We start from the raw sequence: 57,671 nt of genomic DNA, 5'->3' as shown, positions 1-57,671 counted from the left end.
ATGGAATATTAGAAACCACCAGCAAATTATTCACTCAACAGGAAGTTAGCTATTTTAATTACTACCTTAATAAAAAGGAGTTTAGTAATGGACTGGATTTAAGGAATAAATATCTACATGGTTCAAATAGCCGCACTTCAGAACAACAAGAAATGGACTACCTTTATTTTTTAAGAACTTTAGTCCTTGTACTACTAAAACTTAACGATGATGCTCAGTTGAAAGTTAAGGTCGGCTAAGCATAACATTCACACTCCTGCTTCCTTTTGCTAGATGTGCTAGTGCCTTCGTTCAAAAAGGCGTTTACCCTCATTATAAACCTGACAGACGCGAATACCGGCCATCGCGCCTAATGCCTGCAGGCGTATGAGCAAATGGCAGGACTACAGCATCCACGAAGGCCATCAGCACCTTTTTCAATCCTCCTACGCACCCCTACCCCTTCCTTTTCACCCCTCTTACCGCCTCTGCTTCGAGCGGATTTTCGGGCCATGAGTGTTTGGGGTATCGGCGTTTGAGTTCTTTGCGGACTTCGAAATAGGTGTTTTGCCAGAAGCTGCGAAGGTCGGTGGTGACTTGCACGGGCTTGTAGCCGGGTGAGAGCAAGTGGATGAGCACGCTTTGTTTTCCTTCGTTTACCCGGGGTGTATCGAGCATGCCGAATAGTTCCTGCAAACGGACGGCCAGGACGGGTGCTTCGCCGTAGGGGGAATAGCTGAGCGGGATGCTGGAGCCGCTGGGTACGGTGATGGTGGCCGGGGCGAGCTGGTTGAGCTGCTGCTGCTCCTCGTAAGTAAGGGAATGCTGTAGTATGTAGCTGAGCTTGATCTTTTTGAAGTCGTCTGCCTTGCGGAGCTGGTCAAAGTAAGGGCCGAGCCAGGTCTTGTTGCTGGCGAGCAGGGCCTCGGTGCTGACGTCGGGCCAGGATTGTTCGGGGTTCCAGTGGCGAAGGCTGAGGACACGGTTCTGCCAGGCTTGCACGGCCTCGTTAAAGTCGAGCAGGTACTGGCCCTCGGCTTTAATGGTATTGGAGAGGACTTCTTCAAGCTTTTGTTTGTCGGGCGCCGCGAGAGGACGGGATTGCAGCACGATACTTCCGATCCGGAAGTCTGCCGTGGCGAGGAGCTGTTGTTTGCGGCTGTCCCAGCGGATATTCTCGCTTTCTTTGGCGAGGTGTGTGAGGTCCTTCGGGTTGAGAGGGGCGGCGATGAAGATCCTCCCCTGCCCTTTCTGCGCGTCGAGCTGGGCAATGGAAAGCCAGGGCTCGTGTGCGAGGTCGTCCTCGCGGTTGATAGTAGCGGTTTGGCCGTTTGCCAGTTGGAAGAGGCCGCTGTTGGCGTCTCTGGCGGAGGCGATGCGCTCGGGATAGGCGTAGGCAAGCAGGAGGCCGGCGTCGTAGGCGTCCGCAGCAGAATTGTCGGCCTGGATATGAAAGAGCTTGCGGTAGGCGGCGGCGGTTTTCTCTATCTTCTCCCATTGGCGGTCGCGGCGGCTTTCTGCACGATAGCGGCGGAGCTGTTCGATACGGAGGTTAAGATCGGCACCAGCCAGGGTACGGTCGAGCGGGTCGCGTTCTTCGAGCAGGGCGGCGATATCGGTGGCGAGGGGTAGCTTATTGAGCTCCTGCGCCGTGATAAGCATGTTGGCGAGCCGCGGGTGCAGTGGCAGGCGGTGGATCCGTTTGCCGTGTTCGGTGATCTTGTCGCCTTCGATAGCGCCGAGTGCCGTAAGGAGTTCTCTGGCGCTATTGAGCGCTGCTGCCGGAGGACTGTTGAGCCAGCAGAGGCTGTTGGGATCGCTGATGCCCCATTCGAGGAGGTCGAGCATGAGTGGTGTGAGGTCGCTGTCGAGGATCTCGGGGGTGCGGTAGGGCGCCAGGCGCTGCTGGGTGGCGGCGGACCACATTCGGTAGCAGGTTCCGGTACTGAGGCGGCCGGCACGACCTGCCCGCTGGTCGGCCGAGTCGATGGAGACTTGCACGGTTTTGAGTCCCGAGAGGCCGGTACGGGGATCGAAGGCGGATTTGCGGGTGTAGCCGCTGTCGACCACAATGCGGATGCCTTCGATGGTTAAGCTGGTTTCGGCGATGGAGGTGGCGAGCACGATCTTGCGGCGGCCATGCGGGTCGGGCATGAGGGCGGCTTGTTGTTCGGCGTGACTGAGCTGTCCGTAGAGCGGGTGGATGGCGAAGCTGATGAGGCTGCGATTCAGTATTTCCGCGGTTTTGCGGATCTCGCCCTGACCGGGAAGAAAGACGAGGGTATCTCCCTCCTGCTCTTTGATGGCCCGGGCAATGGTTTTGCTGCAGAGGTCGGGCAGGTGCTCGATGTGCTGCTCGCCGGTGTAGATGATTTCCACGGGGTACATCTTTCCTTTGCTCTCCACCACGGGGGCGTTTAGCATTTCTGCCAATTGCGGCACGTCGAGGGTGGCGGACATGATGAGTAGCCGCAGGTCGGGACGCAGGATCTGTTGTACTTCGCGACTGAGCGCCAGGGCGATGTCGGCATGGATGCTGCGTTCGTGAAACTCGTCGAAGATGATGAGACCGACGTCTTCGAGGGCGTTGTCGCTGTGGAGCATGCGGGTAAGGATACCTTCGGTAACGACTTCGATTTTGGTATTGCGTGATATTTTGTTTTCGAAGCGGATCCGGTGGCCAACGGTTTGGCCAGGTTGCTCGTCGAGGAGGTCGGCCATGCGGTGAGCGATGGTGCTGGCAGCGAGGCGCCGGGGTTCGAGGAGGATAATCTTTTTGTTGCCTAGCCAGGGTTCATTTAGCAGAGCAAGGGGTAAAAGTGTACTTTTTCCGGCACCGGGAGGAGCGGTGAGGATGAGGGTGTTGTTATCGTTGAGATGTTGCTGGACATCGGGGATGATTTCGGTAACGGGGAGGAGGTAGTGGTATGGGTTGAAAGTGGTGCTCATGATGTTGCTCCTCGCAAAGATAGTGGGTTAATACAGATGTGTGGTTTTGATTTGGTTTTGTCCGCTCATGGCTTTTCGATTTAAGGGAAATTATAACCTTGATAAGTTTTGAAAGTGCTCTTAAGTACTCTTCCTCCAACTTTTTCTTGACAAAAAGTTGGGCAAAAGTCAAGAAAAGAACGAAGCTTCAGCCCGCAAGGCTCACTCGGGCCCGCCGTTCTTTTCGGCCCAGCCCGCAGCACTCTGCTCACCATAGTGCAAGACTTGAGCATTTATCCTGTTACAGCTTTTTCTACATCGTTACTTGTAACAGTTGCTCTAATCTCACTACCGTTGATCCGGAGGGCTGGACTTCCCTCAGTGCCGGATAAAGTTCTGGCAGCAGCAGGCCCGGTGGGATGGAAAAGGGCATTGGCTGGTTTGCGAAGCGAGGGAAATGAGCATTAGGGCAAAGCAGACGCAGCCCTGAGCGCTGCTGGCAGAACTGTGGGATGACCTGTGCGAAAAGGCACCTTGGGAAGTCCTTGGGGTTTTTGGTCCTTTTGGGCCTAAGCCAAAAGGACTAGGCCTGCCCGGCTATGAGGGCAAAGAAACTTAGATCCCTCCTACCGTCGCGATGACAAGAAACACCAGTCGTTTGTGGTTCCTGCGACCGTGCAAACAATAAAACAGCGAGTTTCGGATTGTAAATCCTACGATAGGAACTTCGGAATTACAAATTCCGAAGAGCAATGTACTACATTTATCCGCTCAACAGCTTTTTCACCTCCTTACTTGTATCAATTGTTCTAATCGCACTAACGTTGATCCGGAGGGCTGGACTTCCCTTAGTGCCGGATAAAGTTCTGGCAGCAGCAGGCCTTGTGTGATGGAAAAGGGCATTGGCTGGTTTGTGAAGCGAAGGAAATGAGCATCAGGGCAAAGCAGACGCAGCCCTGAGCGCTGCTGGCAGAACTGTGCGATTGATTTGAGCGAAAAGGCACCTTGGGAAGTCCTTGGGGTTTTTTCAGCGGTTAATTTGAATTTTAATGGCCTGAAAGAGATCGCTTCGCTAAGTTTTGGTCCTTTTGGGCCTAAGCCAAAAGGACTAGGCCTACCCGGCTATGAGGGCAAAGAAACTTAGATTCCTCCTATCGTCGGGATGACAAGAAACACCAGTCGTTTGTGGTTCCTGCGACCGTGCAAACAATAAAACAGCGAGTTTCGGATTGTAAATCCTACGATAGGAACTTCGGAATTACAAATTCCGAAGAGCAATGTACTACATTTATCCGCTCAACAGCTTTTTCACCTCCTTACTTGTATCAATTGTTCTAATCGCACTAACGTTGATCCGGAGGGCTGGACTTCCCTTAGTGCCGGATAAAGTTCTGGCAGCAGCAAGCCATGTGTGATGGAAAAGGGCATTGGCTGGTTTGCGAAGCGAAGGCTATGAGCTAGAGGGCAAAGCAGACGCAGCCCTGAGCGCTGCTGGCAGAACTGTGGGATGACTCGTGCGAAAAGGCACCTTGGGAAGTCCTTGGGGTTTTTGGTCCTTTTGGGCCTAAGCCAAAAGGACTAGGCCTACCCGGCCATGAGGGCAAAGAAACTTAGATCCCTCCTATCGTCGGGATGACAAGAAAAACTGGTCGCAAGTCGTTCTTGGTGATTATGCAAATTGATGCAACTGCACAAACCACGCAAGCTATCACATGGCAGCCTTCTCCCTACCAACCGGCACTCTGCCCCTCATCTCTCGCTCATCTGATGCTCATCTCCTGTAGGAAAAGCTAATGCATATACAACTGAGATATGACCATGATTAAGACATATCCGAACAAGATGGCCGGAAGGATGGGAGTTGACTGCCAGAAGTGTCGGAGACTTCGGATTACAAATCCTACGGTAGGAACTTCGGAATTACAAATTCCGAAGAGCAAAAAAGCAGGGCTGTGTCAAGGAAAGTTATTGCTGTTCACCTCACCCTGACCCTCTCCTCCAGGAGAGGGAAAAATCCTTCGGAGCAAGTGCTTGCCTTTTTAAGCAATGCTTTTAGCAGTACACCTGATCCGGAGGGCCGGACTTCCCTCAGTGCCGGATAAAGTTCCTGGATCAGCAGGGTTTGAGCCAGGGAAGAGGGCATTGGCTGGTTTGCGAAGCGAGGGAAATGAGCATTAGGGCAAAGCAGACGCAGCCCTGAGCGCTGCTGGCAGAACTGTGCGGTTGACTTGTGCGAAAAGGCACCTTGGGAAGTCCTTGAACTTTTGGTCCTTTTCTTTCAAGAGAAAAGGACTAGGCCTGCCCGGCTATCAGGGCAAAGAAATTTAGATTCCTCCTATCGTCGGGATGGCAAGGAACACTGGTCGTTAGTGGTTCCTTCGACCGTGCAAACAAATAAAACAGCAGGTTTCGGATTACAAATCCTTCGATAGGAACTTCGGAATTGCAAATTCCGAAGAGCGATAGCGAAATTCCGAAGAGCGATAGCGAATAAAACGATAAGAGACTTGCGTAGGTGCATGAGATTAGTGGTCGGATGACTTGAAGTCGTCCGATCACTAATCTCGGTCTTTCGAAAGCTTCGTTATCTTCAGGGGATTTGCTGTTAACTCCTTCATTTCCTTCCTGCGTTTTACCACATTAATCGCCATGAACAGCGCTTCGCGGAAGGAATTTTCGGATGCCTGGTTTTTGCCGGCAATGTCGTATCCGGTACCATGATCGGGGGAGGTACGCACTACCGGAAGTCCGGCGGTAAAGTTGACACCGTTATGGAACGCGATGTATTTAAATGGAATCAGACCCTGGTCGTGGTACATGGCGAGTACCGCATCAAATTTGAGGTGTGCACCACTTGCAAAAAAGCCGTCTGCTGAGTAAGGGCCGAATGCAAAGATGCCTTTCGCTACGGCCTCTTCGATTGCCGGAGCAATGACCGCCGATTCCTCATTACCGATCAAGCCATTATCACCCGCATGCGGATTCAATCCCAACACAGCAATCTTTGGCTTCTGGATCCAGAAATCTTGTTTTAAGCTGTTACGCATCAGCTCCAGCTTAGACAGAATCCCTTCCTTGGTGATCTTGCCTGCTACTTCCCCGACAGGGATATGGCCGGTCACCACCCCTACTTTCACGTCTTCACCCACTAAAAACATTAGGGAATCCGCAGCGTTGCTCCGGTGCTGAATATATTCCGTGTGACCGGGAAAGCTGAAATTTTCGTTCTGGATGTTGTGCTTATTGATAGGAGCTGTTACCAGTGCGTCAATTGATCCCGCCAGGAGATCTGAAACGGCATGGTCCAGCGATATGAAGGCGTACTTGCCGCCAGTTTCGTTCACCGTGCCGGGTTCGATTCTTACATCTTCATCCCAGCAATTGATGATGTTTGCCCTTTTAGGATTGGCCTGCCCAGCTTGCTGTATGACGTTGAAACTAAAGTCTGAAATATTTAAGGCTTTACGATAAAAGGAAGCGACCTTGGTATTTCCGTAGACAATTGGAGTGCAATAGTCCAGCACCTTATTATCAGACAAGGTTTTAATGATCACTTCAAGACCGATACCGTTAATATCACCAATAGAAATTCCGACTTTAATTTTTTCGCTCATAATTTAAGTTCCCAATCAGGGTAAGGAAAATTTGTACAAACTTAGATAAAATTCTTTTATCTGAATTTTCAGACCGGCAGTTTACATCATTGTATCACAAATCTCACATCTATTTTTACGTTATTTGCAACAAAATAAGTGCTGATGAGTTCTGTACGTGCCAAAAAACATCTGGGGCAACACTTTCTTACCGATAAGAATATCGCATCCAGGATTGTCAACAGTTTACAACCCGAGGGGAAGTATAAGCAGGTGCTGGAGGTTGGACCCGGCATGGGCATCTTGTCGGACTTTCTACTGCAGCAACCCGGATACGAAACCTTCCTCATCGACCTGGATACCGAGTCGGTGGCCTATCTGGATAAAAAATACCCGCAGCTGGGATCAAAGCTGATCAGTGGCGATTTCCTGGAGCTGGATTTCAGGCAGATCTTTCAGGATCAGTTTGGGGTGATCGGTAACTTCCCTTACAATATTTCCTCTCAGATCCTTTTCAAGATTGTAGATAACCGGGAGCTGATCCCGGAAATGGTCGGCATGTTTCAGAAGGAAGTAGCCGAGCGCTGTGCTTCTGCTCCCGGCTCGAAAGAGTACGGCATTCTGAGCGTGCTGGTACAAGCGTATTACGAGGTGGAATACCTGTTCACGGTGAAGGCAGGCGTATTCAATCCTCCGCCGAAGGTATTGTCGGCCGTCATCCGGCTGAAAAGAAGAAGCGAGAACCTGATCCACTGCGATGAAGAGTTGTTCCGGAAAGTGGTGAAGGCCGGCTTCAATCAGCGGCGGAAGACTTTGCGTAACGCCATCTCTTCGTTGATATCCAAAGATAAGATGACGGAAGAGCCGATGCTCGACCTGCGTGCCGAGCGACTGAGCGTAAGCGATTTTGTTTACCTGACTAATTACGTAGCTGAAAGACAAAAATGAAGAACATCCTGATCGCAGATAAACTCCATCCCTTTTTTAAGCAGGAAGCGGAAAAACTGGGCTACGTGGTCGATGACCGACCCGATATCAGCAGGGAAGAAACGCTGGCTGTCGTTGGCAACTACTTGGGCATCGCCATCAGAACGAAGTTTAAGATTGACCGCGAGCTGATGGACGCCGGTACGCGCTTACAATTTATTGCCCGGGCTGGAGCTGGGCTGGACAATATCGACGAGGCCTATGCCAATACCAGGGGAATACGTTTGCTGAACGCACCCGAAGGAAACCGCGATGCAGTAGGTGAACATGCGGTGGGCATGCTCCTCTCCCTGATGAACAACCTGCGTAAAGCAGATATCGAGGTGCGAAACGGCATCTGGGACCGTGAAGGGAACCGTGGTCTGGAACTGAAAGGGCGCACCGTTGCTATTATTGGCTACGGCCATATGGGGCGCTCGTTCGCCAGGAAGCTGAAGGGCTTTGAGGTGAATGTAATAGCGTACGACAAGTACAAAACCGGATTCTCTGACGAGTATGCCAGCGAAGTGAGTATGGAACAGGTCGTAAAACAAGCCGATATACTCAGCCTGCATATCCCCCTCACACGCGAAACGCGGCAGATGGTAGACGACGAATACTTCTTTCACTTCCGGAAACCCATTTTCTTCCTGAATACGGCCCGGGGAGAAGTTGTCAATACGGTAGCCGTGTTGAATGCCATCCGGGAAGGTAAAATTTTAGGTGCGGGGCTGGATGTGCTGGAAGTAGAGAAGTTCCCGCAGTTAGGCGAGCAAACCTGGTTCCAGGATTTAGTATCTAACGGACGTGTGCTCTTAAGTCCGCATGTAGGAGGATGGACGGTCGAGTCGTATCGTAAAATCTCGGAAGTATTAGCGGGAAAGCTGGTGAATTTGGGGCTATAGGCTGTTTCAGTAGCTGCCTTTGCAACTACTGAAACTAGGTGAGCGGGCTAATTAAGCACCACGTTAGGATTATAGTCTCTGAATTCTTCGTAGGCCCTCATCAAATCTTTCACCGAGGTAACCTCGAAACAATCCCCCCAGGGCGTCCAGGAGAGAAACTTCTGCTTTTTCTCACTTGCACTTTTTGCAGGGGTGATTTCTTCATACACGCCAAAATTCTCAAGCGTATAGTACTTGATTTTCTTCCTCCGGTGATCCAATAGATGAGATTTCGTTAGCTGAAAACCCATATTCTTGATCCAGTTCTTGATAGATGAAGCCCTGTTTCGTGTCATGACCGTTGTTTTTAAAGTTTCTCATTTGATTGATTAACAACCTATTAACAGGACCTTTAACATTGGGTTCTCATTAATTTCATTTTTTATACCCCTCTTGTGGAAAACTGCTGTGGATAGCAGATCTCTTCGCTGCTCGCTAGGAGATCTCAACCCGTGTGCGTATGATTTGGTCGACTTAATACTTAAATGGCTGAATTAATACCTGAATTGGAACGGTGCTCCTGTTTTGGTATACTTGTTGGCTACCCTTACCTGTGTCCCAATCAAGTCCTTGTAATTTTTATTTTGCTGAAAACAGGAATGTTTTTTAGCTCTTATATCTAAATACTGAGAAAATCTATGAGCAGAACGATCATTATTTCAAACCGACTACCTGTAAAAATCTCTGAAGTAAATGGAGTCTTTGAGTTAAAGCAAAGTGAAGGTGGACTAGCTACAGGATTAGGCTCAATTTACCGTCAGGGAGATAACATGTGGATCGGATGGCCGGGATTGGAGGTGCTTTCGGAGGAAAAGCAAGCAGAGGTAAGCGAGAAGTTATCCGAAATCAACTTAAACCCTGTTTTTCTTAGCCAGGATGAAATCAACCTCTACTACGAAGGGTTTTCTAACGAGGTGCTATGGCCCGTGTTCCATTACCATCCCACCTATGCCAAATATGAACAGTCGTATTGGGAGAGCTATGTTTCCGTAAATCATAAGTTCAAAGAAGCGGTGTTAAAGATTGCTGAGCCGGGAGATGTGATCTGGGTGCATGATTACCAATTGCTGCTGCTTCCGGGGCTGATCCGGGCGGAGCAGCCCGACATCACCATCGGCTTCTTCCAACATATCCCCTTCCCTTCTTATGAGCTCTTCCGGCTGATCCCCTGGCGTGCAGAGATCCTGGAAAATATGCTTGGAGCCGACCTGCTTGGCTTCCATACCTTCGATGATGCCCGGCATTTTCTGAGTGCAGCCACCCGTATCCTGCCTGTTCATTCTTCGGCCAACGTGGTCAACCATAACGACCGGCAGATCGTTATCGAGTCTTTCCCGATGGGAATTGATAACAAACGGTTTGAAGAGCTGACGCAGCGGGAAGAAGTGAAGGAAACCGCAACGATGCTGCGCACTACCTTCAAAGGCTGCCGCCTGGTACTTACCATCGACCGGCTCGACTACAGCAAAGGCGTGCTGCAACGGCTTCATGCGTTTGAGATGCTGTTGCAGAAAAACCCCGAATATATCGAACAGGTGGTGCTGTACATGATCATTGTTCCTTCGCGGGATACGGTACCGCAGTACAAGGAGCTGAGAGACGAGATCGACAAGATTGTAGGAAACATTAACTCCTGCTACCGTACGCTAAAATGGCTGCCTGTGCATTACTACTACCGGTCGTTCCCCGAAGACATGCTTTCTGCCCTTTATTATACGGCCGACGTTTGTCTGGTATCTCCTATGCGGGATGGGATGAACCTGGTGAGCAAGGAATACGTAGCCAGTCGCACCAATGAAAACGGGGTACTGATCTTAAGCGAGATGGCCGGTGCAGCCAAAGAACTGGTAGACGCGATTATCGTCAACCCTAATAATATCATAGAGGTTTACAAGGCCATCATTCAGGCCCTCAACATGCCCGCCGAGGAACAGCGCTGCCGGATGAAAGCGATGCGTGAGGTAGTTTCGAAATTTAATATTCGTCACTGGGTGAAGATCTATATGGACCGTTTGAACGAGGTAAAGCAGATGCAGCAGTCGATGCAAGCGAAGCGAATTGGTCCGCAGAGCCTAACCAACCTGGAACAGCAGTACACTGCTGCGTCTAAAAGGATGATTTTCCTTGACTACGACGGAACCCTGGTTGGATTCCAGATCAATCCCGAACAGGCCAGTCCTGATGAAGAGCTGTACAGCATCCTGGAGCAGCTGACCTCCGATCCCGCCAATGCGGTGGTGCTAATCAGCGGCCGCAAACATGACACACTTGAGAACTGGTTTGGGCATCTGCCTCTCGATATTATTGCAGAGCATGGGGTTTGGCAGAAAAGGCGAGAGCAGGAATGGCTGCAGATCCCGGGCCTGTCCAATTACTGGAAAAACGACGTACAGCCGGTACTGGAAACCTACGTCGACCGTACTCCAGGCTCATTCATCGAGGAAAAAACGTATTCGCTCGCCTGGCACTACCGTAAAGTTGGAGAAGGACTGGGAGAACTTCGTGCCAACGAACTGATGAGCGACCTGCGGTTCATCACTGCCGACCAGGGCCTACAGATCCTGCCCGGAAATAAGGTGATCGAGATCAAAAACGTGGAGGTAAACAAAGGGAAGGCTGCCCTGACGCTGCTGGATCAATGCGACTACGATTATATTCTCGCGTTGGGCGACGATCATACCGATGAGGATATGTTTAAAGCTTTTCCTTCAGATGCCGTCACCATCAAAATTGGCAGCCATATTTCCGCCGCCAGGTATTACCTGCGGGATCATAGGGAAGCAAGGCATTTTCTCAAAAACCTTGCTCTTAAAAAATCTTACGTTTCGGAGTAATCACAGGAAAACGGGAAGGTCCAGCTTCTTAGCAATACGACTTGCCGCATTCATTAAGCCTACGTGACTATAAGCCTGGGGGAAATTCCCCCACTGGCTTCCTGTAGATGCATCCACATCTTCGCTGAAAAGCAGTAGATGATTGCTGTACTTGATCAAACTGCCGAACTCCTCTATTGCCTCGTCTACCCTTCCCACGCAAGCCAGCGCTTCGACGTACCAAAATGCGCAAATTAAAAAAGTGGTGTGAGGCTTCCCAAAATCGTCCGGATGCAGGTAGCGATAGAACAGCCCGCCGGATGTTTTCAGCTCTGCCTCCAGCGCTTTCAAATGGTCTTTCGCCCTGTCGGAGGCAGGATCCAGGTAGTTCATCATAATCAACTGCAGCGTACTGGCATCGAGGTGCGAGCTTCCCCTGGCATTGGTATACACCTTACGCCCCGGATCGTAACAACTTTCTATATGCGCTGCTGCCTTTTTCTGCAAGTAGAGCGCCTTCCGCTCCAGGGCCTTGTGCTCCAGCGTGCGGGCCATCTTTGCTGCCGCCGCGCAGCCCGCCCATTGGAAGAGGTTGGTGTAGCAATGAATATTGGCGAAATTCCTGAACTCCCAAATCCCTGCATCCTTCTCATCGATAGTAGCACTGATCTTGTCGAGTACAAAATTGATCCATTTGGCTGAGTCTTTCCGTTCCTGGTCAATAAAGCGGTGATCGATATACAGAGGCAGGATAGAGATCATGACCTGCCCATAGATGTCGTTTTGAATGTGCTCGTAAGCCTGATTTCCGACCCGGACGGGCTGGTTACCCTTATATCCGCTAAGATGCGAGAGAATACGCTCCGGCAAAGCCTTACGCCCGTCGATCCCGTAAAGGGGTTGATAACGATCTGCTTCAGCGACGGAAATATCTGCCACGTAGTGAAAATACCGCTCCATCTCCTCAAAGTGCCCGATGTGGTTTAAGGCCGATATGACGTAATAGGTATCTCTCAGCCAGCAGTACCGGTAATCCCAGTTCCTCCCCGAACCATCCGCTTCGGGAAGACTGGTGGTGCTGGCGGCAATAATCGCACCGGTGTCCTCAAACTGATGGATCTTCAAGGCCAGGGCCGAGCGGATGACGTACTCCTGATAAAACCCGGCGATGGTGCTATGTTTGATCCAGGTGCGCCAATAGTTAATCGTTTCCCTCAGGAAATTTTCGCAAGTGCTCACGAGCGGTGCTTCCAGCGGATGGCCGCAGGTCATCACCAGGTACTTCGTGTCGTTAAGGACGAAAGTGGTTTCCTCAAAGAGATAGGTAATCGGAATATTGGTCGTTAGCCGGATAGTATCTTCACAGCCCGTGTACTCGATATGGTTACTTCCGCGGTGGGGCTGCAAACGACTACGACCATAATCGCACACCGGCTCACACTTCACCTTGATGCGGGGGCTCCCTTGAATCACCTCTATCTTCCTGACTAGCATGAGGGGCTTGAAGAAGCGTTCGTACTGATGAAATCGCGGAGCAAAATCGGTGATCCTGTAGCTACCGCCACTGCAGGTAATCTCGGTACAAATTACATTGGTATTCTGCAGGTAATACTGGTGGGAGCTATATTCGCCGTCAGGCAGAACAGAGAACTCTCCACCTTTGTCCTCGTCCAACAAGCCGCCGAATAAAAAAGCGCTGTCAAAGCGGGGCCAGCAAAGCCAGGCAATATTGGTGTTTTTGTGTACATGAGCAATATAGGCACAGTTCCCAATGATGCCCGTTTCGTATAAGTGTGTATTCATTGTTATAACTACAATAAATACGCAAACTTAGTTTGACTTGCTAAAGAGAGGCCCGCAGCGTGAGGTGAAAGGGCACTTCAACATGCATCCGGGAATTCTCCAGGATCATCTTTGCCGCTGTGGTCCCCATTTCCCGGAAATCAGTAGAAATAGTGGTGATCCCGTTGAGGATGATTTTCTTTAACGGCGTTTCATTGTAGGAGATCACGCCCACCTGTTTTCCCACTGCCAGCTTCTTGCTGATCAGTCGTTCAATTAAAGTGACCAGGTCGTCTTCCATCAGGTTGATATACACCTCCCCCGCTTCCAGCGACTCGGCAGCAATGTCGGCCACTACTTTGTGATTGAAAGCATACTGCTGGCAGAAGCGCAGGAAGCCTTTTTTAATCTCTTTCGGATAGTAGCTCTTATCGGGAAAAATCAGCTTGATCGTATGGTACTTACTCAGGTGCTCGCGGGCTTGGTCCAGTGCATCATAAATATCCTTTTCAAAGTTCTCGTATACGGCAGCATACTCGCCATCTACGCCCGGCACCTTTTTATCCAGCAATACCAGTTTTTCCTTCGGGATGGTGTTGATAATTTCGTAGGCATCATCCCCGCCTTCGATAAAATGCGGTACAACCACGTAATGCGAGTAACCCTCCATCTTATTGCTGAGAATTTTGCGGAATAGCTTGCAGTCGTTATTGTAGATGTAAAAGTCGACAGCTACATGGTCGCCCAGCGCGGCAACGAAGGCATCGTAAACCAGCTTTTTATGAGAGCTCAGCTTATTGAAGAACAGGCAGATGCGGAGGGTTTGCCGAAAGTCGGTCGCGGTTATGTAATACCCCTTGCCGGGGATAGAGCCGAGCACTCCGATCTTTTTAAGGTACTTGTATCCTTTCTCGGCCGTATCCCTGGAAATTTCCAACTCATAGCTCAGCTCATTGATCGAGGGCAGCATATCGTTCTTCTTGATCTTACCAGCCTCAATAGCCGTTAAAATAGAATTGGTAAGCTGAAGATATTTGGGTGTTGCTGAGAACTCGTCAATGTGAATGTGATCAAAAATTTTAGCTGGCTTCATTGGCTCAAAAGGAATTTCCTAATATAAAAAGTTTTTGCGGTTTCTTGCAACAGGACAACGCTGGGGCCTTTTTTAGTAATGGGTATGATTTACCACCTTCGATCTCAGGTAATTCAAATCAGCCTTCAGATCCTTGCCGGGATAAGACGCCGATCTTGATCCGAATACCTTCAGACTTCCTCTTGAAAGGGTGATGACCTCTTCTGCTCCCCGTCCGGTAAAATCGAACATGTGAAAGACCCCGTCGGGGAAATACAATTCACCTTCGCCCTTGTCGTTCAGCAGGAACTTATACCAGAACAGCGAGGGTTTTCCTTTGCCTCTCCAGTTGCCGGTGACGAAGTCGGGGTTACCATTTAAAGGGAAGCCTTTCGGCCACATCGAAATCAGGTTACCCTGGCGATCGAACCAGTACAACTGACTGGACAAATAGGGCTCATTGATCTGCCGGTTGCCGTACGTTCTTCCTCCGACCACTACATGCGGGCCGGGCACATCTTTCAGAAAGTCGCCCACCTGGATCTGCTGGCTATGTTCAGCTACATTTTGCCAGATAATCTCCTTCGTCATCCCTTTGATTGCGTATACACCCGTCTCACTATTGGCGATCACAATGTCCAGGTTTCCATCCCTGTCCACATCTCCAAACTTGTAGCTATCGGCGTGATCGTGATTATCGTTCAGGAGATCAAAGCGATTCCATATCTCCTTGCCCTTTGCGTCAAGCAACAGCGATCCCACCAGCACTTCATCGATCCCATCCTTATTCAGATCTACAGGGTAAATGTAGTGGCCCAGGTTATCCTTCTTGCGTTGCTCGGTATGCTGCCATAAAGGTTTCAGGGCTGCATCAAAGGCGTTGATGTTCATGGCTCCCCCAAAATCGGTAAAGACTACCAGTTCATTCGGTACTCCCTTGGTCAGCTTCGCTATCGCGAGGCGGAAATTATTATACACGTGCGGCAGTGCCTTCGTGGGCCACTCCGTTTTCCGCAGCACCTCTCCCGTTCTTCCGTCTGCCACTACCAGCCATTCCTTGTCGTCCAGAAAGCGCCAGTGCACCACCTCGGCATTGCCGTCGCGGTCGAAATCCCAAAGCACTCCCGGAGCTTCAAACTCAGAACGCTCCCTGGTATAAGCTGCAGGTGCTTTCCATGACCATAAGTCTTTGCCCGAATGGTCGAACATGGTAACCGTCCAATCCGGACTGATCACCAGGAAATCGGTTTTCTTATCATTATTGACATCGCCGAACTTTACTGCATTAGATACCGGGATGCTGTATTCCCTGAGCAGCACCACGTCCGAATTCAGCTGAAGCGGTTTAATGTCCTCCTCCTTCAGTTCGGCGTTTTTACTTAGCACGAGCACGTCAACAACAGGGGAAGGGTCGATACGGGTGATCTTCACATCCTGCAGTCCGGCCTTCAAATTAAAAACACCTGCCCGCTGCCAGCTGAGGCTATCGCGACCGAAAGTCTCCGCACTCACTTTATCTCCCACAGAGACCTTAAAGCCGGCTCCTTTCTTACCCAAGCTGCGCACGTACAGGTAGTAGCTGCCAGATTGGGGCACATTGACCTTCGTGATGAGGTTGGTTTCAGAGTTCAGGACAATAGCGGTATTGTTAAAAATCCAGGGAGCCCTTAGCTGGCCTGCTTCTGCGATGACGTTACCCTTAGGCATACGGTCTAAAAAAACAGAAGCCGGGACAATGATTGTACCCGGCAGCGTCGTTTCAAAAGTTTTTTGAGCGTAGCTGGCTACACTCAAAAAACTAATCAATGCGATAAAAAAGATCCTCATGTTACTTTTTGTATGGCGTAATGGTTACCGGACCAATCAAGCCCGAAGGCTGTGGCTTCCAGTTAGAAGCGTCAAAGTTTTTATAGTTGATGTTGACGAAGTTGATTTCGTGGTAGTTTCGCCACTGAATTCCCTTCCTGTCCATATCCCTGATCCGGTTAGCCATCAGGTTAGCCACCTCAATCCGGATGGTATTTTTCTTACCCGGCTTCAGATACTTACCAATACGTGTTTGGTACGGAATGCTCCATAAAATGCCTGCATCCTGTCCGTTTACCCACACGCGCGCACTTTCATGCACCTTCCCTAAGTCCAGCACAAATTCATCGGCCTGCACTTTAGGCATTTTGAAGGTGATGGTATAGTCGGCTTTGCCCGAATAGGCAATAGCGGCACTATCCTGCAAGTCGGTCCAGGATACCAGTTGTTTTAGTTTGCGGTCTTGAGGACTTGTCGGACCACCCTCAGTGAAGTCGAGGTTCCAGGTACCATTAACGGTAACAGGGGCCAGGGCTTCGTTCAGATAGGTCCATGCAGGAGTCGCAGTTCCCATATCCGCGGTAGCTTTCAAAATCAGCGCTTCACCTGGCTGGATCTGTACTTTTACATTGGTTTGAGATCCTGACACTGATGAAACCGCATTTCCACCATTCCCTGTTTGCGGATCGAGCATCAGCACCGAGGAGGCGGCCACGTTTAACGGCAGATCCGTGTTAATGGCTTTTGGCGTGTGGTTAACGAGGTAATAGAATTTATCATTTCCCGCCTGACGGCGCACAAACTTCAATCCCGTTTGCACAAGTTTCTCTCCCTGCAGCCCTTTGAAGGCGAGCGCTTTCTGAACATCCTCCGAGAGGATGATACTTCCGTTACCTGTTTTCAGCTGCTTCATACCGTTTCCAGCATCCACGAAAGCGAGCGAAGCAATCAGGGATTTCAAATCTTTACGGCGCTGTTCCAGGTTCTGCAAGCCCGGCACGTCGTTGGGTAGCTGCTGAATAATCACAGTAGCACCATTCCTGGCCAGCTCGATCATCTTCTGCAAGGTCTCCACCGGCATAATCTCTGCCTTCGGCACCACTAAGACCTTGTAAGGAGAGGCATTGGGAGCTGTGCTGATTGAACCGTTAGAAACAGAAGAATTTTTAAGGAGGTTATCAGAAATAAAGTCAAGCGAATAGCCTGCGCTTTGCAGAGAAGTTACATTTTTATAGAAAGGCGTAGGGTGCAGCCAGACGTCGACGTCGTGTACCTTCAATGGCATATCCATTCCCTTCGGATCGTTCCAGGCATCGTATACCGGCCAGTAGACCAGCACTTCATTATCCGGTTTACCTGCCTGCAATACAGATTGCACACGGGTAATATAGCTATTCAGACCGGGTACATGCGACCAGAGGCTGTTCGCTGGCACCATATTTACCGAAGCGTAGAACAGCCATCCCGGCCATTTCACATCTTCCGGCGAATAGGTGGTACCGTGATAGAATACGTGGTTCACTCCCGATAAAAAGACCTGCTCTACTTCTGGTTTCGCCTGCGAAAGGGAAGTTTTGAAGTGTTCGGTGAGCCAGGTAAAGGTTTCACAGGAAACCAGGTTATGGCCTACCACGTGCCCTCCGGAAGAAGCAAACTTCAACATTACCGGATCCGGGTCTACATTCCGGATATCGGCACTATCTCGGCGTAAGCCCGGGATAGGAAAATAGCTGGAGCCGAAGGTCTCGCACTCGGGGATATCTACTGCAGCGTACAAGTCGAGCAGGTTACCCGGCGAGCCGTGGGCCTGATTCTTGGTTTTTGCATTGTACTGATGGGCCCAGTTGGTCCAGGGGATAGTGAAGTTGTCCAGCAGCATTTCGGCCATGGTCTCCCGGTAATCCGACTTCAGACGGGCTACCTTCTCCGATTTTTCTTTGCTCATGAAGTCGCGCAGGTGCAGCCTTAAATCATAACCGCGGCGTTTTTGAAACTCCTCGAAGAACTGATCGGACCAGTCGGCATTGTACACCTCGTAACTATCGTTATAGAACGCCCTTACATTGGGTGGCGAAGCTTTGAACGCTTTGTCGAAGCGCGACAGGTATTCGTTCAGCGCAGGTCTGGAGAAGTGGTTAAGCGTAAACCCTTCGCCACCTGGTGCCGCCCGTTTTACCATTTGACGGGTACGAGCATTAAAAGCTGCATAGATCTCCCAGTTGCCGGCTTTTGGCGTCCATTTCAGATTGCCGTTCTGATCAACCTTGTCGAGCAACTGCAGCACCTCTCCCTTGTCGCTGTAGGCCGTTACTGCCTGCAACTTGGTAAGGCCCGCTTTGGGGTCGGTCACAACGAGGCGCTCTTTCAACGTTTCGCCTCCTCCAAGTTTGTAGGTATTGACGATAAGACGGGCAGCAGCATATTCCGCAGGAACCTGGGGACCGCCAAACGGCCAGCCCGTTCCATTAGTTAAATCGACGCCCATGTTAAGCATACCCGCTTTCTGGCTCGTGTAGTTCAGCAGTTGCATCCATTGTGGCGACAGGTATTGTACGTACCTGCTTTCATAGCCTTTTGCCCCATAAATCGGTGCTATTTCTACCCCTCCGATGCCTGCTTGGTTATAGGATTCAAGCAAGCTGCCGATGTTCTTTTCATCTACCGCATTCCCCATCCACCACCAGCGGGTCCAGGGTTTTGTTTCCTTTTTAACTTCCGGCCATAGTGCTGTTTGTGCGCGGGCTGTGATCTGAGCGGCAGCCAGTCCTGCCAGTAGTAGAATTGTTTGTTTAGTCAACCGCATAAAATCTCTTCTTTAGTCCCTAACTGCTGCAATGTCCAGTTGGTCCTTTTTTCTTAAATGTATATATGTCGTGCCTTGCTTAGTCCATATGAAATACCTCCACCAGGGAAGTGCTGACCGGAGAGTTATCCGGATTGGTCTCCATGATATCAGCCATGTAGGCCCACCATTTCTGCACAATCTCTGTGCTGCCAAGATCCTGAGAAGAGGCACCTGATTGCTGCTGAACAGCAAAAAGAATGTTCGTTTCTTCATCCAGAAAAATAGTGTAATCGCTAATGCCGTTCTGTTTTAACAGTTCCTTCAACTCGGGCCAGATTTCGTCGTGGCGTTTCTTGTACTCGTCTTTGAAGCCCGGTTTCAGCTTCATCTTAAAGGCTAGTTTCGACATATTAACTTCTGTAAAATTGGTTATTGATTAGTTCTGCTTAGCAGCGTTTCCCTGCTTGCTAACTGACTGCTACCAGCGCCTGTATCTACAAACGTTAGATCGGCTTATGATCAGCTTAGTTGATTGGAATGGAGGTATGGTGATAAGAAAACACGCTCCCTCCCGCCGAAGCCGAAGGAAGCGATTTCTAACGGATTTACTTTTTCATTTTGTATACTTCGCTGCCCGCAAGCAGGAAGCAGCCTAAGCCATAGTCTTCAAAATCAGGCATGCTGGTATAGCTAACCGGCTGGCCGTCTTTCGGCTCTTTTCCGGTACCCTGCACATAACCCAGGAAACCGTTTTTGTGCACCGCATCTTTCACCATTGCGTTCCAGGCACGGATCACCACCGGCTGATAGATCTCCTTGCTGATGAGGCCTTTGTTAATACCATAAGCCATTCCGTAAACAAACAGCGCAGTTCCGGTAGTTTCCTTTCCACCAAAATGGGTTGGATCGTGCAAGCTTACATTCCAGAAACCGTCTGAACGTTGGATAGGCAATAAAGCCTGCAGCATATCTTTGTAATCCTGCATGTATTCGTTATAATGAGGATCAGTTTTAGGCAGCATGTCTAGCGTTCTTACCAGTGCAGCAACTACCCAACCATTACCTCTTGACCAGTAGCAGTCTTCGCCATTCGGCTCTTTGTAAGGAGGTACGAAGTCTTTATCTCTCCACCACAGTTTGTCAGCAGGATTCCAGAGGCCGTTGCCGCCGTGCTTGTATTTCGAGAAGGCGTACAAGTCGTACATCTTGCGGAAGTACGAGGTGTCGTTATACACCACTCCCAGCCGCGTGTACACCGGCATTGCCATCTGCAGCGCATCGATCCAGTCCCAGTCGTCCGCTTTCGGACTGTTGACCATTAGGTCGATAGATGCCTTGATATCTTTGATTCTTTCTTCTTTCTTGTCGATCAGATAAAGATCGATGTAAGTTTGACCGCAAGCCTGGTCATCTGCATTGCGGGTTTTAATTCCGTTTCTCAGTCCCCAATTATGCTTATTTCCCCAATCAACTGCATAGTCGTAGTACACTTTCTTCTGTGACTCTTTGGGATCAATACGATAGAGTTCCATCAATCCCTCATAGTACACGCCCCTGGTCCAGATGTTACTCGGGCGCTCGCGGTTAGTAATGATTGACTTTCCCGGGTCAGGCCACTTGTTCATAAAATACTCGTTGGTTTGGCGCATCACCTTCAACACCTTTTTCTGCTTGGGTAGCTTTTGAGCGCTGATCTGCCCGGCAGATACTACAAAAATCAGTAAACACAGAGCGGCTTTAAGCCTGAAACTATTGTTCATTACGTATTAATTTAATCGATTAGTTAATTTCTTTCTTTGCCTGTTTGGTTAGATACTTCTTTAAAGGTAGTCCCTCAACTCTCTTAATTCCCCTAACTACCATTTTCGCATTTAAGCGCGATCCTGCCTCTATCGGGTGCGTCCGGTCTTTGGTATTGAAATAGGTGGCGCGCACTTTCGCTTCCCCCTGCTGATCGTACTCGTCGGCAATCAGCTGATTAAGGTCGATGAAAAAAGCGCCACTTTGCCTGGCAGCTTCCCTCGCCCATTCACCATAGTCGGCTGTATTTCTCACTACCTTTCCGTTCTCCCAGTCATTTCTCGGGATATGCGAACAAATGATGGGGATCGCTCCTTTCGCTTTAATGTCTGAAACAAATTTGCGCAAATACCAGCCATAGGAGTAAACTAGCTCCCGTTGTTTAGTAATCGGATTATAAATCTCCTGGCTTTCGTCCCCATTACTCTTTATGGTGCCGCGTGCTCTAGCTGAGTCGTCCAGCGGACTGCTATCGTTGTGTCCAAACTGCATGATGACATAGTCTCCCTTTTTAATCTGAGGAAGGACAGCCTGCCAACGTCCGCGATGCATAAAGGTACGGGTACTCGTCCCTCCTAACGCTTCATTTTTTACGGTAATTTTCTTTGCGTCGAAATATTCACCGATAAAACTTCCCCAACCCCACAAGCCACCAGCACCGTCGCCCTTGCCGTTCTTCACCGTCGAATCTCCGATTAGAAACAGCGTCGGCTTTTCCGCTGGCTTAAAAAGAACAAAGGATGAAAAAAGAATGATCGCTAGTAAAGAGCTTAATTTAAGAGAATTTGACATCTTGATGTGTGATGATGTTTTTGAGTATATCTATTTGATAAATTTATTAAGAGCTAATTGGGGATGCATTTTGATGCCGCTGATAACCGATGCTGCATTGATGCGGGCTCCAGCCTCGTTGGTATGCGTATGATCTCCCTGGAAAAGTGTTTTAACTTTCTCTGGTCCCATCTCATCGTATTTATCGGCAGTGATTTGATTCAGATCGATAAAAGCCACGTTCTCCTGTTCTGCCACTTCTTTTGCCCACTTGCCGAAATCATTCGTAGCGCGCTTCACCTTGTCGTTGTCCCACTGATTCCGTGGAATCATCGATAACACTACCGGAATGGCTCCTTTGGCTTTTGCTTCACGGATGAACTTGCGCAGGTAGTATCCGTAGGTGTGTACTACCTCCACCGTCCCGTCTTTCCAGGTCAGCTCTTTCACCTCTTCACCTGTCCCTCTCAATACCCCGCGATAGCCTGCCCTGCTGGTGTCGGGAACGCTTCCCTCGTTATGACCAAACTGCATAAAGACATAGTCGCCGGGTTTCAGCATAGAATCCACTTTTGTCCAGCGCTGCTCCTTAATAAAAGTGCGGGTGCTGCGACCTGCCATCGCCTGGTTATTAACGGCAATACGGTTGGTATCCAAAAAACTACCGAGGAAAGTTCCCCATCCGCGTTGTGAATTATTGAAGTTCCGAACCGTGGAATCACCAATAATATAAATCGTTGGTATTTTCTCTTCTTTAAATGCTTGCAGCACGATAACAAGAGCCAACAGGGTGACAAGAACTGCCTTCGTCTTAATTATAGATGTTATCCTTTTCATTTCTATCAGGTGGTGTTAGTTCCGGTAGCCTTTCAATACCGTGCAGGGAAAAGCCCGAAGGCAATCCATTTGCAATTTTAATCCTAATATCCATTTTTTCGTGTGTGCGAAAGCCGGGAACTTGCTTATGTAACAATTATAATATAGAGGATCTTCATCCTGCTTCCAAGCACACCTGCGTGTAAAACACTGCTCCTTACTCTTACAAACCCCTGCAGATGCCTCAAAAAGCCAGCTGATTTCCCGATTACAATTGGTTTCTACTAAAAGTCCACTAGTTTCGGCAATGCGAGGCGATTGCGCAACCTGTGGCATCCTGAGACATTGTAATAGACACTTCTGAAGGTGCTACTTCTTCCTTTTAACCAGATTGATACTCGGCTTTGGCGGTATTTTCATCCCTTCCCCGATAAAAAAGCTGGTATGAGGAGGCTGGTTATAGGCCACGTTTTGCCAGGCGATACTCAAGCGATACTGAGGGTCGTGCATGAATGTATAGAAACGGTTTTTAGCTGGAATAGTAGTAGTAAAAATACGGAGTTCCTTGCCATCCCGTGTCCTGAAGATTGCTTCCTCCCGCCAGTCCCCCAGGATATCCCCACTTAGCACAGGAGTCGATTTGGTGCCATTGTTGCTCAAACAATCGTAGTCGGCCGCATTGAGCAGGATGTTGGTCTTCTGATTCAGATAGTCCCATTTACCAACGGTAGTACCATTAAGCACCTCGCTGAGCATGTCGTCATCCCAAAAAATACCAAAGTTCACGGAAGGCGTACGATCAGCAATTTTGTTTCCTTTTACGTCGAACATTCCCTCAATATTAGCGCCTGCAACCCAGGATTCGAATCCGGGATAGCGCGGATCTACATCCAGTGACAGTCCTCTTCCGGGTCCTTCCCCATCGTCCCCTGCTTTCACTGAAGGTTTTTTCCAGATCACTTCCCCGGTACGTGCATCCCGGAAGTTTGCTCCAGCATCACCAAAGCGTTCCTGGATACCGAAAACTTCCAGACCCGGGCGATTAGGGTCAAGGTCAGAAACATGCAATGCATCCGCATGCCCGATACCGGTTGTGTAAAGACCCTTACCATTGTCATCGAGCGTCATCTGACCATACACAATTTCGTCCTTACCATCGCCATCCACATCAGTAACAGTTAGATTATGATTTCCCTGGCCACGATAGGGACGATTTTCAGGGGATGCATCGCTATCAAAAACCCACCTTGAAGTTAATTTTCCATCTTTTAGGTCCCATGCAGCAATCACTGTACGGGTATAATAACCGCGACACATAATTAAGCTGGGATTTTTACCATCCAGATACGCTACTGCTGCAAGAAACCGATCCATTCGATTTCCCCGGCCGTCACCCCACACTGCCGCCATTTCTTCGGTAGTAGGATTCTCCTTTTCAGGATGGCGCCCCGGAAGATATTTGGTAGTATGAATTTCGGCACCGCTTAGACCGTTGAAAACAGTAAGGTATTCAGGACCGGAAAGAATATAGCCGCGCTCATCGCGGTAATCTTTCGTTGGATCGCCGATCACTTTGCCCTTTCCGTCTACTGTTCCATCGGCAGTTTTGCAGGCAATTTCTGCTCGACCATCGCCATCTAAGTCATACACCATAAACTGCGTATAATGAGCGCCTTCACGGATATTTTTGCCCAGATTAATTCGCCAGAGCATGGTACCATCCAATTTGTAGGCCTCGAGGATAGGATCGGTTGTCGTTCCTGCATGCGAGTTATCACGTCCTCTTCCTACCTGGTGCAATACGATCTCGTATTCTCCGTCACCGTCAAGGTCTCCAACAGAGGCATCATTAGGCGTATATCCTTCGAGGGTTTGCAGCGGAACAGATAGATAGGGTTTTGCACCTGAATTTGCTTTGAGCGAATAGGAGGTACTTGTCTCCAGCTCCTTCCCGTTGATCACCGTACGAACGTAGTAGGCGTTTTCCCGGGTGGTGTCCACTCCGCTATCAGCGAAATTGGTGGTGGTAGTGATCGCTGTTTTATTCAATTTGACAGGAGCGGCGTTTCCCGTTTTGCGATAGATGTTGAAAGCTACATTATCGGGATCGGTGGCAAGAAGCCTCCAGCTGATAAATACCTTCCCTTGTCCCTGGTTAATAGCCACCACTCCCCGACCCAGGTTCTCCATGTTACGCTGTGCCATTACGTGGACCGACGCTATTACCAATGCTAGCATCAAATAGGCTTTGTGTATAAGTCTGTTCATAATCTCAAGTATTTTATAATTGGTAGGGTTAAAGTTAGCGGGATGAGCGGGGCTGTACATCCTGTGGTATCCTGTGGCCCGGACGCTATTTCGGCCTTTCATCCGGTTTAAAACGCTCTTTTTACGGCAATTGCCTGATCCCGCAAGGGGGCAGTAATACAGTTGTTACAAGAACCGCACTTGATGTGATAAAAAATTTACAAAAACAACCGGGGAAAGTAGAGCCGTGATGACTGCAACCGCAGGTGCTCAGATTCCTCAGTTTTCTCAGGACTGTGGATGCAATTGGGAATTTTTGGGGATGTAGTACCCCCAGCCGTCTTTAAAAACTTGAGGCAAATCCAAGCAAATGAGACGGCTGAAAGCTTAACAATTGCTTAACACAGCCTTAAATCCACATATTTCTTCCAAATAGTAAGGACAGGCCCTGAATTGCTGTCTTTTGAGAGGAGCTGGTACTCCATTTGCATAGTTCTGCGAAACGCCAATTGCAAAAAACCTTAACAACTGGGAAAAGAATGTTAATAGAGGACCAAAAATCAAATCTGACGATCTCTGAGAATTTGCTTAAAAATCTCCAGGGAATGTTCTACAGACTCACATCCCCTCCTGAGCTGACGATGATTTACGTGAGTCAGGGATGCCTGAGTCTTACAGGGTATTCGGTAGAAGAGTTGCTGGAGATCAACCTGTCGGATTTGGTGCATCCGGAAGATTTGCAACTATTCTCCTCCGCTTTTTATAATGCGACTGAAGACGGCGGTTCGGTCCAGACTGAGTATCGCATCATGTGCAAGGATGGTAGCGTCAAATGGGTCAGGGATGTGGCCAGCGTGAGTTTAAATGAAAGTGACGGCGTTGACATTGAAGGCTTCATCACCGACATCTCCAATCAGAAAAAAGGAGATTCTGCGATAAAAGCCCTGGAGAAGGAGCACAAAGGACTTCTGAATGAGCTTACGCAGAAGTACAACGAACTGATGCAGTTTAACTACATTGTTTCGCACAACCTCCGCTCCCCTATCGCAAACATTATTGGCTTAACCGAAATCTTAAAATTTCACTATGCCGAAGAAGCATCAGAAACGGGCGAGCTCGTCAACTTCATATCCGACTCGGCCAGTTCTATCGATTCTATTATTCAAGATCTAAATCTCATCTTATCCTCGCGCAAACCGATCAATGAAAAGCGTGAAGAACTAGACTTTCAGGATATTATCAATTCGGTAAAAAATAACCTAAAAAAGCAGATCGTTGATTCTAATGCCATCATCAAGAATGAAATTCCCGACGAGCTAAGGCATTTTAAATCAATCAAAAGTTACGTGCAAAGCATTTTCTACAACCTTATCAGCAACTCCATCAAATACACAGAAGACGGCGTGGCACCTGTTATCACTATTTCAGCGGAAAAAGTAGAAGAAGGTTTACAGATTGCAATAAGTGATCAGGGGATCGGAATGGATCTGTGTTCGATGGGAGACAAGCTTTTCGGCTTGTATAAAAAATTCAACTTCGACAAGGAAGGAAGAGGTTTGGGTCTCCACATGACCAGAACGCAGATTCAATCACTCGGTGGAAAGATCGACGTTGCCAGTGAACCGGGCAAAGGAACGACTTTCAGAATCACCCTTCCTGAGTAGGAAACAGCTCTTAAGTCAAAAATATCGCTCTTAATACTAAACCAAAGCCACCTCATGGGTGGCTTTGGTTTTTTAGTCTACTATGTAAAAGAGGCTTTCTTACCTCTGGTAGCCAAACCTTAGGGCATCTTTTTAAAGCCTTCTGATTTCACTTTCCACTTTCCGTTCTTCGGGAATCCCGGATTCGCACCAGTAGATCCGTCCCAGCCACCGGCCATCATAGCAACGGCTGTCAGTACCCCGCCATTACCCGGCAGGTAAATGCGTAAGCGACCATCCTGGTAGTTGTGGCCATTTTTAAGGTAGCGATTTGTCTGTACGTTCATGAACAGGGCGTCAATTGCTTTCTCTGTTTTACCCAAACGAGCAGCTGTCAGTGCTGTCATCGGGAAATCCCATCCCCAGGTGTCCGGCCACTGCCATACCTTCCAGACAGTATCGAAAGTGCGGGTCATTGTTGCTTTATCCAATTTAGGTGATGCAGGAACCATTCCTAATGCTCCGAGGACGGATGGGTGATCGCGCAACCAGGCTTCGTTCGTAAAGGAATCCTTGTTATTTTCGGTGGACAAGTAAACGCCGTTATGTACGGGCAAAGGTGCCAGCTTATTGATGATCACATCCCATTCAGGGTTTCGCGGCATTCCTAAGCGCTCCCGCCATTTTTGAGCAATGCGCAGTCCCCAATCCCAGTAAGCTACTTCGTAAGTGGGATTATAAGTTTCTTCTGCCTTAAAAACTTCCTGAGCCGGAATCACACCTTTTCCCAAGTTATAACGCTGCTTTAAACTGTCGTAAGCCGGAAAAGAAGCCATGAATTCAGCAGTTTGAAAAACGATGTCTTTATATTTTTCGAGGATGTCTTTGCTTTGCTCATCGCGATAAGCTAACTCCGCCATGTAGATGGGGTGTGGCTGTTGCCAGATGATGAACGCTCCTACAGAGGAAGGACTTTCCAATCCTTCATGGTCGGTCATTTTCTGCCACCTTGCTCCTTTAAATCCCTGACGTTGTGCAATCTCCTTCGCCTTATCCTGTACGGTGAAATACCAATCGAGGGTTTTCTCCATAAACTGAGGGCGGTCCCACAGCGCGAAGTGAACTGCATGCCACCAGTGCATCTCCAGGTGCGGCTTGCCAAACCAGCTGTTGAAGGTCAGGCCGGTTTCTTGTGGAGGGAAAGCGCCCGCGCACTGAATTTTAGTCAGATATTGAGAGGTTACTACTCTTCTTTCAAGCTCCTTTGCCCGCGGATCTGTACTTCCGGTAAAGTCGATGGCGGCACCGCTCATCCAAAAATCTTTCCATTTGGTGTTGCTGTTTGCTCTGGTGTTAGCAAAGGCTGGTAAAGTAGAAACATCTGGCTGTGAAGGACTGAATAGCACGCTCAGTTCAAGGGTTTCGCTGTTCTTATCCGGATTCACTTGAAAATAGTGCGGCGTTGCCGTAGCAGCGATAGAAGATCCGTTATTCCATCTGAAGGTGGTGAAATAGGTGGTGCCTTCCAACTTGTGTTGCACCACTGCGCCGGCGCCGGTTTTAGCCAGGATGGAAGATTGGTGCTTCTCCGGGTTCTTGTAGTTAACCCCCTCATCCAGAAAATCGGCGGTTGGGTAAGGATAAACAAGCCGTACTTTCAATCTGCCCATTGGAATCAGCTTTGATTTCACTTGTACCGAAATCAGATCCTGGTCCTGGTGGCCAACAGTTATAACATCGACAGGAATATTATCTACGGTAAAATGACTGGTCAACTCGCCGGTCCACATGTTCAATGACTGACGGATATTTTTGATGTCTGCTGGCTGGGCAAGTGAACCATCAGCTTTATACAGATCAAAACCTACGTTCCCCAGTTGCAGGCGATGAACGCTCTTTCTAAACCAGTCGGAAGCGTTTCTCTGGCGGGTGTTGGGCGCTGACCACTGCACGGAGTAACTTGACTTTTTCCCATTCAGCGTATACTCCCGCAAAGTTTCTTCAAACTTAAATCCAGCGGTATCAGGCCATCTGTTCCAACCCCACTCCGACTGTGTACCCAAGGAAACACCCTTGGCATAACGCAGCGGGAATGTTTGCAAACCGGTCACATCCGCCGTAAAGGCGAACTTTCCGTTACCGAGTGAAAGCGACTCGAGCGAATCAATACGGGTATTAACAATGGTATGCCGTTCGACCAGGGCTTTACGATTGATAGGGGTCGTTTGGGACGATGCAGGAAGCACCGTCACCAAAGTCGCGAAAAGAACTAAAGCAGTTTTAAATCGCTGTGGTTTCCTTCCAAAAGCTGTCATCATGTAATTGGTATTTAATTGTTCAGTTATACTTTTTTATTCAAAGCCTTCCTTTTATTACTTTCTCTGCAGGGTCAAGCTCATCAAGCCGATCACCACATCATTCGCAAGGGTCTTCAGCTGCAATTCTTTCAATTCTTTGTCAGGATTGAGGGGCAGATCCAAAATAGTAGCAGCGCCGCCGTCAATAGCAAAGTTAGAGTATCCCTTGATGCTCGTGAAATTTTTAAAAGTCCGGCTTATTTCTCCCGATTTCAGGTACACCCGATACGGCTTAGGTGCTCCGGTCGTGAAGGCATAGCCATCCGTAAAATAGTCCTGTTCAATCGGCCACCAGGTCTCGGGGTTCCGGAGTGCCAGACGTTCGGAGCTTCCGTCCTTATAATAAATGATGATCTCACCGTTGTCAAGACGAGACTGCATCGGATTGGTAGAGCCCGCCAGCATCATATAAGCATGTGAAGATTTCCCTTTCAGTGGTATCCTGACTGCATCGGGATAATTATCCCATTGCGAAGTAAAAATGATGTTTTTAGCGCCGGCGGCAGATGGAGTTGACAAAGCCACGCCGTTCGGTAAGCTGATGACATTCCTCCCGGACGCCAGCTTCCTCAATCCCGAATCGTCAATATTTGCATCGGTTAGAGGATAGCACCAGTTACCGATGCCCTGCCACGGCAGCTGCAGCGTAGGGCCCTCGGGCCGCGGCGACAAGTATTTATTTTTGAAGATGTTGGTTACGGCATCGTTAAATGCCGGTCGCAAGTCTACCTGCTCAAATTTCGTCTTTTCAGAAGGTTCCACTGTCCAGTTCGTGATCCTCTCCTCCACTGCCCCATCTGCATATTCGAACCTGATCACATTGGTTCCCGAAGACACGTACCTGACAGGGATTTCTAACTGCCGGCTTTCGTTCGGCGCCAGCTTCAGCTCCTGAGTGAAGGCTTTCTTCCCTGCATTAACAGTCAGCTTGCCGCGTATTTCATTATTCCGGTTTTTTAAAGAGACGGTCAGTACCGGCCCAGTTTGCTCCTGTTCGGCCAGGATCTCTACGGGCTTTAGCACCTGATAATTCACGGGCTCCCACCATTCAAAATCACCTTGCTGAAGTTTGTAAAATACCGTCTTATGTCCTTCTCCCACAAAGCTCAGCTGCTCATTCGCTCCTTTTTGATAAGGATTGAATAGCTCCTGTACCTTTGCCCTTGCAAATTGCGGTTTCAGTGCTGCCCGCTCGATAACTTCCTGTGGTGCGGCGGATTCTATGGCCTGACCATCCCACTCAATCTCGATCCGGTAGCTATCGGCTTTGCCTGCCGCTACTTCCAATAGTGGCATTTCCAATGCTCCTCCCTTGTTCTTCCAACTCACCTTCGATCCGTTGATAGTCACCGATTTTACCCGGTCGCTCTTTGCGGCCACCAGGAACTTTAAATTCATCGCCCGGGGTAAAGAGGGACGAATCGTATAGCTGTCTTTGCTACCCTGGCGCTTAAAATCGAAAGCGATATCCGGAACATTCAAAGACGCGGAGTTCCAGGCAGCAGGGAAGCCCGGCTGAATGGTGAGTGTGTCATTAAGCGCGTTAGGTTTGATTCCAAAAAGGCCTTCTACCAGTGTTCGGCCTGCTACGCCTATCGGATCGGCGAAATCGCGGTAAAGCTCTCCCCTAATAGCATCGTAGAAGGAAAGCTGCTCAAACCCACCCGGGCTGGAACTCAGGTACATGCTTTCCACCAAAATACTTTCCCACAGTTTATACGCCTCTTCGGGACGGCCGCCCTGCCAGTAAGCAAGCGCGGTATGCAGCACCTCTCCTAGTGCTACGTTATTGATCGACCAGTCGTACGGCTGCCAGTTGGTAGTAGAAAGCGTGTAATAATTTTTATTCGGGAGGCCAGTAGCCTGAATAGGAATATGCGGGATCTGCGTATCCACGTACCGCAGCGCCTGGTAAGCCTGGAACGGATCGGGCACCTCTGAGTCTATGGCGTGGTAAACTGTCCATAAACCTGCGGCAGGATGGAGCAGCTGGTGTCCCAGCAGATCTTTATACTCGGCATACCAGCCCAGCTGAGGCATCCAGAGAACAGAGTTGATGGCCTTCAAGATTTTCTCGGCTTCCTGCTCGTAAGGACGCGGATCTTCACCAACGATCTTAGCCAACTGAGCTGCAATCTTGTTCGAGCGGTAATTGTAGGAGGAAGTGTGCGTTACCCCCCCACCGCTGTACTGCAACGCATCACTGGCCCAGATAGCGGCATAAGCATCGTACAAACCGTCGTTATTCCGATCAAAGTTTCTTTTCTCCCAGGCCAGATGTCTTTTGATTACCGGCCACATTTCCCGGATGAAGCGCTCGTCGCCTGTCCACTGGAAATGAGTAAGCATCTGATCGAAGAACACGAGGTTCATGTCGTAGTGGTGAGGGCGCGTATTATCATTGGGGTTCCTCGATATGTAGCCGCTGCTGAAAACGGAAGTCCCCATCTTCTCAATATGACGGGCCAGATGCAAAGCTGTGTCCATCACGACAGGAGCTGTCTCGGGCGAAATCACCTGCGAGTTAGCATAACTTTTGAAGTGTCGCTGCGCCCGGTCGTGCCAGCCCAGCGGATCAGCGATATAGGCTCCCCTCCAGGCATTCAAGCGCATGCGCCAGGCAACAGCGCCATGCAAAAAGGTAGGATCTTCCCAAATACCATCAGCGGCGACGGCAAGTGCACCGCCCAGCGTATTGATGAAAGGATCGGGGGTCGTTACCTTCACTCTCGACGCCAGCTTTTGTCTGGCTTCTTCCGCTTTGGTAAAAACAGAAGCCAGCTGCGTATAGGACAACGGTTTAGCTGAAGCGGGATTCTGAATGGCAAAATACAAGTCTTTATTCTGCACCTGCTTCAGATGTCCGGTCAGCAAAGGCGCTGCTCCTGCTTTCGCGGAAGCAAGAACCAAAGGACTACTTTGAGCTTCTGCGTCTGATAGTCGCAACACCGACGCTACAGGGAATACGCCTGCTAATGATTTCTGCTTCTCGATAGCAATCCCGCTTTCCTTTGCTTTGGCTGGCGACTGCAAAATCAGCTGGCGCTCCTGTTCCGAGAGCGCCTTCCCAAAACCAAAGCTGAGTTGAAAAGCGTTTTTATTCAGCTGATAGACGTTATCCCGACAGTACTCGGGTTTGAGATAGAAGGACGACTCCGGGTCGGCTCCTATATCTCCTTCCCGGGAAAACTTCCTGCCAGTTGCGCCACCAAAGGCCCAAAAAAGTTCCGTTCCGGTTTTAACTCCTTCAAAATTTGCTTTAATAATCACCCCCTCTGCATCGGCTTGCGCAAGTACTGTGAGGTGGAGGGTTCCATTTCCCAGGATGGGATCCTTAATTTTATATAGCATGGATCCGGGGCGGTATCTCGTTTCGATCTGTTTTGCATCGATGATCCAGCGGCTCTGATCACCGGAAATAATCCCAAACTTCAAATTCCCGCCCATGCCCGGGAGGTACAGTGCAAATTCAGGAAGATCTCCCGTTTCTACACGAAAGCCGGTATTCGTCCCGTAAAGGGCTCTGTTAAATCGTTTCTTTCCATTGGCCAGGACAAAGTCTTCACCGTCCGGGCGGTAGTGTATCTGCCGTTCTTTTCCATGCCAGGGTCGCTGCTGCTGAGCCTGGCTGTCGCCCGGGTTAAGCACCAATGCAAGGGCCAGACCAAAAACGCCGGATAATTGAAGGGCTGTCTTACAAATCAAGGTCATAGCACTAGTTCTTCAAAGTATCGGGAACAACTGCAGGAGCACCGTTGATCCTTACATTCTCAAACTGGAGGTTTTTGATATAGTCCACCTTCATCGGAATCTCCACCCCTTTAATGTTCACGTTAATCAATCTTACATTCTGAACCGGGGAACTTTTATAGGCCGCGGACAGCAAACCGTATTTGCCTCCTTTTTCCACCTCCATATTCTCCACCCAGATGTTCCGGATCGTCGGAATAAAGTTGCCCGGCTTTTCATAAAACATGTTGAATTTGATAGCCGCCTCTTTGTAGGTCCCCACTTTGGTATCTTTCATAAATACGTTCTGGATGATCCCTCCTCTTGATGAACTGGTTTTGATGCGCAGGGCTCTGTCCAGGTTAGGACTGTCCATGGTGTTATTGATGGCGTAAATATTGACCGCTCCTCCTGAAATCTCGCTGCCGATCACTACACCGCCATGGCCATCGCGCATCTCGCAACCCTCAATGATGTGATTTGCTGCTGGCTTTCCTATGCGGCGCCCATCTTCATCACGACCGGATTTAATGGCAATACAATCGTCGCCTGTATCGAAGTAGCAGTCTTTGATCAGCACATTGGTACATGATTCCGGATCACAGCCGTCATTATTGGGTCCGTGCGAGATGATCTTCACTTTCTCCACGATCACGTTTTCACAAAGTACCGGATTGATGTTCCACATCGGTGAATTGATCATCTTCACACCCGAGATCAGAACGTTTTTGCAATTGTAAGGCTGGATGAAGTTGGGACGGAGGTAATGCCCATCGCCATAAACTCGCTTCCGTGGATCACTCTGCTCGTGGTTTTGCTCGTGCAGCTTATTGCGGGCCTCGGTTTGACGCGGCTTTCCTGGTTCCCAACCGAACTTTTTAGCTCCGCACCACCACCACCAATATTCGTTGTTGGCGTTTCCGTCCAGCACTCCGTTTCCGGTAATGGCGATATTTTTCTCACCGTAAGCATAGATAAATGAGGAATAGTTCATCAGCTCCATGCCCTCCCAGCGGGTAAAGACGATGGGGTAATCTGCCGGATCCCGACTGAACAGGATCTTTGCACTATCCACCATGTGCAGGTTCACGTTACTTTTGAGATAGATGGCACCTGTCAGGAAAGTCCCGGTTGGCACTACCACCCGGCCGCCACCATTTTTATTACAAGCCTCGATCGCCTTCCGGAAAGCTTCGGTATTCTTCGTTTTTCCATCGCCTACCGCTCCGAAATTAGTAATTAAAAAGTCTTGTTTTTTAAACTCAGGGGCTCTAATCTGTTGACGCAGCTTCGCCATTTCCTTCTCGGGTTCGGCCGTGGTGTTCCATACCCTGGCTTTGTTAGTCGCGCAGGAATAAATCCCCAAAAGGGAAACCAGCAGAAAGAATACTAAAATTTGATTTCGTCTAAGTAGCATTTTGTATTGTGTTGATTAATCAATTTTAAGAACAAAGGATGATGCCGTCATATAGCGTCCACCCTGAGCTGTAGTAAAAAGATAAGCGGGTTTCCCCTTGATAAAAAGGAGTTGCGGACGCTCCAGGCGGCCGTACCGTTTAAGGTGAGGCGGAGCGGGAGGCTCAGCAGCATACTCTTTCAGCGGGTGATAAGCAATTGTCGGCTCGGTCCATTTCATTCCGTCTTTTGATTCGAGGTAAAGTCCCACCTCGTGATTGTAGACCCCCATATCGCGGGCAAGCAGTTTGAACTTCCCCTTTTCATGCCAGACAAAGGCATCTTCGAACTGTCGGTTTCCGCCCTTCCCCGAAAAGTCAATCACCGGCTTCTCCGAAACACGGACATAGGGACCTTCCAGCTTGTCGGCCACTGCCAGCCCGTATTTTCTATTTCCCCTAATGGCGGGGTCCGGCGAATTATAATAGTCGTTATTGTTCCAGGATTTGTAGTATAGCCAGTACTTCCCCTTGTTTTTTACGAAGGCAGGGTTAGTGGTACAATGATCGTCCCAGGCGCCCTCAGAACCCGGTTGCAGGAGGGGCTCGTCTGGTCGTTTCCAGGGGCCGCTCAGGGAATCAGCAATGGCAAGGCCTATCCTTTTGGTATTGGTTTTTCCGTTGGAATTCCCCATGTAGAAAAGACAGTATTTCCCGTCCACGTACTGGATATGAGGATTATGGCAGGTAGTAGCATCCCAGAAACCGAGCCCTCGGGGAGCCAGTACTGTTTCCAGATAAGTATAGGGGCCTTCGGGTCGATCAGCTACAGCATGCGCAATTTCTGAACTGTTAATCCATCCCCCCATCCCTTTTTTTGAGGGCCAGCGGGAGTAAAAAACGTGGATCTTTCTGTCGGGAGCTTGGATAGGGCTGTTACACCAGACATAGTATCCTTCCGTTTCGAGAACGCGGCCCACCGGCTTCAATTTTTTGACGAAGTCGGACAAGGGATGCCCCTCCAGGTGCACAGTTGCCTTCACCCAATCGGGAAGCATCACAGCGGCCGACAAGACCAGCGCGCCTGATATAAACTCTCTTCGCTTCATACCCTTTTATTTTAATCTATCCCTGCAAGCTCGTTTAAATATTCCTCGATGTTCGTATAGCCATTATTATCCGCATCTCCGTTGGCGTCTACCTTTTTTGGATCCAAGCCCTTCTTTTTCTCCCAGTCGTCGGGCATTCCATCGCCGTCTGTATCCTTTTTGGCTTTGCCTGCTTTAAGTTCTCCCGGACCCTTCTCGGGATTTTCTTCTTCAGAGCTGATGATCTTTCCCTCTTTTCCTAACGAGGCTACCGTCGCTACCAGGCGTTTATCTATCTGATCGCGCTTTAACGATGCTCCCGCATGTTTCAACACATAGTCATAAGCAGCGGACGGACTCCTCAGCATTACTTTTGGATAGTCGAACTCCTTTGACTGCCAGTCTACTACGGTATATTTTTCCCGTGGGATTTCTGCTCCGTCCAACTTACCGTTTTTATTCGAGTCGTGATAGTTTGCCGCGGCAAAGATGTGGAAGTTCATATTTCCCCGGGTGAAAGGCGCAGCGCTGGTTTGAGGCCCGTCAATAAAATAGTTATTCACCACATTGGCATAGGATGCACTCTGTGAGTCGCCAAGAATATAGGCGCCAACCCGCCAGTTGTACACTACGTTGTTGATGAATTGATTCTTACCCTTTACCTTCGGATTGCGGGTGTGATTATTGACGTACAGGTTGCGCAGCAAACTAATGCCGCCAGTTGTTTGAATAAGTCCCCCGGCGGAATGAGAATGCAGCCCTTCGGCGATGATGGAATTTTGAATCGTCACGTCGGAAACCTTCCCACTCACGGAGAAGGTTTCATCCCTTCCCCAGGATACGGAGACATGATCAAAAATCATGTTCGATCCTTCGGAAATAGTAATGGCATCCTGGCCTTTTTCACCAGTAACGCCCATCCTTACCCGTAGATAGCGGGCGATGGTATGATCCGCTTTTGAAAAGGAAAGCCGGTTACCGTAAATTGTTACTCCGTCTCCCGGGGCAGTCTGACCTGCAATCGTAATATGCGGCGCCACCATGATGCGACTTTGCGCTTTAATGATTCCTCCGACATCAAAAACAACAATTCTGTTCGGCTGACTTACGGCATCCCGAAAGGAACCGGGTCCGGAATCGTTTAGGTTGGTGACATGGTAGACTGTTCCGCCTCTTCCTCCGCTGGCAAAGCGTCCAAATCCTTCTGCACCGGGGAAGGCCAGTTGCTGAGCCTGAAGCGACTGAGAGCTAGTAAAGGCTAAAGCCGCCACTGCGGCATATCTTATATACGTTCTGATTGTTTTCATACGCTGGTTTTAAGGGTTTACTCCTTCCGATGCTGTTACTGTGATTTTACTATTGTCTTTTGCAGTGATGTTAACATTTTTGAACGCCCAGTCTTTTGCGTTTTTAATAGATCCGGCATTGTTTGCGATGATACTGACGTTTGCCAGGTTGAAGTTTTTCAAGGGTTTCTCATCCAGACCGTCGGCAAAAATTGCTCTACGCGCGTTGTCAGCCTTGATGTTGGAGATAAAGACATCTTTGAAGGTGGGTATACCTTTTTCGGGAGCTACCGGCTGAAGCATTTTTTTCCAGTGTTCCGGTACTGTATTGATGTCGTAACCTGCAGGTAAAGCAGAATAGCTATAAGATGGATTCCAGTTTGGAGTAATTTCCAAAGCTGTCCCCACCTCGGTCATTTGAATATTATCGATGTAAATATCCTCTACAGTCCCGCCGCGGTTTTTGGCCGACTTAAAACGAATACCTACTCCCGTGCCGTTTGCTTTTAGGTTTTTGGCGAGAATATGCTTCATCCCACCCGAAGTTTCACTTCCGAAAGTAATGAGGCCTCCTCCTTTGCGGGAAACACAGTCGCGAATGACGATGTATTCGGCAGGACGGTTCACGCGGAGACCATCCCAGTCACGACCCGACTTGATGCAGAAGTTGTCGTCGTTACAGTCGATATCTGAATTTTGCACCAACACCCAGGAAGAGGAGTCGATGTCGATGCCATCCGTACTTGGTCCATGGCCCCCAATGTTATTCTGGATGGTGACTCCATCCACCGTGATGTATTTGGAGTATAGCACGTGAACGGTCCAGAATCCGGCTTGCTGCAGTGTCAGCCCTTTCACCAGCACGTTCTCACAATCTGCTACCAGTAAGGTTCTGGGGCGCTTGGCGTCGTAATCAACTATCCAGCGAAGTTTCTTTGGTTCGTAGGCTTTTCTTAGCGCCCAGTAGGCGTCCCAGAAAGGCTTTCCTTGTGCATTTACCACCCCATCTCCCAATACCCCTGCGTTTTTCTGCCCGATAATATTGATCAGAGCTGCCGGCCATTTCATTTCGATGCCTGCCACCCGCGTATCGATATCCGGATAGTCTTTTAAATCCTGGCTGCCCAGTAGTTCGACACCTTTATCGATCTGCAGGAACACATTTTTTTTCACGAATATTGAACCTGTCAAGTATTGGCCCGGGGAAAAGACTACTGTTCCTCCCCCCTTGGCTGCACAGGCGTCTATTGCTTTTTGGATGGCTGCCGTGTTAATCGTTTTTCCATCATTCACTGCACCAAATTCATTTACGCTAAACACGTGCTTTTTTACCTTGATTTTCTTTACTCCCACTTTTGAGGCCCAACTAGGGTCTGCGGCATGTATTGAAAAGACCGAGCACTGCAAGAGCAACAAAATCACAAAAAGTGGTTTACTTAATTGGATTATTCGTGTATTTCTTCGTGGGCGAAGAAATAAATCAGCCGGCTGCGCAGCTTGCACCTTTCCATGCATAGAGAGACAGTTTATTACCTTGGTTATAAGATTTCAAGATTAATAAAAAAAGAGGTTTAGACTATCCTGTACAAGTATGTTCTGTGGTAAATTTCTAGTTACGAATCATTGATTACGTTTATAGAACACTGAACGACAGAGCCACGAAAAGCTAAAACTGCAACTTCAAAGCGTCATGCTGAATTTATTTCAGCATCTCTTGAGGTTGCAAGAAAAAATAGTTCAAGAGATCCTGAAACTCGCCCTGAAACAAGTGCAGGGTAAATTCCAGGATGACGAGAAAGAAAAGGCAGGCGAAGACCAACAACTTTTATAAAACCGCAAAAGACAGAGCTGCGAAAACACAACCGCTACATCAAAGCGTCATGCTGAATTTATTTCAGCATCTCTTGAGCTTGCAAGAAAACAGTAACTCAAGAGATCCTGAAACCAGTTCAGGATGACGAAGAAAGAAAAGGCAAATGAAGACCAGCAACGTTTATAGAACACTGAACGACAGAGCCTCAAAACGACAACCGCAACTTCAAAGCGTCATGCTGAATTTATTTCAGCATCTCTTGAGATTGCAAGAAAAAAATAATTCAAGAGATCCTGAAACCAGCCATGAAACAAGTGCAGGAAATTCCAGGATGACGAAGGAAGGAAGGGCAAATGAAGACCAGCAGCGTTTATAAAGCCCAAAACGATACAGCCCAGAAAAAACCACGACTACTTCAAAGGAAGACCTCGGGAAATTATTAGTTTTATAGGTAAAACTAAACCTAATGCACAAAGGCGGATACGTTTACATCGTCTCAAATATCCAGCGTACTATTCTTTATGTCGGGGTGACCAGCGACTTACGCGAAGGAATCTATCAGCATAGAGAAGGCCAAGGTTCTGTCTTCAGCAAGAAATATAAATGTAAATACCTGGTGTACTACGAAGTTATCGGGGACATCACTCATGCTATTGAAAGAGAGAAACAGCTAAAAAATTGGCACCGAGAATGGAAGCTAAACCTCATCCGCTCATTTAATCCAGAGATGAGAGATTTGTTCGACGAGATTTGATCTGGTATGGCTAAGAGAAAGACGTTCAAGAGATCCTGAAACTCGCCCTGAAACAAGTTCAGGGTAAATTCCAGGATGACGAAGAAAGAAGCAGTAGGAAAAGATAAGCAATTGAGCTTCTATTTATAGGATGAAAGCGATTGAAGGACCACAACCGCTACTTCAAAACGTCATGCTGAATTTATTTCAGCATCTCTTGAGGTTGCAAGAAAAAATAGTTCAAGAGATCCTGAAACTCGCCCTAAAACAAGTGCAGGGTAAATTTCAGGATGACGAAGGAAGAAAAGGCAGGCGAAGATAAGCGTATATAGAACGCTGAACGAAAGAGCCACAAAAACCACAACCGCAACTTCAATCGTCATGTTGAATTTATTTCAGCATCTGTTGGCTTGCAAGAAAACAATAACTCAAGAGATCCTGAAACCAGTTCAGGATGACGAAGAAAGAAAAGGCAAATGAAGACCAGCAACGTTTATAGAATACCGAACGACAGAGCCTCAAAACGACAACCGCAACTTCAAAGCGTCATGCTGAATGAAGCAAGCCATTTTCATCTCAGAAACGCCGTTAACAAAAAAGGAGCCCATTTCTCGGGCTCCCTTCCTTTTTGCTTAAGTTCTTTTAATCCGTCAGGATATTCTCTTTAGGCATCGTGAACTGGCGATTCTCTGCTTCCGGCTTCGGAATACCGAAGTAGAAGTAAAGCGTGCGTTTTGTTGCACCGTTCACGTGGTTTAGCTCGCTTTGCGGTCCAAGCACGCGTGAATTCGGACTAATATTCAAGGCCAGCTTCGTTCCGATTGGTGGAATTCTGTCAAGGAACGAAATATTACCAACGGGAAGATCCGGATGAGGTTTGGCACCGCTCAATCCATAAAAATCAAACAGGCGAACAAACATATCTTCATCCGGCGTGGCCACCGTAAACTTTCCCTGAACCGTGTTCATCTCGATCCAAGTAATGTCTGCGAAGTAACCTTTAAACTCTGGGTAGATCCACGGAGCATTTCCCGTGTGTGTATTGTTATTCCTGTTTTGCCATACATTATAGCTCGTTCCCTGCAGGCGGTTCTTCCAAACACGGCTTGGTCCTTTGCCTAACCATTTTGCACCCAGAACAAAGTTTTCAGGGTAGTTAAAGCTAATCCCAGTAAATTGATAATCTCCGTTAAGAGTATACTCGTAAGTCATCTCCAGCCAGCCACTGGGGTTCATTTTCCAGCGAACAGCTTTCATATCTCCTGTGTAAGAGGCCTCCACTACGTGGCTGTTGCCCTCTTTGAAATGCTTCAGTCCGTTGAAAGTGGCGTTGCCGCTAACCAGAACCGGTCCATTTCCAAAGGAAAGTGCCATACTTGCATCGTTGGCAAGACTGCTGAGCATACCATTACGCTTGTTAAACGTCACTGCAATTCCGTTCGCTTTCATTGTCACTAAGGTGTCGGCCTCTGTAACCGTCACCGCCTCAGTCTCTTTAGAAGCCATTAACGGTGCTATCAACGCAGCATTGTCTTTCACCTTCCAGCTCCAGGTATACACCTCATTGCCATGGGGATCTACAGCGGTTAACGTTAAGGCATCGTAGTTTTTCCAGTCGTCAGGTAAATTAATTTTCAGGTTACCTTTGGCCACAGGAGCTACATTAGGAGCTTTAATATTTCCTTTGACCGCAGAAGTATAGCCACCCGCGTACGACTCCTTCTTGTTGAAGTTAATCAGTTCGTATTTATAAGTAAGCTGATTCAAATTGGTAAAGTGATAGCGGTTTTCTACCGGAATTTCTCCCTTGAAGTTAGCCGGAAGCTTTTTCATCGTAATTCTTACCGGCGAGTAGATTTCGCGGATCGCATAATAGCTGCCTTCTTTTTCGCGGTGTGGACCCACGATGCCGTCAGGAGCGTTTACTCCATTCACATCGATAATATTGTTCTGATCTGTTCTTACAAGGCCCTCGTCTGCTAAATCCCATATAAAACCACCGGCCCCTTTTTTCGAGTTCCAATGCAGCTCCCAGAAATCAGCAAGGCCAGAGGCAGCACCGCCGTCATCCTGCGCGTGCAGGAATTCCGTTGGCATATAGATGTTTGTATCTGCCAGAATCTTTTGTGTACTGTAGTAATCCTCGTAGTGATTACCATCGATCCCGTTGATGGCATTTCCCGGACGGTGATGAGCATGGATTACTGTACGGTTGGAGAGATCGTATTTAGCGTAATCGTCTACCAGCTCCTTGTTATGTCCACCTTCATTCCCGTTACTCCAAAGAATAATAGAAGGATGGTTGACATCACGAATAACCATTTCCCGCACCAGCGGTGTCCCTGCCTTGGTGCTATAGGCTTTCTGCCAGCCGGCCAATTCATCCAGTACATAAATACCCAGCGAGTCGCAAAGCTGAAGGAAGTACTTATCCGGAGGATAGTGCGAGCAACGAACAGCGTTCATATTCATCTCCTTGATAAGTTTGGCATCCATCAGATCGGCTTTGGGATTGGTTGCCCGACCTGTCTCCGGCCACCAAACGTGGCGGTTCACCCCTTTCATCTTTACTTTGGTACCGTTCACATAGATGCCATCCTGCTTCCTCACCTCGATGGTTCTGAACCCGAACTTATCTGAAGTTTGATACACCGTATTTCCGTTGTTGCGAATGGACACGCGAACAGTGTACAGATTTGGAGTTTCAGCCGTCCAAAGCGCTGGCTTTTTAATGTTCGTCTTTAGATTTACCAGCGAATCTGCGCCTGCTGTTTTAGCGGTAGCCGTTCCAACCACTGTTCCCCTGGCATCCACAATTTCTGCTACCACATCTCTTCCTGCCTGCGCATTTTTGAGATAGACGTTCATGTTAAAGGAGCCGTTTGCCTTTGCATCGATAGCCGTCCAATCAATATGTTCTTTTGGAAGCGCTTCCAGATATACAGGGCGGAAGATCCCGCCGAAGATCCAGTAATCAGCCAGACGCTCCGCATTATTCACGGAGGCGTCTGCCGACATCTTGCTGACGGTGGCTTCCAGTAAGTTGAACTGCCCAAATTTTATCTTGTCGCTGATGTTATACTTGAAACGATAAAAAGACCCTTGATGGATCGGTCCCGCCGACTTACCGTTGATCTTCACTTCGGTATCTGTCATCGAGCCCTCGAAAACAATGTAGATGTCCTTTCCTCTCCAAGCATCGGGTACGGTAAAGGCTTTCTTGTACAAACCCTTCTCATCTTCAAAGCGGAAGTTTTTACCGTAGGTTACATAATCGCGTCCGTAGTTATAGCCACCAAAGCCCTGCTGTTCCCAGTGTGAGGGAACCTCGATATTACTCCAGAATCCGCTATTTCTTCCTCCTGTTGCCCAAAAATCCCAGGTAACAGTATTGTTGGCATCTTTTCCGGAAAGGTATTGAACCTCCTTCGTCGTAGTGCTTTGAGCAAAGACACCGGTAAGTGTCGCTATCGACATTCCCAGCGTAAGAACTCCCTTTTTCAAATTCATAATTTATAGTTTATCTACCTTGTATTTATTTAATGCGATCGGACGAATCAGGCTGCGTTAGCAGTTTCATCCGACGACTTGTTGTGCTATCTTTTTAGCGGTCGGATGGCGATGGAGCGCTTTGTTATAGTCATCCGATCGCAGGGCCAGTTGCTTCACTTTCTTCTATTAATCGCCTTCTTCCCTAGCTTAATATATACCGGCTTATCTCTGTCCGCTATTACGTTTCCGTCTTGCAATTCTAACTCCACCACCTGGATCAAACTTCTGCGAGTCTCCTCAGAGTCTGCAAAGGGTTTCTTCACCCTTCCCGGATGCGTGAAGTAAAAGACAAACGCCCTATCGTCGCTTACCACTACATCGGCATGCCCACCTATCGCCTGATCCTCGGGACCTTTGCCTGGCTGCTCCAGAATCCGGTTAGGCTGCTTCGTCCAGTTGGTAAAATCTTCCGAATGATACAAGCCCATGCCCGCCCAGTTGTCCACCAGCATCCAGAACTTCCCTTTCCATCTGAAGACTTTCGGTCCCTCGCCGCCTCTGTCTCCTACGGCCTTCCCTTTCAGTTCCCAGTTTTCCAGGTCCTTACTGTCGGCGTAGTAAATGGATTTCCCGTCGCGTTCGTTGTTATACCACATTCGCCAGATACCGTCAGACAATTGAAACACAGTAGCATCGATCACTTTATCATTGATCAGCTTCAGCGTCGACTTATACTCCCAGTTTAACAAATCCTTACTGGTCAGATGGAGAATATTTCGTGGGTGGTTCCAAGTGGTAAAGACTCCGGGAACATAGGTAAGGTACATGTGGTACAAGCCATTATGCTCAAAAACGTCGGGTGCCCAATGTGTATAATCAGGTGTCGGGCGGTAATTGATATTGGCGGTGTCCCGATATTTCCAGGTGGCTCCCCCGTCTGTGGACTCAGCAATGCCGATCCGGGTTCCATGCACCCAGGTCACCCCGTCCAGCCCTTCAGCCTTTGCCCGCCGGTTAGTGTAAAACATGAACCACTTTTTTTCCTTCTTGCTCCAGATAACCACAGGATCAGCAGCTCCATCAAAAATGGGATCACGAAATAAGGGTTTATCTGCCAGCTTCCCCTTTTTTTGCTGAGCTGATGTGCCGCCGGCTGCCCCCAGCAGCAACGCTAAAACCAAAAGTACCTCTATCCGTCTTTTCATCTACTTTCTGTGTTTTGTTTCTGCTACCGCACTGTAGGGTTGATAGGGATTGCCTAGATTGATCTCCATCCTGTCTAAAATCACTCCCGGATCTACCATGTAAATTTTCAAGGTGTGTTTACCTTTTGCCAGCTGTCCGAGTTTAATTGTGCGGATAGCGGCATTCCGCAACACGTTTTGCTTCCACTCCTGACTGCGTCCTAGGGTTTTAAAGTTTAGAAGAGTCGCCGGGCGATCATCCACAGAAACAAGATAACTCATCTGGTATCTGTCGTTAAGAGGATGCGTAGGAAGACTGAAGACTTTAAGTTCAGCGACAGTGTCGGTGAAGGTATAAAAATCGTATTCTACGACCGGTAAACTCGCTTTCACCTGCTCGTAGTCCCCGGTTTCTGGAACCGAAATCTCTTCGAGCGGACTTGCCATTAAAGCAGTGCCCATGTGCCCCAATCCATCCACCAGTTTCCACTCCTTGTTTTCGACGCCTTTTTTCCGGCTAAAACTAGCCGCAGCGATCGAAACCCGGCCGTTATCCTCCAGGTGACCATTAAAAGTAGCTAAGTCCGGAGCTGAAGGGGCGAGCGCCTTTACTTCCAGGTGCATCTTTTTTCCTGCAGCAGAAAACATCACATGTCCGCTCAGCTGCTGCCGGGCCGGGGCCTTCTCCCAATCAACACTTACCCATATCCGATTTTCTTTATTAGCTCCGTTCAAAGTACCCTCGCTCTCAGAAAGTTTGATCCACTTTTGGGACGGCTGTGCTTTCCATTTCAAGGGCTTGTCATCACTCAGGAAAATATCCACAAAGTATTTCTTTTGCGTGTAGCGATTGAACATCGGCAAAGACATTTTACCTGAAGTAGGTGCCAATTCTAGTCCCTCTGGCAACAGTCCCCACAGCTGCGAACGGTCGATGGTAATTTCGGGCAACACCGGTTCTTTATACACCGGAAGCGCCCGGGGTTCCATCGACATCATATGCTTCCATTTCCCGTCTGCCAGCTGATTGTTGTAGAAGTATGTTTCTTTTTTGATGCTCTCATACGCTTCTTTACTCATCCTTGCGTAATCTTCGGCACTCAACCTGTTTTGTCTCGCGTAGAGATTGCTTTTGTCCCGGTAAAGAAACTTTCTATTCATCAGAGAAGCGCCCACTACCGGGTAGTAAACCAATTGATAGAACGCATCCGCATCTTCGGGCGCAACTGCAATTTGCAACTGCTTCACCTCTTTCTCTAGTTTCGTATAGGCATCTATCCGACGCTGCCCTTCATCCCCAAAATAGAAATGATTATACTCTGAATAGCTGGTTTGTGTCGTAGGTTCGGTCTGGCTCCAGCCCATAAATTCCGGACGTCTTTCAAAAGCCAGGTCGTAATACTTCCACATAATGTCCGTAATCCTGGTAGCAAACCGGGCTCCAAACACTTCTTTGTTCCAGTCTGCAAGATGCGTTTTAGCATACGCCGGATCCATAAAGGGTTCGGCGTTCCAGGCCATGTCCATAAACATATGAATATTGTACTCCAGGGGTTTGATATCCCCTACATTCAACACCCACAATTTATCCGACTTGTTAACGTAGGCCTTCATCATCTCCTCTCTGATCAGTGCCGGATGCGTAGAACTCAGCCAGAGATAGTCATGCGGCCGGCCCCAGTAAGAAGCGTGGTAATACACGCCCGAGCCGCCAGATCGTTGCATCTCTGCTTTATTGTTGAGACGGTGGATATAGCCATAATTATCATCAGGCCAGACAAGGGTCACGTCTTCAGGAAGCTTCAAACCGAGATCGTAAATCTCGAGCACTTCTTTGTAAGCTGTAAATGCCTGAGGAATTTCTGTTACCGGCTTCTTTAGATTTTTGCTCAGCATGCTGCGCTGTTCGCCGATAATCTGCTCAAGCAAGGGCAGCGCCTCTTTAGCGCTTTTAACACCTTCCATGCCGCTATCGTGTACACCTCTCATGCCCAGCGTGTACATGGCGTTGACGTTAGCACTTTGCTTTATCCGGTCCTCCCAATATTTTGTGATTGTGGATTTGTTGGTGAGATAATTAAACGCGCCCATCTTCTGTTTATCCCACTCGTCCACGTTGTTGCGCAGCATTGGCTCTGCATGCGAAGTACCGATAATGATGGCATAATCTTCGGCTACCTTTTGGTTGCCGGGATAATGAAAAAAGGCCTTCGTGCTGGGGTGCATGGCGGGCCAGATCAAATTGGCCTTTAAGCGTAATAAGAGTTCGAATATCTTGCCATAGGTCTTGGGACCGATATCTCCCGTTTCCGGTTCAAAGGTTTTTGCTGCCCAAGGTTGTAGTCCCCAATCTTCATCGTTCAGGAAGATGCCACGGTATTTTACAGAGGGCGCTTTCGCCACATGAGAGCCGGAAATATAAAGCGATTTACGAGGGTTCGGGTGAATGTCAGCCCACCAGCTAAAGGGGTGAACACCAATAAGTTTAGATAACTCAAAAACACCAAAAGCTGTTCCACGTGGATCACGACCGGCAATGACCAATGCGCTTGAATTTCCTGGCTCAGGAAAGTCCACTTTCTGGATGAGAAAAGTTTCGGCCGCGAGAATTTTAGCAGCTTCAATCTTTCCTTTTGCCGCCAAATCATCAACAACTTTTGACCGACCCAGTGTCCCTACCAAAATCGTCAGCCCTCCCGGTGTCTGCGTCCCTACAAGCGGCTTTACCCCAGTCACTTGTTGAATATCTGCTGCCAGTGCCTCTGCAGCAATGCGAACAACGGTGGCATCAGCGGGGTCGTAGGTAATTGCTGTTCCCTTACTATTTTCAACAAGCGGAAAAGCGTTTGCTGATCGTACCTCGGAGACCTGGATCGATTGTGCGAGCACCGGCTGAACTGCAGCAATACCCAGAACAAACGCACAACCGATAGTCAACAACAGATTCACACGCAATCTCATCAATTTCTATTCTGGATTTATTGTTTTTAAAGGAGTAAGGGTAACAGGCCCTATTAAGCCCGATTTTCTCGGTTCCCATTTAGCTGCAGTAAATAGCCCGTCAGCTCCGCGGTTTACCGCCAGTCTTGCAGGCATGTTTGTATTGTAGAACTTCTTCCAGTTAACGCCCTTCTTATCCAGGTAACTGATATGATTTGCCATGGAATTAGAAACTTTCACTTCCAAAGTGTTCTTCTTTTTCAGGAGTGTTGTAGGAACTTCCAATCGATAAACAGGCCCGATGACAGTGCCGATATTAGTTCCGTTCAGGGTCACCGTGGCACTCTCCTGTACTTCACCCAGATCCAGCAGCCAACTTTCCGCTTTCCCTTTTGGCTTCTTAAATGAGATAGAATAAGCCGCGGTGCCTGAGAAATCCTTCAGGCCTTCCACCGAAAAGTCAGTCCATGAGGTAAGGCTAGCAGTCTTCACAGCTTTTGGTAAAGTCGGGCCTCCCTTGACAAAAGCGATATTCCAATCGCCTTTAACTGGCTGTGCGGCTCCGGCTGCTTCCATGTATGGATATTTAGCTCCCTGGATTACATCCATAGAAGTTTCCAGGATCAGCCCTTCAGCCGATGCAAGTTCCAGGTAGACTTCCGTGCCATTTTGATCCCCCTTACGAAGAGCAGCATAACCGGCTTTGCCGGTCATGGGATTGAAAATTGCAACAGAGGCAGCGGGCGATTGTACCGGCACCCAGCCCTTAATGGCTTTATCACTGGAGTTTACAAGAAAGTAGTACGATCCCTTGTCATGCTTCCTGCGGATCACCTGCAATCCCTGGTCTACCATTTTTTCACGCTCCACTTTGCCAAATGCGAGTCCCTTATCCAAATCATCCACCACCAGTACAGTTCCTTTTCCCAAAGCAGCCATTTGGATCCCCGCGGCTTCTGTAGCTGAAAAACGCATCTGCCCCAGTACGTGCTTAAAGTCGGACACGCGCTGCTCATAGAAATTGCCAAGTCCGGGAACCGTTGTTGGCGTATTTTTATAAAAGATGACAGTTGCGCCGCTCCTTGCCAGGTCAGCCAGCTTTTGAAGCGTTGACAGCGGCATGAACTGTGTTTGAGGAACGACAATCGTCTTATACAACACTCCGCCTGTTTTGATCTGGTTGTTTTCCAGAGCAGTGTTATAGATCTGCCTGTCAGAGATAAAGTCGAAGCTATAGCCTTTTTTCTGTAAAGCATGTGCGCTTTCCTCCAGGCTCGATCCCTTAAATCCGTGATCGATCCCGTCGTAATGTTGCAGGAGTGATCGTCCGGCCTTCGAGTACGAATCGTAGATTGGAAGATAAAGCAATACGTCGTTGTTCGGCTTACCTCTTTGCATAAACGACTGGACTCGTGCAACGTAGGAGTTCAGTTTCTTGAAATCATCCCAGAAAGGGTTGTGAGGAGTAAAATGTACGGCCGCATAAAACAGCCATCCGGGGAAAGGCTCATTTTGAGGGGTATAGTTGGTTCCGTGATAGAAGGTGTGGTTTACACCGCCTAACAGGAACAGATCCATCGCTTTCTTAACATCACTTAGTTTGGAAAGGAAATGCTCATTTTCCCAGGTTGCTGATTCTGATGCGGTAAGCGGTTTGCCTGTTACATTCGCCGCAGAGGAGGCAAATTTGATGCGCATGATGTCTGTCCCCTCTATTTCCGGAATATCGGTGGCAGCATATAGATCCAGGATGTTGGCTGGAGAACCGTGCGCCTGATTCCTGATCAAAGCACCACGAGCCTTTGCCCAGTCGTGCCAGGTTTGCGTATAATTTTCCAGCAGCAAATCCGAAACGGTTTCGCGGTAATCCGTCAAGACCCTTTTATTTTTCTCCTCCGCATCCTTTCCGAATAACGCTGGTAATTGCGTCCTTAAGTCATAACCCCGCCTTGCCTGAAACTCCTCAAAGAAACGTGGCGTCCAGTTGGCTTCCCCCTGGGCATCATCTACTTCGTAGGAATCATTAAAAAAAGCCCGGAGCCCCGAAATATCATGTCCCTTAAAGGCCTGATCGAAATATTTAAGGAAATTCGTGCTCGCCGCCTTTGAGAAGTGATCAATGGCGTAACCTTCGCCGCCCGGACCCGCACGTTCTACCATTTTCCCATGCCAGCCCTGAAAAACTGCGTACAGGTTCCAGTTCCCTGCCGGGGCGGTCCAGTTAAGCGTCCCATTCTTGGCAACCTTTCCTGTCAGCTCTATCACCTGCCCTTTATCGGAATAAGCCATTAGGGCCTGCAAAGGCAACATCTTTGGGAAGCGGACCTGATCGAAGGCATGCAATTGCAGGTTGGGAGTAGTGGCAAAAGGCTCTTTTATCTTTGTAATGTCCAGGCGCTCTCCAACAGCCCGGTTTATAACTGCCTGCTGAAACTGAACAGACTCTTTTAACTTCTCTCCGCCTTTAAGCGTGTACGTTTTGTAGGTAACGTATTTGCTGGCATCCTCATCACTTACCCAGGGCCCTCCAAAAGGCCAGCCCGATGCCTGCGCCATATCGATACCCAGCCCAAGACGGTTTCCTTCTTTCAGTGTATGTTTAAGCATCTCCATCCATTTTGGAGAGACAAAATCTATAAATTGATTTTCGGCGCCTTTCACGCCGTAAATAGTGGTAATCTCCAATCCCCCTAAGCCCGCCTTCTTGTATTCGTCCAGCATCCAGCTTAGGTCCTTCTCATTCACCGCACTTCCCTGCCACCACCAGCGCGACCAGGGTTTGTTTTCTTTGGTGATCTCCGGCCATTGCGGCTTTGTTTGTGCAGACACAAAGGTGTGTGCTGCCAGTATTGCTCCCAGTAAACTTGCTTTGATAAAGCTTTTTTTCATTTTATTCTAGAGAAAAATAATTCCACACTTAGGCTCGGTATTGCCAGCTATTTAAATCATTCTTAACCTGCGAAAGGATCTTGTGGTACAACACCCCCTTAATTCCGCCCCGTACTTTTTGCTATCTCCACCGCATATACCTGGCTCTTTCCTTCAAAATTAGCTCGAAAGATCACCCACTTATCATCGGGCGAAAAATGAACGTTAGGCTCCAACTTAAAACCATGCGCTTTCATGTTCACCAGTTTCTCCGACTCCAACTTCTCTCCTTTTGGCCGGAACAAATAAATCCACCTGCCATCCTCCGCTTTGGCTACCTGTCCCGGATCCCCTCCATCCCCGGCAAATAACTGCTGATCATGAGAAATATTGAAATGTATTGACCACTCGTTCCTGGTGAGCGAATACTTTTTCACCTCACCCGTATTGACATCTACACCGGTTAAATAGAAATTCACGCTTTTGGGCATTTGGTGGTCGAACCAGATCACCTTTCCATCGGGCGAAAAAAATTCATGGCCAGCAATCTCCTGGTCCATCGTACGGGTGTGTCTTTTCTTCACCTCTCCGCTAGCCAGATTGATCGTCCAGATTCTATCGACTTTGTGCCAGGGGCCTTCCTGACAGAACATCAGCAGGTTCGGATCTGCAGGTGAAAACTGAACGTGCCCCAGCCAGGTGTTCTCCTGGTGGATCCTTTTCAGTTCCCCCGTTTGGGTATTGACGGTGAACAAGGTGTTCGGGATTTTCGCCTCATATATGCGATTGAAAAACTGACTTTTTTCGGGGTACTGCTGCAGTATTTCCCGCTCACGGGTACCATCACTGTACCGCCCTGCCAGGATAGTACCATCTGAGTTTAAAGTGGATACTGTAGCCTTGAAATCCGGAGGAAAGACAAATACCAGCCGCGTTTTTTTGCTCTTGCTATTGGTGGCAAACACGCTATCGCCTGCCTGGTAATACACCTCTCCCCTCTTTGCATCAACGATTTCCGCTCCTATCCGCGATGAATGATTGGTGAGCCGCTCTGTTTTCAGCGTCTTCAGATCGACGGTGTACAGCTGGCGCCTGATACTATCCATCGTATTGTAAAAGATCATCCTATTCCCGATAAAGGGATTATTGTGAAAATAAAAGCTGGCGTTGCTTCCCTCGATGTTTGAAAGCCGAACAATTTTATGCCCCGTATCTTTATCAATCCACTCACGCGGCATGGGCTTCTGTGAGCCTGTTTCTATAACAGGCTGGCCCCGAAGGATGACTGGTAGTATTGCTATGAGTGCCGATAAAAAAATCCCTTTTAATTCCATAACTGGCTTTATGATTATTAGCTACTACACCCGAGGATGACCGTAACAGCCTATTTAAAAACTCTTTTCTTTGACAGTTTTCAATGCTCTATCCTTCGTCGACTTGCTATCCGAAATGCTAAAGTTCTCCACGTTTTTTAGCTGAAACAGTGGAGCTCCCGGTGCTTTCTGCGCCTCTACATTACGCATCTCAATATTTTTTACGTCGTCAAGAATGAAAGCGGGACGCGTTTCCTTGCCCAGAAAGCTTACCTCCACGTTATTCATTTCAAAATTTCTCGCATGGCGGATAAAAAACCCGTATGCAGGCAGAACTCCAAATTTCTCCGGCTCCGGATAAGCTTTTTCATGTTCAGGAACTATCTTTTGGATCTTGGATTCTGCCGAGTCTATCGGACGGTAATAGATGCGAATATTATTAAGTTTTACATCCTCGATATCATGACCGGGTATGCCGCTGATGAGTGAGGAAAAATGAGAGTCGGCATTGTAGACCATCAGGTTGCTGATTATTACGCGGCGAAGTTTCCCAACAGGAACCCCTTCCGGCCCTCTCATTCTGCCGCCAAGGCGCAAAAAGATGGGGGAATTGACAATGTCCCGCATGGTGATGTTTGTGATGGTGATATCTTCCAGCAAACCTCCGTCTACTGTCTCTAAAGCCAGTCCCCGGCAAAACTCAAAGACACAGTTGGAGATCGTGATATTTTTAAAGCCTCCGTTCGATTCGGTTCCGAATTTAATACGTCCGGTAGGCCCTTCCTTATCGGGAACTAATTTAGCCTCATTTCTTTGATAAGTGCCGTTAATAAAGGTTCCTCTGTCATAGCCGGTCACCTGGCAATTGGTGATTGTTACATTTTCAGTTGCGCGTGCGTAGCCAAGGGCATAAGAGCTTTTCAAACAAATAGCATCGTCCCAGGGCGAATTAATCGTGCAATTGGATATCCGCACATTGCGGCAACAGTCGATATCCATCCCATCGCGATTGGTGTCCATCTTCAGATTATCGATCGTGAAATTATCGACGCCGGTAGCCAGAATCCCGAAATGCCCTCCGTAGAGAATGGTAAAATCTTTCAGGATGACGTTTTTGCAAAGTTTTAAAGCTATTGCCTTATTGCCGATGGGAGCACGGTGCGGCCCTTCTCTTGTAAGGCCCTTCCCAAAAATGGTACCCGGACCCAGAATTGATATGTTCTCGAGATTCTCCCCCCAGATCAAGCTGTTATGCCAATGACTGTGGCCAAAGTCCTGAAACTTGTTTCCCGCACCGGTCTCGGGAGCATCATAGCCCACATCTCCCGTTGGAGTCGCTGCTAAAATTGTCGCCCCCTGGTCGATATACAAAGAGATATTGCTCTTTAACCTGATGGAGTAGCTGAGATACGTACCCGCCGGAAAGTATACCGTTCCGCCTCCCTGCTTTGCAGCTGCCTCAATCGCTTTGTTTATCGCCTCGGTGTCCAGAGTTTCGCCGTTACCCTTCGCTCCAAAATCCTTCACATTGAAATTAACCGCAGCAAATAAAGCTTGAGAAGCTGTTACAAGTACAAAAAATAAGTATGCGATCTTCTTCATTTTTCGAGTTTAGAAACCGGCCCAGCTATTCAAATAAGGTGCTTTCAAGGCCAAGCGTCATTTGTGTTAATTACCATCTGGCTTAATCGTCGATTTTGACGGACTTAAAGGCCAGTAAAAAGCAGAAATTCTCTCCGGCTTCGCCGGATCAAAACCATCAAAATTTACAATGTATCTGGCGATGTCCAGCTTGCTTTCCTGGATACCCTTGATCACGCATTTGGCCATCTGGTACGCACCGAACGGGTTAGGGTGCGTATTGTCTATCTGAGGATTGTGAGCAAAAGCGGTTTCCGACTCTTTTGGCCCCCAAGCCTCGTATAGCACTTTAGTCATCTTATTCAAATCGATCAGCGGCACATTTTCTTCCCTGGCTGTTTGTCTGCAAGCCTCCGGATAGTCACCTAGCGTTTCATTGATAGTCCCGTTTTCGTTAAAGTTCCTTCGCTGGATGGAGGTTACGATAACCGGAATCCCCCCTTTTTTACGCGCTTCCGCGATATAGTATTTCAGGTCTCTTTTATAGCTGGTAAAGGCGCCAATCCCCTCTCCTTTTTGCTTTTGATCGTTATGCCCAAATTCAATAAACAGGTAATCTCCTTTCCGCATTTGGCTCAAAATCTTCTCCAGACGTCTTGCCCCCTTGAAATTGCTCAGGGTCTCACCCGACTCAGCATAGTTGGCTACGGAAATCTTACCCGGCTCAAAAAAAGCAGGCATCATTTGTCCCCATGCTGCAAACGGCTCAGAGGCCTGATCCACTACAGTGGAGTTGCCGGCAAGAAAAAGTCTGATCGGCTTGTCAGCCCTTTTAATCTCAACAGCCGCCACCTTCGGATTCATACCGTTAAACTCGAGCGTAAGTTGGTTATCCCAATGGAAGTAGGCAAGCTCCCTTGGCTTTAGTTTAACCGACTGACCGGTGCCTGCTATCTGAGGCGTGCGGATGTGAACCGTGAAGTTCTTCTCGATTTGTTGACCGCTTTTTGTCACTTCCTTATACACCATCATCCTCCGGCACTCTGCCCTTACTGTTTGCTCGGAGGTTCCCTTTTTATCCCCAAGAATGACTTTTACATCATAATCTCCTTCAGGAAGATCAACTGTGAAATAAAATGGCTGGTCGCTGGTAATAAAGTCTCCTTTTAATACATCTCCGCCCCTGTCTACGGATTGAATGGAAGCCCCGGGAAGGAAACCGTATCCTTTATCCTTTGAATAAAAAGTTTCGGCGGTGATGGGGATGTAGCCTATTTTTGTATCAGCGGATCCGAAATCAAACCTGCAAGACGTCTTCGGTAGCTCCTGAGCAAGTGCCGGACTGAAAAGGATTGCAACGATAGCTGGTATGGCGAGGCCCTTGAATATCATTCTGTAAAGGAATCTTAATATCTGTTAGTAGCTAAATTTCTGCCCCTGCAATTATTTAATCATCTGCACCGAGCTGTCGTTAATTTCGAACGGATGCTGCTGTAACAGGCGATACACTTCCGCGCCAGCCAGTAACACCGGACCGTAACCATGAGCAGCATAATTGTTCACCGGCCGGTAGTAGTAGAAGGCTGGATCGAAGCCCATTCCGGTTCCAACACAAGTACCTTCCACCTGGCCTTTTGCATTCACCTTGGTAGCCACCGCATTCCAGGCTAGTAAAGCCATGGGACCATATGCCTTCGCATCTAACCAGCCTTTGTTTACAGCGCGGGCAATACAATACGCATAAATTGCAGTAGCAGAAGTTTCGAGGTAGGAATCATTCCGATCCAGCAATTGGTGCCAAAAGCCGGTTCCATGCTGACGGGCAGCTAGTCCTGCCGCGTGTTTTCTAAGATAATTCAGGATCTCCGCTCTACCCGGATGATTTTCCGGCAAAGCATCCAAAAGCTCAATCTTGGTCATGATTGCCCAGCCATTTGCACGAGCCCAATGAAACTGCGGGTGCGGATTCATGTCCTGTACCCAGCCGTGCATATACAAGCCCCTCTCCTCATTGAACATTCTCTTAGTAAACAGCTGATACTGCTTCACCGCCTCGTCGAAATACTTCTTATCGCCGGTAAGTACACCCATTTGAGCGAGTGCAGGCAAACTCATGTACAAATCATCTAACCACAGTGTGTTCGGCTGCGGCCGGTTGCGGGCGAGGGTTCCATCCTTCAGACGGAACTCTTTCGTCATAATGTAGTTAACGAAGTTGTCGATCACGGGGCGAATATCGCCTTTGACTTGTCCTGTCCTGGCTGTCTTGATAAACGAAGCACAGAGAGAACCTGCATCATCCAGGGCATGAGGATCTAAAACAGAACGGACCGGAGTTGTTGCACCAGGGTTGGATTTTAGATAGCTCTTGAATGCGGATACAGCATCTGCGATGAAGTTTACTCGTTTTACTGCATAGTCGGTATACTTTTTATCTCCTGTTGCGGCTCCGGCTTCCAGCATGCCCGTGTAGGTAACTCCCCATTCGTAGCTCAGCAGCCGGAAGTCACCAGGTTTTAAGATCGTGTTTGAATTTACCTTTTTAAGATTGCTTATCTCCGCTTTTGAATCTTTGTCTATCAGCTGCGCATAAGTGGTCGCATCGAGATAGTTGTATACCCGGTCAAGCACGACTTTAATATCGGCCGGCTTTGTCTCTCCATAGGGAGTAGGATAATCGGGTTTTAAAAGATGCAGCGGAGTAGTTGAATCATTTCCTTTCTGTGTGACATACTGAGCAGAGAGGGGTGCTGCTGCAGCAATCATTATTCCGCAAGAGAACAGTGCTCTCATTGCCTTTCTTGTAGGTTTTTGGATAGAGATGATCATTTGAAATGCTTTTTTCCCTTAGTTTCGTTAGTTCTAATACCATGTCACCTCAGGATAAGATCACCCCTACCTTTCGGCTACTGATATTTGTATATCTCCCTTTTTGTGTGTTTTTATTGGCCAGTTCGGGAGCTACTAAAGTATAAAGTATAGGGATTGTTTGTGTCCTGAGGTATCCTGTTTGGAAGGGAGGAAGGGTGCAACATTTGTGTTACGGGGGGCGTTCTAATTTCCTGCCTGTTGCCGAATAAAGTGGGGATTGAGGCCGTTAACACCTTCCACGGGGAAGGGTTTGGGGGCCACGACAATGCAATAGGGCCAATGATCAACTGTAGCATCGCTTAACGATTTCGCGGAGTAATAGCGGTTTTTGCCTTTCAATGTTCCGTCTTTATATCTTTCACCATTTGAATAGGGATCGTAGACCTCGAACCACAATATTCCGTCGACCACTTTATATCCCTTAACGATGACGTATCGTGAATCGGTCGTGTTATCGCGCCCTTTATAAATTTTCCCGGTTCTTTGCTCCGGATAAATATTAAAGGGAATTTTCTGCATATCGACTAGTAGGATCGAGATATATCCGGCGTCCACGAAGTCCTTTAGACGATCGATATTGTTTAAGATCGATACATACTCGTGAGCCACGCTAATATGTCTTAAATAATAGCCTAGATCGCTTGTAAAAAAAGGAAGGGACGCCGGCACCGAAGGTTTTAAGTTTTCCTTATAAGCATCAATCCAGGCTCTCATTTCTTCGAAATCAACAAGATGTAAGACATTGCTCCAATAGGCGGCCATTTTAACAACTACTGGACCACTATTAAACTTTGATAGCTCTCCGGTATATTCCTGCGGGATGTACCAATCATAGGCTCGTTCTAGTCTATTCTCTTCTGTCGTTTCGTTACCCAATCCAATTTCGAAGGAGTTGGATTTCAAGACAACTATCCACTCAGCTTGTTTCCCATCCTCGGCAGTGATAACATACTTCACGGGCTTTGTCAGATCAAGTTTGCTAACACTACTTCTCTGAACGACTCCGTCCACTGTTGCTATAGCTCCCGGAGAAAGCTGAAATATCGGAGCTAATGCTTTTCGGCTGACAAAGTCGTTAATTTTCACTTCTACAATTCTTTCGTCTTCCTTAATAGTGGTGATTGAGCCATGCTCCACATGGTATCGGATAATGTCCGTTCCTGACTGAATAGTCCGCTCCTGCTTCTTGCAAGCCAGCAGGTTGATAGCGAGAATTATAAAGGCTAGTTGAAGAACACGTTTCATATCATACTTTCTCGAGTGGTGACTCCGAAATGCGCTTAACTCTCGCGCGAAGCGTCCAGGTTTCTAGGAAATGAAAGGCTATAGGTCTGAGATAAGGTTATTGTAGGAGCAATCTAAACGATAGCTCCTACAATAATAATAATACCTTTACCATTTAAACGGCAAGTAAGGATTAGCAAGAATACGAGCCCTTACAGCCGCACCTTCTGAAACTCTGCCTGCCTTAATAAACTTTTCTTGCACTTTATTGGCTAGAAAAGACATGTCTCCTCTCCGGAGAGAAATCCTAAGCAAATCATCCCACCGATTACCTTCAAAAGCAAGTTCAAGTGCAGCTTCATCGATAATAGCGTCTTCCATTCCTAACATATTTGTTTCCAGAGCTGCATCTCTACGAGTTAAATTTACCCGGCCTCTAATTCCAGTGTTTCGGTACCATGTATTACGGAAAACAGGGAAGTTTCCATTACGGGCATCAAAATCATAAGGAGGAACGTCAAAAGTTTGCTGCGTGTTACTCACATTCCTATTATTTCCTCCGCTGGGATTATCATCAAAATGGTAGTTTATCCCGCTGTTTACAAGCGCATGAGCAAGCTTGGTTCTCCCGTTGCGATTGGCAGCTTCGGAGAACCTCAAATGTAATTTAGATGCTCTATACATGATGAATTTGCCGGTAGTTTCAAATGGGAGAGATGAATTGTAGTTACTTACAAATTTGTAAACAACAGTATCTCCGTTCGGATTAACCCTGTAAGATGCTCCCCTACCTTCGGATCCAACTGCTCTCCAATCTCCCGGCGTATTGTCTGCACGAACTTGATTATTCCAGTTGCTGATAGCAAGTGTCGAGGGTTTTAGCAAATATGTTGTTAGGCCGGATGCGAACAGATTAATGAATGGATTGCGAGGAGAAAAGTTTTTATCATAGGGTAACATCCAAATATTCTCGAGATTTTGATCTCTTTCCCCGTAAGGCTCAGAAAAAATCCTACCCCAACGTTCATTCCTAAGTTGGTTTGTCAATGACCCAATTCGGTATGTCTCGTACCACTGCTCGCTATCCTTCGTTGGATAAAGCACATCTGCATAAGTCATTACGTCCTTATAATACTTGGCAGCCTGAAGGTAATTTCCCTTCCAAAGATGAATATCGCCAAGAACACATTTTTTGTTTACAAACAATTTCGCCGTATTGTAGCCATCCACAAAACCACCCAATGTTGCTGTAGTAGGATAAGGATCTTTCCAGGGTAAAGCCTCGGTAAACTGAACCAGCGAATCCAGAAGCTGATCGAAAGGGATCGGCCCATATTGTGACTGGTCTTTTAGATCATCAATACTTTCAACAGGAACTGTTACATAAGGAATGTTACCGTAGTGAATGCCGAGTTGAAGGTACAGCCATGAACGCAGTGCTCCAACATCTGAATATCGTTGGACGAACTGGTTATCATCCAATTTATTCTCCGCCCTCATTTTCTTGAAATTCGCAAGCACATCGTTGCAATTATTGATGAGATCGTAGAAAGGACGAGGGTCGGCATAAGGATTCCCCAGTGAGACTTGATGGTTATTAATCTCCCGCAAGTGATTGTTTGCATTTATTGTAACGTTCATTAGATCTGCCCTTAGTTCATTCAAAACCAGGATACGATCCGTCACCCCCATCAATTTACTATATATGCCTATGATTGCTGCGTCGGCATCATACACGTTCTGATACATTTGTTCGGAGTCTAACACATGCTCCGGCTCTACATCAAATGCATTTTTGCAGGATGTTATGCTGAAGGATAACATCGTTATTAATGCTATTGTGAACTTATTAA

37 protein-coding genes (2 of these 37 running past the window's edge) are annotated in these 57,671 nt (G+C 48.1%); 9 read left to right on the top strand and 28 right to left on the bottom strand.

Annotated elements, in window-relative coordinates; genetic code table 11:
- On the top strand, nt 1-239 hold the end of the coding sequence (locus J4N23_RS10455) for a hypothetical protein (protein WP_207427079.1). 1,279 nt of this gene lie to the left of the window's left edge; 239 of the gene's 1,518 nt are visible here — the last part of the coding sequence; the start codon falls outside the window, past its left edge; it ends in the stop codon at nt 237-239.
- Between the two features lie 196 nt (nt 240-435).
- Here J4N23_RS10455 and hrpB read toward each other — a convergent pair whose 3' ends face one another.
- A complete protein-coding gene (gene hrpB, locus J4N23_RS10450; protein WP_207427078.1) occupies nt 436-2,928 on the bottom strand; it encodes an ATP-dependent helicase HrpB in 2,493 nt (830 codons plus the stop codon).
- 1,931 nt (nt 2,929-4,859) lie between these two features.
- Here hrpB and J4N23_RS10445 point away from each other — a divergent pair.
- Nucleotides 4,860-5,009: a hypothetical protein gene (locus J4N23_RS10445; RefSeq protein ID WP_207427077.1), complete on the top strand. Its 150-nt coding sequence runs from the start codon at nt 4,860-4,862 to the stop codon at nt 5,007-5,009.
- A 456-nt stretch (nt 5,010-5,465) separates the two neighbouring features.
- Here the strand turns inward: J4N23_RS10445 and pdxA are convergent, their stop codons facing one another.
- On the bottom strand, nt 5,466-6,521 hold the full coding sequence (pdxA, locus tag J4N23_RS10440; protein WP_207427076.1) for a 4-hydroxythreonine-4-phosphate dehydrogenase PdxA: 1,056 nt from the start codon (nt 6,519-6,521) through the stop codon (nt 5,466-5,468).
- 144 nt (nt 6,522-6,665) lie between these two features.
- Here pdxA and rsmA point away from each other — a divergent pair, with 144 nt between their 5' ends.
- Together rsmA and J4N23_RS10430 are read left to right on the top strand one after the other, a co-directional pair.
- Nucleotides 6,666-7,448, top strand: coding sequence for a 16S rRNA (adenine(1518)-N(6)/adenine(1519)-N(6))-dimethyltransferase RsmA (gene rsmA / locus J4N23_RS10435; protein ID WP_207427074.1), 783 nt, complete (start codon nt 6,666-6,668; stop codon nt 7,446-7,448).
- The gene (locus J4N23_RS10430; protein WP_207427072.1) at nt 7,445-8,371 is read left to right on the top strand and encodes a 2-hydroxyacid dehydrogenase; all 927 of its coding nucleotides are present in this window, start codon (nt 7,445-7,447) and stop codon (nt 8,369-8,371) included. Before rsmA ends, J4N23_RS10430 begins: the two co-directional genes overlap by 4 nt.
- Before the next feature lie 47 nt (nt 8,372-8,418).
- On the opposite strand, the gene J4N23_RS10425 is transcribed toward J4N23_RS10430, so the two are convergent.
- Nucleotides 8,419-8,706, bottom strand: a complete 288-nt coding sequence (locus tag J4N23_RS10425; RefSeq protein WP_207427070.1) for a hypothetical protein — start codon at nt 8,704-8,706, stop codon at nt 8,419-8,421.
- Nucleotides 8,707-9,048: 342 nt separating this feature from the next.
- On the opposite strand from J4N23_RS10425, the gene J4N23_RS10420 reads away from it, so the two are divergent.
- Nucleotides 9,049-11,244, top strand: coding sequence for a bifunctional alpha,alpha-trehalose-phosphate synthase (UDP-forming)/trehalose-phosphatase (locus J4N23_RS10420; RefSeq protein ID WP_207427069.1), 2,196 nt, complete (start codon nt 9,049-9,051; stop codon nt 11,242-11,244).
- On the opposite strand, the gene J4N23_RS10415 is transcribed toward J4N23_RS10420, so the two are convergent.
- The 9 genes from J4N23_RS10415 to J4N23_RS10375 all read right to left on the bottom strand — a co-directional run bounded on the left by J4N23_RS10415 (nt 11,245) and on the right by J4N23_RS10375 (nt 24,323).
- Nucleotides 11,245-13,026, bottom strand: coding sequence for a glycoside hydrolase family 15 protein (locus J4N23_RS10415; protein WP_207427067.1), 1,782 nt, complete (start codon nt 13,024-13,026; stop codon nt 11,245-11,247). It lies immediately after the preceding gene.
- Nucleotides 13,027-13,066: 40 nt separating this feature from the next.
- Nucleotides 13,067-14,098: a substrate-binding domain-containing protein gene (locus J4N23_RS10410; RefSeq protein ID WP_207427065.1), complete on the bottom strand. Its 1,032-nt coding sequence runs from the start codon at nt 14,096-14,098 to the stop codon at nt 13,067-13,069.
- 72 nt (nt 14,099-14,170) lie between these two features.
- Nucleotides 14,171-15,904 (bottom strand): hypothetical protein, encoded by a 1,734-nt coding sequence (locus tag J4N23_RS10405; RefSeq protein WP_207427063.1) that lies wholly within the window; start codon nt 15,902-15,904, stop codon nt 14,171-14,173.
- A gap of 1 nt (nt 15,905) precedes the next feature.
- Nucleotides 15,906-18,686, bottom strand: coding sequence for a glycosyl hydrolase (locus tag J4N23_RS10400; protein ID WP_207427060.1), 2,781 nt, complete (start codon nt 18,684-18,686; stop codon nt 15,906-15,908).
- 79 nt (nt 18,687-18,765) lie between these two features.
- Nucleotides 18,766-19,077, bottom strand: coding sequence for an L-rhamnose mutarotase (gene rhaM, locus J4N23_RS10395; RefSeq protein ID WP_207427058.1), 312 nt, complete (start codon nt 19,075-19,077; stop codon nt 18,766-18,768).
- A gap of 196 nt (nt 19,078-19,273) precedes the next feature.
- On the bottom strand, nt 19,274-20,428 hold the full coding sequence (locus J4N23_RS10390) for a glycoside hydrolase family 88 protein (protein ID WP_207427050.1): 1,155 nt from the start codon (nt 20,426-20,428) through the stop codon (nt 19,274-19,276).
- Between the two features lie 19 nt (nt 20,429-20,447).
- Nucleotides 20,448-21,260, bottom strand: a complete 813-nt coding sequence (locus tag J4N23_RS10385) for a rhamnogalacturonan acetylesterase (protein ID WP_207427048.1) — start codon at nt 21,258-21,260, stop codon at nt 20,448-20,450.
- Nucleotides 21,261-21,290: 30 nt separating this feature from the next.
- Nucleotides 21,291-22,076 carry a rhamnogalacturonan acetylesterase gene (locus tag J4N23_RS10380; RefSeq protein WP_207427046.1) on the bottom strand — a complete coding sequence of 262 codons (786 nt, stop codon included), beginning with the start codon at nt 22,074-22,076 and terminating at the stop codon, nt 21,291-21,293.
- 348 nt (nt 22,077-22,424) lie between these two features.
- Entirely contained in the window at nt 22,425-24,323 is a 1,899-nt protein-coding gene (locus J4N23_RS10375) for a rhamnogalacturonan lyase (protein WP_242689175.1), read from the bottom strand.
- 518 nt (nt 24,324-24,841) lie between these two features.
- On the opposite strand from J4N23_RS10375, the gene J4N23_RS10370 reads away from it, so the two are divergent.
- Nucleotides 24,842-25,966, top strand: a complete 1,125-nt coding sequence (locus J4N23_RS10370) for a PAS domain-containing protein (protein ID WP_207427039.1) — start codon at nt 24,842-24,844, stop codon at nt 25,964-25,966.
- A gap of 119 nt (nt 25,967-26,085) precedes the next feature.
- Here J4N23_RS10370 and J4N23_RS10365 read toward each other — a convergent pair whose 3' ends face one another.
- From J4N23_RS10365 to J4N23_RS10340, 6 genes are read right to left on the bottom strand one after another with little or no spacing between them, the layout of a single operon-like run.
- Nucleotides 26,086-28,263, bottom strand: coding sequence for a hypothetical protein (locus tag J4N23_RS10365; protein ID WP_242689174.1), 2,178 nt, complete (start codon nt 28,261-28,263; stop codon nt 26,086-26,088).
- A gap of 54 nt (nt 28,264-28,317) precedes the next feature.
- Entirely contained in the window at nt 28,318-32,013 is a 3,696-nt protein-coding gene (locus tag J4N23_RS10360) for a DUF4450 domain-containing protein (protein ID WP_207427037.1), read from the bottom strand.
- Between the two features lie 4 nt (nt 32,014-32,017).
- A complete protein-coding gene (locus tag J4N23_RS10355; protein ID WP_207427035.1) occupies nt 32,018-33,448 on the bottom strand; it encodes a glycoside hydrolase family 28 protein in 1,431 nt (476 codons plus the stop codon).
- 15 nt (nt 33,449-33,463) lie between these two features.
- Nucleotides 33,464-34,534 (bottom strand): glycoside hydrolase family protein, encoded by a 1,071-nt coding sequence (locus J4N23_RS10350; protein WP_207427033.1) that lies wholly within the window; start codon nt 34,532-34,534, stop codon nt 33,464-33,466.
- 11 nt (nt 34,535-34,545) lie between these two features.
- A complete protein-coding gene (locus tag J4N23_RS10345; protein ID WP_207427031.1) occupies nt 34,546-35,820 on the bottom strand; it encodes a polysaccharide lyase family 1 protein in 1,275 nt (424 codons plus the stop codon).
- A gap of 9 nt (nt 35,821-35,829) precedes the next feature.
- Entirely contained in the window at nt 35,830-37,152 is a 1,323-nt protein-coding gene (locus J4N23_RS10340; protein WP_370527258.1) for a glycoside hydrolase family 28 protein, read from the bottom strand.
- A gap of 337 nt (nt 37,153-37,489) precedes the next feature.
- On the opposite strand from J4N23_RS10340, the gene J4N23_RS10335 reads away from it, so the two are divergent.
- The 3 genes from J4N23_RS10335 to J4N23_RS10325 all read left to right on the top strand — a co-directional run bounded on the left by J4N23_RS10335 (nt 37,490) and on the right by J4N23_RS10325 (nt 38,667).
- On the top strand, nt 37,490-37,630 hold the full coding sequence (locus J4N23_RS10335; protein ID WP_207427027.1) for a hypothetical protein: 141 nt from the start codon (nt 37,490-37,492) through the stop codon (nt 37,628-37,630).
- Between the two features lie 448 nt (nt 37,631-38,078).
- Nucleotides 38,079-38,366, top strand: coding sequence for a GIY-YIG nuclease family protein (locus J4N23_RS10330; RefSeq protein ID WP_207427025.1), 288 nt, complete (start codon nt 38,079-38,081; stop codon nt 38,364-38,366).
- Between the two features lie 130 nt (nt 38,367-38,496).
- Nucleotides 38,497-38,667 (top strand): hypothetical protein, encoded by a 171-nt coding sequence (locus tag J4N23_RS10325; protein WP_207427023.1) that lies wholly within the window; start codon nt 38,497-38,499, stop codon nt 38,665-38,667.
- A 320-nt stretch (nt 38,668-38,987) separates the two neighbouring features.
- Here J4N23_RS10325 and J4N23_RS10320 read toward each other — a convergent pair whose 3' ends face one another.
- The 10 genes from J4N23_RS10320 to J4N23_RS10275 form a co-directional block, all read right to left on the bottom strand.
- Nucleotides 38,988-41,855: a glycoside hydrolase family 2 protein gene (locus tag J4N23_RS10320; RefSeq protein ID WP_207427021.1), complete on the bottom strand. Its 2,868-nt coding sequence runs from the start codon at nt 41,853-41,855 to the stop codon at nt 38,988-38,990.
- 155 nt (nt 41,856-42,010) lie between these two features.
- Nucleotides 42,011-43,042 carry a family 43 glycosylhydrolase gene (locus J4N23_RS10315; protein WP_207427020.1) on the bottom strand — a complete coding sequence of 344 codons (1,032 nt, stop codon included), beginning with the start codon at nt 43,040-43,042 and terminating at the stop codon, nt 42,011-42,013.
- On the bottom strand, nt 43,043-45,982 hold the full coding sequence (locus J4N23_RS10310; protein WP_207427019.1) for a glycosyl hydrolase 115 family protein: 2,940 nt from the start codon (nt 45,980-45,982) through the stop codon (nt 43,043-43,045).
- A gap of 6 nt (nt 45,983-45,988) precedes the next feature.
- Nucleotides 45,989-48,850, bottom strand: a complete 2,862-nt coding sequence (locus J4N23_RS10305) for a glycosyl hydrolase (protein WP_207427018.1) — start codon at nt 48,848-48,850, stop codon at nt 45,989-45,991.
- Nucleotides 48,851-48,948: 98 nt separating this feature from the next.
- Entirely contained in the window at nt 48,949-50,163 is a 1,215-nt protein-coding gene (locus J4N23_RS10300; protein WP_207427017.1) for an oligogalacturonate lyase family protein, read from the bottom strand.
- A 54-nt stretch (nt 50,164-50,217) separates the two neighbouring features.
- Nucleotides 50,218-51,744, bottom strand: coding sequence for a glycoside hydrolase family 28 protein (locus J4N23_RS10295; protein WP_207427015.1), 1,527 nt, complete (start codon nt 51,742-51,744; stop codon nt 50,218-50,220).
- 66 nt (nt 51,745-51,810) lie between these two features.
- The gene (locus J4N23_RS10290) at nt 51,811-53,115 is read right to left on the bottom strand and encodes a rhamnogalacturonan acetylesterase (RefSeq protein WP_207427014.1); all 1,305 of its coding nucleotides are present in this window, start codon (nt 53,113-53,115) and stop codon (nt 51,811-51,813) included.
- 51 nt (nt 53,116-53,166) lie between these two features.
- A complete protein-coding gene (locus J4N23_RS10285) occupies nt 53,167-54,552 on the bottom strand; it encodes a glycoside hydrolase family 105 protein (RefSeq protein ID WP_207427013.1) in 1,386 nt (461 codons plus the stop codon).
- 225 nt (nt 54,553-54,777) lie between these two features.
- The gene (locus J4N23_RS10280; RefSeq protein WP_207427012.1) at nt 54,778-55,839 is read right to left on the bottom strand and encodes a hypothetical protein; all 1,062 of its coding nucleotides are present in this window, start codon (nt 55,837-55,839) and stop codon (nt 54,778-54,780) included.
- 147 nt (nt 55,840-55,986) lie between these two features.
- On the bottom strand, nt 55,987-57,671 hold the 3' portion of the coding sequence (locus J4N23_RS10275) for a RagB/SusD family nutrient uptake outer membrane protein (RefSeq protein WP_207427011.1). 16 nt of this gene lie beyond the right edge of the window; 1,685 of the gene's 1,701 nt are visible here — the last part of the coding sequence; its start codon lies beyond the right edge, outside the window — the gene reads right to left on this strand; the stop codon is at nt 55,987-55,989.

Source organism: Pedobacter sp. SYSU D00535, from assembly GCF_017355855.1.
Taxonomy (GTDB): Bacteria; Bacteroidota; Bacteroidia; order Sphingobacteriales; family Sphingobacteriaceae; genus Desertivirga.
This window is presented reverse-complemented; position numbering and strand designations above follow the sequence as displayed.

Excerpts from the sequence above, each read along its gene's own strand:
- J4N23_RS10345 (WP_207427031.1), bottom strand. The coding sequence starts at position 35,820 with ATGAAAACAATCAGAACGTATATAAGATATGCCGCAGTGGCGGCTTTA.
- J4N23_RS10365 (WP_242689174.1), bottom strand. The coding sequence starts at position 28,263 with ATGATGACAGCTTTTGGAAGGAAACCACAGCGATTTAAAACTGCTTTA.
- rhaM (WP_207427058.1), bottom strand. The coding sequence starts at position 19,077 with ATGTCGAAACTAGCCTTTAAGATGAAGCTGAAACCGGGCTTCAAAGAC.
- J4N23_RS10390 (WP_207427050.1), bottom strand. The coding sequence starts at position 20,428 with ATGAACAATAGTTTCAGGCTTAAAGCCGCTCTGTGTTTACTGATTTTT.
- J4N23_RS10315 (WP_207427020.1), bottom strand. The coding sequence starts at position 43,042 with ATGAAAAGACGGATAGAGGTACTTTTGGTTTTAGCGTTGCTGCTGGGG.
- J4N23_RS10360 (WP_207427037.1), bottom strand. The coding sequence starts at position 32,013 with ATGACCTTGATTTGTAAGACAGCCCTTCAATTATCCGGCGTTTTTGGT.
- J4N23_RS10405 (WP_207427063.1), bottom strand. The coding sequence starts at position 15,904 with ATGAGGATCTTTTTTATCGCATTGATTAGTTTTTTGAGTGTAGCCAGC.
- J4N23_RS10320 (WP_207427021.1), bottom strand. The coding sequence starts at position 41,855 with ATGAATTTGAAAAAGGGAGTTCTTACGCTGGGAATGTCGATAGCGACA.
- J4N23_RS10370 (WP_207427039.1), top strand. The coding sequence starts at position 24,842 with ATGTTAATAGAGGACCAAAAATCAAATCTGACGATCTCTGAGAATTTG.
- J4N23_RS10290 (WP_207427014.1), bottom strand. The coding sequence starts at position 53,115 with ATGATATTCAAGGGCCTCGCCATACCAGCTATCGTTGCAATCCTTTTC.
- J4N23_RS10295 (WP_207427015.1), bottom strand. The coding sequence starts at position 51,744 with ATGAAGAAGATCGCATACTTATTTTTTGTACTTGTAACAGCTTCTCAA.
- J4N23_RS10305 (WP_207427018.1), bottom strand. The coding sequence starts at position 48,850 with ATGAAAAAAAGCTTTATCAAAGCAAGTTTACTGGGAGCAATACTGGCA.
- J4N23_RS10310 (WP_207427019.1), bottom strand. The coding sequence starts at position 45,982 with ATGAGATTGCGTGTGAATCTGTTGTTGACTATCGGTTGTGCGTTTGTT.
- J4N23_RS10325 (WP_207427023.1), top strand. The coding sequence starts at position 38,497 with ATGAAAGCGATTGAAGGACCACAACCGCTACTTCAAAACGTCATGCTG.
- J4N23_RS10285 (WP_207427013.1), bottom strand. The coding sequence starts at position 54,552 with ATGATCATCTCTATCCAAAAACCTACAAGAAAGGCAATGAGAGCACTG.
- J4N23_RS10350 (WP_207427033.1), bottom strand. The coding sequence starts at position 34,534 with ATGAAGCGAAGAGAGTTTATATCAGGCGCGCTGGTCTTGTCGGCCGCT.
- J4N23_RS10280 (WP_207427012.1), bottom strand. The coding sequence starts at position 55,839 with ATGAAACGTGTTCTTCAACTAGCCTTTATAATTCTCGCTATCAACCTG.
- J4N23_RS10420 (WP_207427069.1), top strand. The coding sequence starts at position 9,049 with ATGAGCAGAACGATCATTATTTCAAACCGACTACCTGTAAAAATCTCT.
- J4N23_RS10430 (WP_207427072.1), top strand. The coding sequence starts at position 7,445 with ATGAAGAACATCCTGATCGCAGATAAACTCCATCCCTTTTTTAAGCAG.
- J4N23_RS10380 (WP_207427046.1), bottom strand. The coding sequence starts at position 22,076 with ATGAAAAGGATAACATCTATAATTAAGACGAAGGCAGTTCTTGTCACC.
- hrpB (WP_207427078.1), bottom strand. The coding sequence starts at position 2,928 with ATGAGCACCACTTTCAACCCATACCACTACCTCCTCCCCGTTACCGAA.
- J4N23_RS10375 (WP_242689175.1), bottom strand. The coding sequence starts at position 24,323 with ATGAACAGACTTATACACAAAGCCTATTTGATGCTAGCATTGGTAATA.
- J4N23_RS10335 (WP_207427027.1), top strand. The coding sequence starts at position 37,490 with ATGCTGAATTTATTTCAGCATCTCTTGAGGTTGCAAGAAAAAATAGTT.
- J4N23_RS10400 (WP_207427060.1), bottom strand. The coding sequence starts at position 18,686 with ATGCGGTTGACTAAACAAACAATTCTACTACTGGCAGGACTGGCTGCC.
- pdxA (WP_207427076.1), bottom strand. The coding sequence starts at position 6,521 with ATGAGCGAAAAAATTAAAGTCGGAATTTCTATTGGTGATATTAACGGT.
- J4N23_RS10330 (WP_207427025.1), top strand. The coding sequence starts at position 38,079 with ATGCACAAAGGCGGATACGTTTACATCGTCTCAAATATCCAGCGTACT.
- rsmA (WP_207427074.1), top strand. The coding sequence starts at position 6,666 with ATGAGTTCTGTACGTGCCAAAAAACATCTGGGGCAACACTTTCTTACC.
- J4N23_RS10355 (WP_207427035.1), bottom strand. The coding sequence starts at position 33,448 with ATGCTACTTAGACGAAATCAAATTTTAGTATTCTTTCTGCTGGTTTCC.
- J4N23_RS10425 (WP_207427070.1), bottom strand. The coding sequence starts at position 8,706 with ATGACACGAAACAGGGCTTCATCTATCAAGAACTGGATCAAGAATATG.
- J4N23_RS10415 (WP_207427067.1), bottom strand. The coding sequence starts at position 13,026 with ATGAATACACACTTATACGAAACGGGCATCATTGGGAACTGTGCCTAT.
- J4N23_RS10410 (WP_207427065.1), bottom strand. The coding sequence starts at position 14,098 with ATGAAGCCAGCTAAAATTTTTGATCACATTCACATTGACGAGTTCTCA.
- J4N23_RS10300 (WP_207427017.1), bottom strand. The coding sequence starts at position 50,163 with ATGGAATTAAAAGGGATTTTTTTATCGGCACTCATAGCAATACTACCA.
- J4N23_RS10385 (WP_207427048.1), bottom strand. The coding sequence starts at position 21,260 with ATGTCAAATTCTCTTAAATTAAGCTCTTTACTAGCGATCATTCTTTTT.